The 57,671-nt window shown below is 45.0% G+C and carries 53 protein-coding genes (2 of these 53 running past the window's edge); 24 read left to right on the top strand and 29 right to left on the bottom strand.

Annotated features, from left to right (window positions below; genetic code table 11):
* Positions 1-710, top strand: partial view of a fatty acid cis/trans isomerase gene (locus OH460_RS14400; protein WP_269998098.1) — the final stretch only. The gene continues 1,645 nt to the left of window position 1, outside the view; the window shows 710 of its 2,355 coding nt (coding positions 1,646-2,355); its start codon lies beyond the left edge, outside the window; its stop codon occupies positions 708-710.
* Positions 711-837: 127 nt separating this feature from the next.
* Here the strand turns inward: OH460_RS14400 and torS are convergent, their stop codons facing one another.
* On the bottom strand, positions 838-3,852 hold the full coding sequence (torS, locus tag OH460_RS14395) for a TMAO reductase system sensor histidine kinase/response regulator TorS (RefSeq protein ID WP_269998096.1): 3,015 nt from the start codon (positions 3,850-3,852) through the stop codon (positions 838-840).
* A 92-nt stretch (positions 3,853-3,944) separates the two neighbouring features.
* Here torS and torT point away from each other — a divergent pair, with 92 nt between their 5' ends.
* Positions 3,945-4,973 carry a TMAO reductase system periplasmic protein TorT gene (torT, locus tag OH460_RS14390; protein WP_269998094.1) on the top strand — a complete coding sequence of 343 codons (1,029 nt, stop codon included), beginning with the start codon at positions 3,945-3,947 and terminating at the stop codon, positions 4,971-4,973.
* Positions 4,974-5,035: 62 nt separating this feature from the next.
* Positions 5,036-5,491 carry a methylglyoxal synthase gene (locus tag OH460_RS14385; protein ID WP_008218843.1) on the top strand — a complete coding sequence of 152 codons (456 nt, stop codon included), beginning with the start codon at positions 5,036-5,038 and terminating at the stop codon, positions 5,489-5,491.
* 90 nt (positions 5,492-5,581) lie between these two features.
* On the opposite strand, the gene OH460_RS14380 is transcribed toward OH460_RS14385, so the two are convergent.
* Both OH460_RS14380 and helD read right to left on the bottom strand, forming a co-directional pair.
* Positions 5,582-5,932, bottom strand: coding sequence for a VOC family protein (locus OH460_RS14380; RefSeq protein ID WP_269998090.1), 351 nt, complete (start codon positions 5,930-5,932; stop codon positions 5,582-5,584).
* Between the two features lie 84 nt (positions 5,933-6,016).
* Positions 6,017-8,092, bottom strand: coding sequence for a DNA helicase IV (helD, locus tag OH460_RS14375; protein ID WP_061031156.1), 2,076 nt, complete (start codon positions 8,090-8,092; stop codon positions 6,017-6,019).
* A gap of 177 nt (positions 8,093-8,269) precedes the next feature.
* Here helD and yccS point away from each other — a divergent pair, with 177 nt between their 5' ends.
* The 5 genes from yccS (at position 8,270) to OH460_RS14350 (ending at position 13,888) form a co-directional block, all read left to right on the top strand.
* Positions 8,270-10,453, top strand: coding sequence for a YccS family putative transporter (yccS, locus tag OH460_RS14370; RefSeq protein ID WP_269998088.1), 2,184 nt, complete (start codon positions 8,270-8,272; stop codon positions 10,451-10,453).
* Positions 10,454-10,785: 332 nt separating this feature from the next.
* The gene (locus OH460_RS14365) at positions 10,786-10,971 is read left to right on the top strand and encodes a hypothetical protein (RefSeq protein WP_061031158.1); all 186 of its coding nucleotides are present in this window, start codon (positions 10,786-10,788) and stop codon (positions 10,969-10,971) included.
* A gap of 121 nt (positions 10,972-11,092) precedes the next feature.
* On the top strand, positions 11,093-11,431 hold the full coding sequence (locus OH460_RS14360; RefSeq protein ID WP_061031159.1) for a hypothetical protein: 339 nt from the start codon (positions 11,093-11,095) through the stop codon (positions 11,429-11,431).
* A gap of 208 nt (positions 11,432-11,639) precedes the next feature.
* Positions 11,640-12,902 (top strand): hydroxymethylglutaryl-CoA reductase, encoded by a 1,263-nt coding sequence (locus tag OH460_RS14355; RefSeq protein ID WP_269998083.1) that lies wholly within the window; start codon positions 11,640-11,642, stop codon positions 12,900-12,902.
* A 74-nt stretch (positions 12,903-12,976) separates the two neighbouring features.
* A complete protein-coding gene (locus OH460_RS14350) occupies positions 12,977-13,888 on the top strand; it encodes a LysR family transcriptional regulator (RefSeq protein WP_269998081.1) in 912 nt (303 codons plus the stop codon).
* Positions 13,889-13,934: 46 nt separating this feature from the next.
* Here OH460_RS14350 and OH460_RS14345 read toward each other — a convergent pair whose 3' ends face one another.
* From OH460_RS14345 to OH460_RS14335, 3 genes are all read right to left on the bottom strand, one after another.
* On the bottom strand, positions 13,935-14,849 hold the full coding sequence (locus tag OH460_RS14345; RefSeq protein WP_269998079.1) for a YjjW family glycine radical enzyme activase: 915 nt from the start codon (positions 14,847-14,849) through the stop codon (positions 13,935-13,937).
* 24 nt (positions 14,850-14,873) lie between these two features.
* A complete protein-coding gene (locus tag OH460_RS14340; RefSeq protein WP_269998077.1) occupies positions 14,874-16,430 on the bottom strand; it encodes a YjjI family glycine radical enzyme in 1,557 nt (518 codons plus the stop codon).
* A 311-nt stretch (positions 16,431-16,741) separates the two neighbouring features.
* Complete coding sequence (locus tag OH460_RS14335; protein ID WP_269998075.1) at positions 16,742-17,323, bottom strand: class I SAM-dependent DNA methyltransferase; 582 nt, start codon at positions 17,321-17,323, stop codon at positions 16,742-16,744.
* A gap of 162 nt (positions 17,324-17,485) precedes the next feature.
* Between OH460_RS14335 and OH460_RS14330 the strand changes: the two genes are divergently transcribed.
* Positions 17,486-18,364: a LysR family transcriptional regulator gene (locus OH460_RS14330; RefSeq protein ID WP_010428915.1), complete on the top strand. Its 879-nt coding sequence runs from the start codon at positions 17,486-17,488 to the stop codon at positions 18,362-18,364.
* Positions 18,365-18,374: 10 nt separating this feature from the next.
* Here the strand turns inward: OH460_RS14330 and OH460_RS14325 are convergent, their stop codons facing one another.
* The gene (locus tag OH460_RS14325) at positions 18,375-18,725 is read right to left on the bottom strand and encodes a hypothetical protein (RefSeq protein ID WP_269998177.1); all 351 of its coding nucleotides are present in this window, start codon (positions 18,723-18,725) and stop codon (positions 18,375-18,377) included.
* 290 nt (positions 18,726-19,015) lie between these two features.
* Between OH460_RS14325 and OH460_RS14320 the strand changes: the two genes are divergently transcribed.
* A complete protein-coding gene (locus tag OH460_RS14320; RefSeq protein ID WP_061031165.1) occupies positions 19,016-19,912 on the top strand; it encodes a cation diffusion facilitator family transporter in 897 nt (298 codons plus the stop codon).
* A 34-nt stretch (positions 19,913-19,946) separates the two neighbouring features.
* Here OH460_RS14320 and yddG read toward each other — a convergent pair whose 3' ends face one another.
* Positions 19,947-20,876, bottom strand: coding sequence for an aromatic amino acid DMT transporter YddG (gene yddG / locus OH460_RS14315; RefSeq protein ID WP_269998071.1), 930 nt, complete (start codon positions 20,874-20,876; stop codon positions 19,947-19,949).
* Between the two features lie 164 nt (positions 20,877-21,040).
* The gene (yjjG, locus tag OH460_RS14310) at positions 21,041-21,715 is read right to left on the bottom strand and encodes a pyrimidine 5'-nucleotidase (RefSeq protein WP_269998068.1); all 675 of its coding nucleotides are present in this window, start codon (positions 21,713-21,715) and stop codon (positions 21,041-21,043) included.
* A gap of 140 nt (positions 21,716-21,855) precedes the next feature.
* Between yjjG and OH460_RS14305 the strand changes: the two genes are divergently transcribed.
* The 3 genes from OH460_RS14305 to OH460_RS14295 all read left to right on the top strand — a co-directional run bounded on the left by OH460_RS14305 (position 21,856) and on the right by OH460_RS14295 (position 24,613).
* Positions 21,856-22,107 (top strand): hypothetical protein, encoded by a 252-nt coding sequence (locus OH460_RS14305; RefSeq protein ID WP_269998185.1) that lies wholly within the window; start codon positions 21,856-21,858, stop codon positions 22,105-22,107.
* Between the two features lie 238 nt (positions 22,108-22,345).
* Complete coding sequence (gene yiaY / locus OH460_RS14300; RefSeq protein ID WP_269998066.1) at positions 22,346-23,494, top strand: L-threonine dehydrogenase; 1,149 nt, start codon at positions 22,346-22,348, stop codon at positions 23,492-23,494.
* A 195-nt stretch (positions 23,495-23,689) separates the two neighbouring features.
* Positions 23,690-24,613, top strand: a complete 924-nt coding sequence (locus OH460_RS14295) for a hypothetical protein (RefSeq protein WP_269998064.1) — start codon at positions 23,690-23,692, stop codon at positions 24,611-24,613.
* Positions 24,614-24,734: 121 nt separating this feature from the next.
* Here OH460_RS14295 and OH460_RS14290 read toward each other — a convergent pair whose 3' ends face one another.
* Complete coding sequence (locus OH460_RS14290; protein ID WP_004740303.1) at positions 24,735-25,169, bottom strand: YccF domain-containing protein; 435 nt, start codon at positions 25,167-25,169, stop codon at positions 24,735-24,737.
* Between the two features lie 234 nt (positions 25,170-25,403).
* On the opposite strand from OH460_RS14290, the gene OH460_RS14285 reads away from it, so the two are divergent.
* Positions 25,404-25,529: a hypothetical protein gene (locus OH460_RS14285; RefSeq protein ID WP_269998060.1), complete on the top strand. Its 126-nt coding sequence runs from the start codon at positions 25,404-25,406 to the stop codon at positions 25,527-25,529.
* Positions 25,530-25,628: 99 nt separating this feature from the next.
* Here OH460_RS14285 and OH460_RS14280 read toward each other — a convergent pair whose 3' ends face one another.
* A complete protein-coding gene (locus tag OH460_RS14280) occupies positions 25,629-26,705 on the bottom strand; it encodes a threonine aldolase family protein (protein ID WP_269998058.1) in 1,077 nt (358 codons plus the stop codon).
* A 313-nt stretch (positions 26,706-27,018) separates the two neighbouring features.
* Here OH460_RS14280 and OH460_RS14275 point away from each other — a divergent pair, with 313 nt between their 5' ends.
* From OH460_RS14275 to OH460_RS14265, 3 genes are all read left to right on the top strand, one after another.
* Complete coding sequence (locus tag OH460_RS14275) at positions 27,019-27,633, top strand: NAD(P)H-dependent oxidoreductase (RefSeq protein WP_269998056.1); 615 nt, start codon at positions 27,019-27,021, stop codon at positions 27,631-27,633.
* Between the two features lie 3 nt (positions 27,634-27,636).
* Positions 27,637-29,562 carry a monovalent cation:proton antiporter-2 (CPA2) family protein gene (locus OH460_RS14270; protein WP_269998054.1) on the top strand — a complete coding sequence of 642 codons (1,926 nt, stop codon included), beginning with the start codon at positions 27,637-27,639 and terminating at the stop codon, positions 29,560-29,562.
* 515 nt (positions 29,563-30,077) lie between these two features.
* On the top strand, positions 30,078-31,301 hold the full coding sequence (locus OH460_RS14265; RefSeq protein ID WP_061031173.1) for a DUF819 family protein: 1,224 nt from the start codon (positions 30,078-30,080) through the stop codon (positions 31,299-31,301).
* Positions 31,302-31,379: 78 nt separating this feature from the next.
* On the opposite strand, the gene OH460_RS14260 is transcribed toward OH460_RS14265, so the two are convergent.
* A complete protein-coding gene (locus OH460_RS14260) occupies positions 31,380-31,625 on the bottom strand; it encodes a hypothetical protein (protein ID WP_061031174.1) in 246 nt (81 codons plus the stop codon).
* 286 nt (positions 31,626-31,911) lie between these two features.
* Between OH460_RS14260 and OH460_RS14255 the strand changes: the two genes are divergently transcribed.
* Positions 31,912-32,067, top strand: coding sequence for a hypothetical protein (locus OH460_RS14255; RefSeq protein WP_244268232.1), 156 nt, complete (start codon positions 31,912-31,914; stop codon positions 32,065-32,067).
* Between the two features lie 47 nt (positions 32,068-32,114).
* Here OH460_RS14255 and OH460_RS14250 read toward each other — a convergent pair whose 3' ends face one another.
* From OH460_RS14250 to OH460_RS14240, 3 genes are all read right to left on the bottom strand, one after another.
* Positions 32,115-32,960 (bottom strand): hypothetical protein, encoded by an 846-nt coding sequence (locus OH460_RS14250; RefSeq protein ID WP_333482709.1) that lies wholly within the window; start codon positions 32,958-32,960, stop codon positions 32,115-32,117.
* 173 nt (positions 32,961-33,133) lie between these two features.
* Positions 33,134-34,165 carry an L-threonine 3-dehydrogenase gene (gene tdh / locus OH460_RS14245; RefSeq protein ID WP_061031177.1) on the bottom strand — a complete coding sequence of 344 codons (1,032 nt, stop codon included), beginning with the start codon at positions 34,163-34,165 and terminating at the stop codon, positions 33,134-33,136.
* A gap of 110 nt (positions 34,166-34,275) precedes the next feature.
* Positions 34,276-35,469: a glycine C-acetyltransferase gene (locus OH460_RS14240; RefSeq protein WP_061031178.1), complete on the bottom strand. Its 1,194-nt coding sequence runs from the start codon at positions 35,467-35,469 to the stop codon at positions 34,276-34,278.
* Positions 35,470-35,849: 380 nt separating this feature from the next.
* On the opposite strand from OH460_RS14240, the gene OH460_RS14235 reads away from it, so the two are divergent.
* Positions 35,850-36,581 carry an EAL domain-containing protein gene (locus tag OH460_RS14235; protein ID WP_105058834.1) on the top strand — a complete coding sequence of 244 codons (732 nt, stop codon included), beginning with the start codon at positions 35,850-35,852 and terminating at the stop codon, positions 36,579-36,581.
* A gap of 25 nt (positions 36,582-36,606) precedes the next feature.
* Here OH460_RS14235 and OH460_RS14230 read toward each other — a convergent pair whose 3' ends face one another.
* The 7 genes from OH460_RS14230 to OH460_RS14200 form a co-directional block, all read right to left on the bottom strand.
* Positions 36,607-37,419, bottom strand: coding sequence for a helix-turn-helix domain-containing protein (locus OH460_RS14230; RefSeq protein ID WP_239962102.1), 813 nt, complete (start codon positions 37,417-37,419; stop codon positions 36,607-36,609).
* Between the two features lie 53 nt (positions 37,420-37,472).
* Positions 37,473-38,717 carry an MDR family MFS transporter gene (locus OH460_RS14225; protein ID WP_269998042.1) on the bottom strand — a complete coding sequence of 415 codons (1,245 nt, stop codon included), beginning with the start codon at positions 38,715-38,717 and terminating at the stop codon, positions 37,473-37,475.
* A gap of 213 nt (positions 38,718-38,930) precedes the next feature.
* Positions 38,931-39,635 carry an ABC transporter ATP-binding protein gene (locus tag OH460_RS14220; protein ID WP_171731835.1) on the bottom strand — a complete coding sequence of 235 codons (705 nt, stop codon included), beginning with the start codon at positions 39,633-39,635 and terminating at the stop codon, positions 38,931-38,933.
* A 19-nt stretch (positions 39,636-39,654) separates the two neighbouring features.
* Complete coding sequence (locus tag OH460_RS14215) at positions 39,655-40,938, bottom strand: ABC transporter permease (protein ID WP_269998040.1); 1,284 nt, start codon at positions 40,936-40,938, stop codon at positions 39,655-39,657.
* Between the two features lie 2 nt (positions 40,939-40,940).
* Entirely contained in the window at positions 40,941-42,185 is a 1,245-nt protein-coding gene (locus tag OH460_RS14210) for an ABC transporter permease (protein ID WP_269998038.1), read from the bottom strand.
* Positions 42,182-43,453 (bottom strand): TolC family protein, encoded by a 1,272-nt coding sequence (locus OH460_RS14205; RefSeq protein ID WP_269998036.1) that lies wholly within the window; start codon positions 43,451-43,453, stop codon positions 42,182-42,184. Before OH460_RS14205 ends, OH460_RS14210 begins: the two co-directional genes overlap by 4 nt.
* Entirely contained in the window at positions 43,446-44,582 is a 1,137-nt protein-coding gene (locus OH460_RS14200; RefSeq protein WP_269998035.1) for an efflux RND transporter periplasmic adaptor subunit, read from the bottom strand. The genes OH460_RS14205 and OH460_RS14200 overlap by 8 nt, the downstream gene beginning before the upstream one ends.
* 356 nt (positions 44,583-44,938) lie before the next feature.
* Here OH460_RS14200 and OH460_RS14195 point away from each other — a divergent pair, with 356 nt between their 5' ends.
* Together OH460_RS14195 and gloA2 are read left to right on the top strand one after the other, a co-directional pair.
* A complete protein-coding gene (locus tag OH460_RS14195) occupies positions 44,939-45,871 on the top strand; it encodes a LysR family transcriptional regulator (protein WP_116870845.1) in 933 nt (310 codons plus the stop codon).
* Positions 45,871-46,254 (top strand): SMU1112c/YaeR family gloxylase I-like metalloprotein, encoded by a 384-nt coding sequence (gloA2, locus tag OH460_RS14190; protein ID WP_269998032.1) that lies wholly within the window; start codon positions 45,871-45,873, stop codon positions 46,252-46,254. The genes OH460_RS14195 and gloA2 overlap by 1 nt, the downstream gene beginning before the upstream one ends.
* Positions 46,255-46,364: 110 nt before the next feature.
* On the opposite strand, the gene OH460_RS14185 is transcribed toward gloA2, so the two are convergent.
* The 4 genes from OH460_RS14185 to OH460_RS14170 all read right to left on the bottom strand — a co-directional run bounded on the left by OH460_RS14185 (position 46,365) and on the right by OH460_RS14170 (position 49,948).
* The gene (locus OH460_RS14185; protein ID WP_269998031.1) at positions 46,365-47,900 is read right to left on the bottom strand and encodes a PepSY-associated TM helix domain-containing protein; all 1,536 of its coding nucleotides are present in this window, start codon (positions 47,898-47,900) and stop codon (positions 46,365-46,367) included.
* A 110-nt stretch (positions 47,901-48,010) separates the two neighbouring features.
* Positions 48,011-48,358, bottom strand: a complete 348-nt coding sequence (locus OH460_RS14180) for a hypothetical protein (RefSeq protein ID WP_269998029.1) — start codon at positions 48,356-48,358, stop codon at positions 48,011-48,013.
* Positions 48,359-48,660: 302 nt separating this feature from the next.
* Positions 48,661-49,056 (bottom strand): cytochrome b562, encoded by a 396-nt coding sequence (locus tag OH460_RS14175; protein WP_269998027.1) that lies wholly within the window; start codon positions 49,054-49,056, stop codon positions 48,661-48,663.
* A gap of 145 nt (positions 49,057-49,201) precedes the next feature.
* Entirely contained in the window at positions 49,202-49,948 is a 747-nt protein-coding gene (locus OH460_RS14170) for a phosphatase (protein WP_269998025.1), read from the bottom strand.
* A gap of 247 nt (positions 49,949-50,195) precedes the next feature.
* Between OH460_RS14170 and OH460_RS14165 the strand changes: the two genes are divergently transcribed.
* Positions 50,196-53,210, top strand: coding sequence for an HD domain-containing phosphohydrolase (locus tag OH460_RS14165; protein WP_269998023.1), 3,015 nt, complete (start codon positions 50,196-50,198; stop codon positions 53,208-53,210).
* 17 nt (positions 53,211-53,227) lie between these two features.
* On the opposite strand, the gene OH460_RS14160 is transcribed toward OH460_RS14165, so the two are convergent.
* On the bottom strand, positions 53,228-54,238 hold the full coding sequence (locus OH460_RS14160; protein ID WP_269998022.1) for a DMT family transporter: 1,011 nt from the start codon (positions 54,236-54,238) through the stop codon (positions 53,228-53,230).
* A gap of 91 nt (positions 54,239-54,329) precedes the next feature.
* Between OH460_RS14160 and OH460_RS14155 the strand changes: the two genes are divergently transcribed.
* Both OH460_RS14155 and OH460_RS14150 read left to right on the top strand, forming a co-directional pair.
* The gene (locus OH460_RS14155) at positions 54,330-55,256 is read left to right on the top strand and encodes a LysR substrate-binding domain-containing protein (protein WP_269998020.1); all 927 of its coding nucleotides are present in this window, start codon (positions 54,330-54,332) and stop codon (positions 55,254-55,256) included.
* A 45-nt stretch (positions 55,257-55,301) separates the two neighbouring features.
* Positions 55,302-55,622: a heavy metal-binding domain-containing protein gene (locus tag OH460_RS14150; protein WP_004730185.1), complete on the top strand. Its 321-nt coding sequence runs from the start codon at positions 55,302-55,304 to the stop codon at positions 55,620-55,622.
* Between the two features lie 99 nt (positions 55,623-55,721).
* Here OH460_RS14150 and OH460_RS14145 read toward each other — a convergent pair whose 3' ends face one another.
* Both OH460_RS14145 and OH460_RS14140 read right to left on the bottom strand, forming a co-directional pair.
* A complete protein-coding gene (locus OH460_RS14145) occupies positions 55,722-56,978 on the bottom strand; it encodes a peptidoglycan DD-metalloendopeptidase family protein (protein WP_269998018.1) in 1,257 nt (418 codons plus the stop codon).
* A 143-nt stretch (positions 56,979-57,121) separates the two neighbouring features.
* Positions 57,122-57,671: the 3' portion of a tetratricopeptide repeat protein gene (locus OH460_RS14140; protein ID WP_171731828.1), read on the bottom strand. The gene runs 290 nt beyond the window's last position; only the last 550 of its 840 coding nucleotides appear in the window; its start codon lies beyond the right edge, outside the window — the gene reads right to left on this strand; its stop codon occupies positions 57,122-57,124.

Genomic DNA, 57,671 nt, shown 5'->3' with positions numbered 1-57,671 from the left:
TACGTCTTGAAGGTGAAAGTAACTTCTTAACACTACTACCAAAGGATGTACGACACCTAGAGCACTCAAGCTGGTACCAAAATCAAAGCGTCCAGTTGAGCGACTTCTTGCAACGTAATATCGCACCTTTTGATCAGCCAACTAGCGTGGTGTACAAAACGGCCGATCCAAAACGTGAGTTGCTCGATAAGCTTAAAGATAAGCTGAGCCCAATTCTTAATGACCGTTATGAGATCGTTGATACTGGCTTTAGCCGTAAAAATGAAGCACTGCTTAAACAGGTAAGCTTGGTGAAAGGTGAAGGCCTACGCCATGTCCCTCAACTCGTGATGATCATGATTGAAGGCGAAAACGGTGAAGAGCAGCTGTTCACCATGATTCACAACAACGCTCACAGCAACATTTCTAGCCTGTTTAACGAAGAAGGTAACAGAGATTACGCTAATGACGACTTAACGCTCGTCCGAGGCATTGTAGGCAGCTATCCAGCCGCTTACCTATCACTGACAGAGAAGGAAATTCCAACTCTAGTGAAGTCTCTACAAACCTTACAGACTGAAGAAGATTACGTAGCGCTGCTTGATAAGTTTGCCATCCGACGCAGCTCTAGTGAGTTCTGGCCATTCAGTGACCGTGTACATCGTTGGTACCAACAAGACCAACCAATTGAGTTCGGCCTGTTGGACTACAACCGTTTCGAAAATCGTTAGTCCTCAGATGCCGCTTTAAAAACAAAAATCCTCTGTCTTGGCAGAGGATTTTTTGTTTCTGGATGCGCGGTTAGACAGAGCTCAGCTTAGCCTAAGAAGCTCATTATGTGGCAGAGAACATTCTATATCAGACATGTTGTTGCAACGCCGCTAGAGAGTCTTTAACTAGCTCTGTTAATTCTTCAGAGCTGTTCTTGTATTGCGTTAATGGCTCACTGCTTATCTCAATGTTCTTACACAATTCAAACAAGGCTAATAGTCCTAAGCTGCCTGCCGACCCTTTGAGCTTATGAGCGAGCGATTTCACCTCACGGGCGTTCTCCGCATCATTGGCGTCAGCCATCTCTTTTAACGTTTCAAGGCTGCTTTGTTCAAATAGCCCGACAATCTGCTTCATCTTGTCCAAACCAAGAATAGACAAGTCGCCTTCGATTACTTTGCTATCAATTATCAGTGTGCTATCAGAAATGGTCACAGGACTTTCCTCTTGGTCTGACTGTTTAACTTTGCTTTCGACTATTAGGTCGCTCTCAATACGCTTTTCACAAAAACCATCTTGGTTTCTTTGGCAGGTCGAATCATTAGGATCAGGCTGTGGCAATAGCAAGGTCTTGCCATCTAGTTGAGTCATTATCAGCCTTGCAAGCGCTTCTTTCTCCAAAGGTTTTGGTAAGAAGCCATCAAAGCCAGACGCCAAATAACTTTCTACTTCTTCATTAAACACATGAGCCGATACCGCCACCATAGGAGGCGTATACTGTGTCGTGCTCTCAGGTAAACAGTCTAAAGCAGATGCTTGAACCTCGATCTCTTTAAGTTGCTGAATAAGCTCAACGCCATCGCAGTCCGGGAGGTTGATATCAACAAGTGCAATATCAAAGACCTGTTCACTGTATATCTTACGAGCTTCTTGTCCGGTTGTGGCAATCACGACCTCATGCCCTAGGTTGTTTAGGAAGCCTTCGGCAACAATGCAGTTCACTGGGTTGTCTTCAATCAACAGCACTTTAGCGCGGATACAAGTTTCAACCACTGCAGCTTTAGTTTCGATTTTTTCACCAGCTTGAAGCGGTAAAGAGAACCAAAACTGACTGCCTTCCCCCTCTTCTGAATGAACACCTATATCACCGTTCATTGCCAACATGATGCGTTTACTGATCGCCAGACCTAGCCCAGTGCCACCCGTTGTGTTTCGACCACTGTTGGTTTGGCTAAACGCATCAAACAAGCACTTTTGTTCGCTTTCATGTATCCCAACGCCCGTATCGGACACTTCAAACATGACGCGGTTTTCATCTTCGAGATCTAAGCTGATGAAGATGTCGACATCACCTTTATCGGTAAACTTGATTGCGTTACCAACCAGGTTATTCAATATCTGGCTAATACGGGTGACATCACCACGCCAGTAGCGCTGTACATCGCTCTCAATATGGTAGCTAAAGCCAAGCTTCTTCTCGGCTGCGCGCCCTTCCATCAATTGATAGGTATCTTGAACCATTTGATGTAAGTCGAAAGACGCAATCCTTATCTCAAGGTGTCCAGCTTCAATTTTAGAGTAGTCCAATACATCGTTGAGGATGGCTAATAAGTTCTTACCGCTGCGGTTAATGATGTCAGCATAGCCAGATTGCAGAGAGTTCAGCCCGGTATCTTTTAGCAAACGTGCCGTACCCAATACCCCATTCATCGGTGTTCTGATTTCATGACTCATGGTCGCCAAGAAAGCTGACTTAGCACGGCTCGCTTGCTCGGCGGCACTTCGCGCTTTGGCGTGATTCGTCACCTCGACGTTCAGCTTTTCGTTGGTTTGTTGAAGCTGGTAAGTTCGCTCTGTGATCAGCTCTTCAAGGTGCTCTTTGTGTTCCTCTAGCTCTCGTTTCGCTTTAGCCTCACCCACAGCCACCACTTGTAGCGCCTGCGCTGTGTTTCTTGCTGTGATGATCGCCTCACCCATGTGGGCAAGCTCATCGTTACCTTTTACCGAGATATCGATATTGAGACGCCCTTGAGCAATAGACATCAAGGCAGCAGAGTATTCAGCAAGGCGTTTCACGACCGACACATACACCACGCGCCACACAATAAACGCCACTATCACCAAACCAATAATAGAGATCACCGACAGCGACCATTGCGCGAGGCTTAACGTAGAAGTCAGTTCATCTACCGCCTTTTTTGTGCTCAAGTTGGAGTCGTCGATCAGTTGGTTTACCGTGGTGTTCAGCTCTGAGAATAGCTTCAATGTGTTCTGCATCAACAGCTCAGACTTCTTGGTATTCTCATACTGCTCCAAAGAGATATCAAACACCACTTGGCGCTTTTGTAATTCATGGAGAAGTTGAGACATTTGCTCTGAACGTGTTGGATCCTCTACCGCTTTCACGCGGCGCACCATGATCCTATGATTCGCTTCAAACTCGGTCTGGATTTGGTGGATACGTTCAACATTGGTTACCGTTTGAGTTTCCTCAATTTGGTTAAGCATTTTGAACGCAAGCAAGTGCAATTCGTGTAGACGCTCTGATAGGTCAAGGTCGACTTCCACCAGCGCATCCAAGGCTTGGTAAGCTTTATCGGTTTCTTTAGTTTCTAGCAGGTCATAGATATGGGTAACGTTAGCAACCGCTATGGTTGCGGTATTCAGCACTTGAGTTCGAGTCAGCTGTTCTAGCTCTTCAGCCAATAAGCGCATCTCTTCAACGCGCGACGTCAGCTCTTTGGTTAGCCAGAGTTTACGTTCTACTGAAACGCCTAGTTCAGCTAGCGTGTTGATAACGCTCTGCACGTTATTTTCAAGTTTATGCAGCAGCTCTGAGTCGAAACTATCGACACCCAGGTCTTTGATGTGTTGCAACAAAGACTCGAGCTGATCAAACAACAGTGTGCCAGCCTCTTTTCGCTCAGCTTCATTTCTCGCATTAGAAAGGGTTTGCACAGACGAAATGATACGATTACTCAACTCTGAAACCTGACGAGCTTCAATCATCGCAGGCAAAGCGGAATCGACGACGTTTCTTTCTGTTTTTGCAACAAAGCTAAATCCAGAAACACCAATCAATGCAGACAAAAGAACGAGCATCGCCATCACTAAAAATGAGGCCAGCAGCTTGCGTCCAATACTTGCTGAAGCTAACAACATAAAACCTAAACCTTAAAACGTTCTTCTTTACCCCTGCAGAATACGCTATATTTTGCAGTGTTTCTTATCTAAAACCAATAAAACGGCAATTCATGCGCACTAAATCCTTCGCGTCAAAACTTCTTTTATCTTTACTTGCGTTAGGCGCCTCTTCCGCTAGTGCTGATGAGCTATTAAGCCCTATCAAACCGGCGACTGCGACGTCACAAAAAGAGAAGATTTGCGCCATCTACCCACACCTCAAGGATTCCTATTGGTTATCTGTGAATTACGGCATGATTTCCGAAGCCGAAAAATTGCAGGTTGAGCTACGAGTGCTAGAAGCTGGCGGCTACCCAAATATCGGCAAGCAAGCCTCGCAACTCGTGCTGTGTACTCAATGGGGTGCCGATGCCATTATTTTAGGCACAGTATCACCAGACGCCTATCACGATAACCTCACCGACTGGGTTGGATCGACACCAGTGTTTGCGACCGTGAATGAGTTAACACTAAGTAAGGAGCAGCAAAAAGTCTTGAAAGGCACGGTTGGTGTTGATTGGTATAACATGGGCTTTCAAGTAGGTGAATACCTTGCCAAGCTTCATCCTAAAGGTTCAGGCGAAACGCCCATTGCACTCTTGCTTGGCCCTCAAGCGAGTGGCGGCACCAAACCTGTGGCGTTAGGATTCTATGACGCGATTAAAGATAGTGATGTAAAAATCGATGTGAGCTATTGGGCTGACAACGACAAAGAGCTACAACGCAATCTTGTACAACAAGTAATAGAACAAGCTCACGTAAAATACATTGTCGGCAGTGCCGTCGCAGTTGAGGCTGCAATCAGCGAGCTAAGAGCGGCAGACAAAACCGATGAGATTGGGCTGATTTCTAGCTACCTAAGTCACGGGACTTACCGAGGTTTACTGCGAAACAAGGTACTTTTTGCACCAACAGACAAAATGGTGGAACAGGGTCGCTTGTCGGTGAAACAAGCGGTGAGTTATTTACGAGACCAACCTTACGAGATGCACAGTGCACCAAAAATTGAAGCTCTGACCCCTGCGACACTCAAAGATCAAATTATTGCCGATTCATTGTCACCTTCTGAGTTTCGACCGGTATTCAGTGTGAATCCATAGTGTTATATTGAACTAAGCACTCAATAACTATAAAAATACGAACAATAATTTAGGGAACATTCATGCAAAAAACAACGCGTACTATGCCAACGCATAAACATATCGCTCTAGTCGCTCATGACCACTTCAAACCTGAGCTTCTAAGATGGGTAAAAGAGAATAAAGAGAAGCTACAAAGCCACTTCCTTTATGCGACGGGTACAACGGGTTCTCTGCTAAGCAAAGAGACAGGTTTAGCAATCAAGAGCATGATCAGTGGCCCAATGGGTGGCGACCAACAACTTGGCGCTCTAATTTCAGAAGGCAAGATCGACATGCTGATCTTCTTCTGGGATCCACTCAATGCCGTACCGCACGACCCTGATGTAAAAGCACTACTGCGTATCGCGAGTGTTTGGAACATTCCTGTAGCAACCAACCGCGCTACTGCGAACTTCCTTTTTAACTCTTCACTACTTGAAGAAGAAGTTGTTATCGAGATTCCAGATTACGAAGCGTATCTGGCTGAGCGTACCTAATTCTCGTTAAGACAGATGAGTACGTCACAGACTAAAAAGCCTGCTTAGTCGCAGGCTTTTTAGTCTGAATATAGAAGTTCTGAGAAGGGCCTATTTATTACTCCACACCGCCATTTCATTGCCACTTGGCTCGCGAAAATGAAAGCGTCGACCACCTGGGAAACTGAATATTTCACGATTGACCTCTCCACCCGCATTAAGCACGTCACGTTCGGTCTGTTCGAGATCTTCACTGTAGAAAACCATTAATGCCCCGCCCTTTTCTGCATCAGAAGACAAATCAGCCAAGTAGAAACCGCCCATTAACCCTTTACCTTCAAAAGCGGAATACTCAGGACCATAGTCCTCAAAGCGCCAACCAAACACTTGGCTGAAAAACGCCTTGGTCGATGCAATATCTTTCGCGGCAAATTCGATATAGTTGATTGATCCATGTTCCATATGCATGTCCTTCTGCTTTATGTCTGCAAATAAAATACAGGCGAATGCGACTTGAGCCCTTATCAAAACACCCTAGCGGGGCGACTACTTTTTACGGACTACAGGGTAGTCGGAGCCGTGTAGCTCTTGTACGAAGCCAGAACCATCGCCACTGTGCGTGATCCACACTTTCTCTTTAGCACGTGTCATCGCTACATAGAACAAGCGACGTTCTTCCGCGTATGGGAACACGTCTGACGATTCAGTCAATGCACCATCAATATGCAGTTGCTTCTTCTTCGCTGGGAATTGTCCTTCATCCACGCAAAGGATAATAACGAAGTCTGCTTCTTTACCCTTACTGGCGTGACAAGTCATGAAGTTGATATCAATGGAGGTGAAAATCTTCTTCCAGTCTTCCAATAATTCTGGCTTGTGATAGTGGTTACGACCAAGCAACAACACCGACTTGTTAGTTTTGCCTTTAGATTGACGGTTAAGTTGATCAAGAATCTTCTCAACTTCTTTACTTGGCGCACTGTATACCGCCTTTTGCTTCTGTTGCTTGAAGCTGTTCAGCTCTTTCGGCAACTGAATTGGGTTTTCTTGCACAAAGCGATTCGCCACAGCACCTAACTGGTTGTTGAAACGATACGTGGTATCCAGGTGATGAATTGTCGAGCTCGCGAAACGATCTTTAAAACCTGTAGTTAAATCAACGTCTGCACCCGCAAATTGGTAGATGGATTGCCAGTCATCACCTACGGCAAAAATAGACGCTTGGTGCTCCGCTTTAGACTGGTTACACAGCGCCTCTACCAAGGCAAGGCGATCAGGAGAGATATCTTGATATTCGTCGATCATGATGAACTTCCAAGGCGAGATAAACTTACCTTTTTCGACGTACTGAGTTGCACGGCTGATCATAGTCGAGAAATCGATATGGTTCTCTTCTTTCAGTGCCTTTTGCCACGCCGTCACACATGGCCAGCAAAGCGATAGTTCGCTGTTAAGACGTGTGTAATCGCGGTGGTCAATAAGCTGCTGCTGTACTTCTTTCTTGGTTAAGCCAGATGCGTTCAGCTGTTCTAGTTGCTTTTCAAGCCAGCCAATCAGTTTAAGGTTTGAAACGTGACTGCCTAGCTCGTCATCACCCGTCAGGTAAGCAATTGGCCATTTAGATAAGTGTTTTTGCCAACGTTTGAAGTTGGTAGGCGTCATCCAGTGCTTCTTCAACCAATCAATACACCATGCTTGGCGCTGGTTATCATCAAGTGCTAACGGAGAAATCACCACACGTTCGGTTTCAACCTCATTCAAGATCTTCAAACCCAACTGGTGGAAGGTATTCACTTGAACCTTCTCTGCGGACAACCCAATTTTACTGTCGAGGCGCTGCTTCATCTCTTCGGCTGCTTCACGACCAAACGCAAGCAATAAAAGCTCTTCGGCTTGAGCTTGGTGACTTTGCAATAAGTAAGCGACACGTGCTGTCAGAACACTGGTTTTACCGGAACCTGCACCTGCCAGAATCAGGTTATGGTCATCGTTCATCAAAACCGCATATTGCTGTGACAGGTTCAACGGCGATGACTCACACTGGGCAAACAACACTTCCCAGTTTTTTCTCTCGGTCTCAAGCCATTGCTGGTTTCTTTCCGCTTGTTTAACCTCGGTGTCTGACAACCACGGCTGCATTCTTGCGATGCGATTTGGCATACGCTGCGCTGCTTCGTCCAGAGTCATCGTCATACTCTCTAGGCCAGAATTAACCTTCTCAACCCAAGTGTTGACTTTAGAATGAGGCAGAAAGGCTGGAAGTTGCTCTAAGCGTAATAACTCAGCTTCCCATTGAGGTACGTGTTCGGCCAGCTGCTCACACTGTGTGTCGTGCCATTTCTGGTATGCCGCCACAGATGCACGTGCAAACTGACGACACTGGTCCCAAGGTAGACCTTGAACTAACCAACTGCGCTGCTTTCCGTCTTGTTGGTTAGCAAAAAACTGTAACGATCCCCAAAACAATCCGCGTTTGATCGCGATCTTGCCACTCCAAATAGTAAACGGGATACGTTCCTCACTGCCCACTGACGACAACAGCAGACGTGAACCATCGAGTTCAACCTGATGGTATTCATTTTGAATAAAAAATTGTGCAGTCTTGTTAGCGCTTAGCTGCATTGGAGTGTGCTCTTAATTGGGAATATTGAATTTATATCATGATGCAATGAGAATTAATAATATCTCATATCTTATCGACGCTTTCATGACCACCTACGGACAATTATGGATAAGTATCAAATTCTTGTGCTTGATTTCTGTTAGGATTATGGTTTTTAGTGCGTCAAGCGAGTGACTGTGGAATTTTCAGCCAAATTACGCCTCTATTGGGCAAATAAAACCATAAATTACAGCGTATTAATTCTCATCACTCTGCTCGGTGTAGTGGTGCCTGCTTGGTATTATGGACAGAACACACTCATCACCCCTCTGATTCTAGGTGTCATCGCAGCCGCATTGGCCGAAAGTGATGACAGCTTTACCGGTCGCTTAAAAGCCCTGACCCTAACCTTTATCTGTTTTGCCGTCGCCGCTTTTTCTATTGAGCTGCTTTTCGACACGCCATGGCTGTTCGCGTTAGGTCTATTTGCGTCAACATTCTCATTCATCATGCTGGGCGCAATTGGCCCGAAATACGCAAGCATTGCGTTTGGCTCGCTGCTAGTCGCAATCTACACCATGCTAGGTGCCCATGAGAGCACCAACTTATGGTTCCAACCTTTATTACTACTAACAGGCGCAGCTTGGTACTACTTCATGTCGATGATTTGGCAGATTGTGTGGCCAATGCAACCCGTACAGCAGAACCTTGCTACGGTGTTTGACCAAATTGGCACCTACATGGAATCTAAGGCTGAGCTTTTCTACCCTGTTTCGGACCTTATTCCGCAACCACACCGCATTATTGAAGCCAAATTAAATGCGAGTACCGTGAACGCGCTCAACATGTGTAAAGCAACCCTGCTTAACCGTTCTAAACGTGGACACATTGATGGCCCTAGTGACCGCTTCTTAAATACTTATTTCATCGCGCAAGACATTCACGAGCGTGTAAGCTCGACCCACTATCGTTATCAAGAGCTTGCTAAACACTTTGAACGCTCTGACGTACTGTTTCGCTTTAAATACCTACTTGAAGCGCAGGCAACGGCATGTAAAGAAGTGGCGAGCTCGCTTAAAGTTGGATCTGAGTATCAACATGGTGACAAGTCTGTATTGGCGCTCGATGAGCTGATGTCTTCACTTAATCATCTTCACCAGCAGAATAAGCCCGAATGGAAGCCGCTGTTGAACCAACTGGATTATCTTTTCAATAACCTAGCGACCGTTGAGAAGCAGTTATCAAACATCAGTAACCCAGATGCAGAAAAGCTAGAAGAAGACGTATTAGACGACACCAACCCACATACGCTGTCGGCAATGTGGCAGAAGATCAAAGCCAACCTACATACTGACTCTATGCTATTTCGTCATGCGATTCGTATGGCAATCACACTGACACTTGGCTACGGAATCATCCAAGGGTTTGAGATCGAACGCGGTTATTGGATCTTGCTAACGACACTGTTTGTTTGCCAACCCAACTACAGTGCTACCCGCCAAAAGCTGACTGCTCGTGTTATTGGTACCGTTGCTGGTTTGTTGATAGGTGTTCCACTGTTAACCTTCTTCCCTTCTCAAGAGAGCCAGTTGGTATTCATTGTGATCAGTGGTGTGATGTTCTTTGCGTTCCGTATTAATAACTACGGCTTCGCGACAGGCTTCATCACCCTATTGGTACTGTTCTGCTTTAACCAGCTTGGTGAAGGCTACGCTGTCGTTCTGCCAAGGCTTGCAGATACCTTCATTGGGTGTGCTCTGGCGGTGCTAGCTGTCGTTTATGTGTTGCCCGATTGGCAATCAAAGCGACTACACAAGGTAATGGCTGACGCGCTGGACGCCAACAAAAACTATTTAGCGCAAATCATCGGTCAGTACCGAGTCGGCAAGAAAGACACGCTGAATTACCGTATCGCTCGTCGCAGTGCGCACAATAACGATGCGAATCTGACCGTGGCGATCAGCAGTATGTTAGTCGAACCTGGGAAATACCGTACTTCTGAAGATGAGAGTTTCCGTTTTCTAACACTCAACCACGCCCTATTAAGCTACATTTCGGCGTTAGGAGCCCATAGAACTTGTATCGACGACGAAGCGACACACAAGCTAGTATTAGACGCTCACCGTGTGATACATGAGCACCTCGACGCACTTAATGATCAGCTCTATTCGCACTGCGAGCAATGTGAGGTTAAAAATACTTACGATCCGGATTTGGACAAGCGTTTAAGTGAATGGCGAGAAGAAGATGAGAGTTCTGTCAGGATGGTCCTACAGCAGCTGCATTTGATCTATCGAATGCTTCCAGAACTGCATACGCTAGCGACCAAATTTGCGGTTAAGGTAAAGATTGATAAACCACTCGATAAAGAAGATTCTTGAAAAGCAAACAAAATACTGTAAAAACAAAAAGATAGCATAAATCGCTCACCTTTTGATCACTTGTTGCAGTAATACTTCTCTTCACAAATACCTACAACTGGGTAGAGCAACTCCTTGCCTACCCTTACTACAAAAGGGCTAGGACGATTTTTACATTGTAAGAATTTTCTGACCTTGATTGACCAAGCCATAACTTTGCTTAACATTCCTCGGACAAAAAACGACCACAGAAACCTATAGTTGTCTTAGTTCTAGGAAACGACAAATTTATTTTAATATTCACTTAATCTTGTTTGATTTCCGGTAACAGTAGTCTATGCTCATTAGAGCATATGGAATTGCAGCAAGGTCACATTATGAATACACAACAATTTGAAGCATTTAAACAGCAGATCCAGCTTCTTAACCCGGAGCAACTAAAAGCGTTGCAGGGTGAGATTGACGGTAATCTGGAAACAGAGAAAGAAACTCTGCTTACCGACGAAGAGCTAAATGCACTTAACGATCTGTTCAGTTAATAGACAGATATCACTATTTTAGCTTAAGTTCACCGTTTCACCGTAGATTTCCCCTTCTCAACATTGCGCTTAAAATATCGTCCACCTAGACTCTTCCCATACGTCAATTAAAGGTCCTGCTATGTCGATATCTGGTATTCAATCTGGTTACGCCATTATTCAGCAGTCTGCCAACATGGCTGAAGAAGCGGCGATCGAGCTCAAACAAGCGTCTGAGCATCCCCCAGTCTCTAAAGATACTTTTGAATCTGATGATGTTTTCAAAGGCAGTGATCTCAGCTTTAATCAAGTTGAACCCGAACAGTCCCTTTCATTCAAAGACAAAGAGTCAGAACCCTCTTCTTCATCAAACGATGCACTGATCAAATTAACCCAAAGTGCTAGCTATAACCGAGTCGGTGCTAGTGTGGTTGACCGCCAAAATGAAGCCATTGGTAGCCTACTCGATATCCATATCTAGGCCGTGCTGATCTGTTGAACTGATCTATAATCAAATTTAACGTCCGGTTCCTGTAGTCTGAATCCCTTTGGTTCAAGCACTTTTAATACTTTTTGACGTAATAAGCACACAAACTGTAACTCATTATATCTGGCGCTTGTTTCTGGTTTATTACTCGGTAGAATCAGCGCAAACCATTTTGCTGCACAAACTTTACTTCATACTATTTATGCCAAAACTAAATCTGCATCGCCGTGACTATGTTTCTATTTTAGGGGGCGATATCTCCGCAGACGAATTAGAAAATAAACTCCAACCTCATTTTGAAAAGCCAGCAAACAAGCTGACACCTAGCCCTTACCTGACAGAAAAGAATGTGACACGTCGTTGGACGGCTCTCGAGAACGCAGAATCACAACAAGAGCTACTCGACCCTCATACCGAAAGTCAGATGCAAGCCTATGAAAAAAACATCGAGCACTTCGTTGGCACTGTTAAGGTACCTGTAGGTATCTCTGGCCCATTGCGTGTTAATGGCCTATTTGCCCAAGGTGATTACCTAGTTCCACTGGCAACAACCGAAGCAGCACTTGTCGCATCTTATAACCGAGGCTCTAAACTCATTAGTGCTTGTGGTGGCGCGAGTGCAATGTTGCTCAATGAAGGCGTAACACGAACTCCTGGCTTTGCATTCCAAGGTTTAGTTGAAGCTGGACAGTTTGTAGCATGGGCAGTAACTCAGTATGAGAAATTTAAAACCTTAGCAGAATCGACCACTTCCCACGGCAAACTGACCGACATCAATATCAACATTGAAGGCAACCACGTTTACTTGGTGTTTGAGTTTCTAACGGGAGACGCATCTGGTCAGAATATGGTGACCATCGCGACCAACGCGGTATTTGAGTACATCATCGAACACACACCAGTTAAGCCTGACCATGCCTTCCTTGATGGTAACTTGTCGGGTGATAAGAAAGCCAATACCCAAACCTTGCGCAGCGTGCGCGGCAAAAAGGTAACCGCTGAGGTTAATATCCCAGCAGAACTTGTTGCTAAGTATCTACATACCACGCCTGAGAAGATGGTTCAGTTTGGTCAAATGACCACTGTGGGCGGCGCTCTGAGCGGCACTATCGGTATCAATGCCCATTACGCTAATGCACTGGCTGCACTTTACATCGCTTGCGGACAAGACGCCGCGTGCGTTGCAGAATCTGCCATTGGCATGACTCGCATGGAGCTAAACAAAGAAGGCGGTTTATACGCAAGTGTAACGCTACCTAACCTGATGGTGGGAACTGTTGGTGGCGGTACCAGCCTTCCAAGCCAAAAAGCGTGTCTTGATTTGCTAGGGCTGCACGGCAATGGTAAATCCCAAGCTTTAGCTGAAGTTTGTGCTGCATTGTGTTTAGCCGGTGAGCTTTCCATCGTAGGTGCATTTTGTGCAGGCCACTTTTCACGAGCTCACCATAAGTTAGCTCGTAAATAACCTTTATCAATTTGGCTTGCTCGGTTTTGCTGTAAATTCAAAATCACAAGCCAATTTAAATTCGTGAGTCATACATGGATTACTTACACTTATCGAGAGTGAGCCTTAAGCACCTCACTGCCCTACACATTATGCTGAATACCCATAGCGTGACTCAAACTTCTGAGCAGCTCTGTGTCAGCCCATCAAGTGTGAGTAAGACCCTGTCTCAGCTTCGTGAGATCCTCAACGACGAGCTGTTCTACCGAGATGGCACTAAGCTAATCCCAACGCCCTTTGCTCTTCAAATCGCTCCAACGGTTCACGCGATTCTTTCAAGCATGAACGGATTGCTTCATCAGAAGAGCTTCGCTCCAGAGGAATACCAAGGCAGCTTTTCACTCTCGATGCGCGAGAGTACTTTTGAAGTATTTGCCTCTAAGATCAGCAGAATCACCACAGAGCTTGCTCCCAAAGCAAAACTTCATATCTATTCGAAACAGCAGCTTGGGTTCGATGCTTTGCTCAGCGGCAAGGTTAATTTGATCTTATTACCTCACGATATCTCCCAACCTCCGACAGACAACAAAGAGCTGGTGTGGGAAACGATCCTGCCGGATGAGATGGTTTGCTTAATGGGGGCTCATCATCCGCTGGCACAACAAGAACTGACGGTTGAGGGCTACCTAGACTACAAACACATTGGCATCTTAGATAATGAGTTGTCGCAGCCTTACTTTGAGCAGAGTTTAGTGCAACGTCATAAGCCGAGAGAGATGGCTATTTCGGTCGCTGATTTTGGGGCAGCAGCTGTACTTTGTCACAATACCCCTTTCCTGTTCACTTGTTCGAAACAGTGGGCTGAACATGCGAAACAAGCGCATGGATTAGTGAGTAAGCCACTTCCCTTTGATTACGGAAAAGTGGCGTACAGCTTAGTGTGGAACAAGCCAAATATGAATGATCAGGCGATCAAATGGCTGTGTGACCTGTTTTTAGAAGCCTAGTTCTTTTTTAGAAGCCTAGTTCTTTGGTCATTGAAGACCGAGAATATTAGGTATAAACCTCTGGCGTTTGCATCGGCCTTTGAACAATCGCATAGAGCTGATCGTGGAAGCTTTCCATCTGTTGTTTTGTACACTTAGACCAATCCAACGCCTCGCCAATCACGCCGTGATGTTGAAAAGCATTGAGTCGAATCCGAACGTCACTTGGCAATCCTTTTAAGTAATACCCAACTTGGTTTATCTCTTCCTCAAGGTCACTCTTACCCGGAATATGCAAAAGCCTCACTTCGTGTAACTTACCTTGTTCCGCTAGATAGTTGATGGTTTCAAACACACGATGATTCCCTCTTCCCACTAACCAGTTATGGGTTTCTGATTGCCAAGATTTAAGATCAATCATCGCTCCATCAAGATAAGGCAGCACCTTGTCCCAGCCTTGTTTTGACAACGAACCGTTACTATCGATAAAGCATGTGAGATGCGCTAGCTGCGGATCGCTTTTCATCGCTTCAAATAGGTCAATGATAAACGGCAGCTGCATGGTCGCTTCGCCGCCCGACACGGTAACACCACTCAGGAAGAACTGGTTATGTCTCACCAGCTCTAGTACTTCTGAAACCGTCATCGTGGTGATTTTCGGACTCGATTTATGACCACAAACATCAATACACTGATCGCAATTGGTGCAAGCCACTGGATCCCATATCACTTTGCCACCAATAGTACTCAAAGCACCACTTGGGCAGCCACTAACGCAATCTCCGCAATTATTACAGTGATTGATGGTATGAGGGTTATGACAGGTTATACAGTCGAAATTGCATCCCTGTAGAAACAGCACAAGCCGATTCCCCGGTCCATCAACACAAGAAAAGGTCAGCACACGGCTGACCTTCGCTTGTTTTTCTGTCTTATTGTTATTAACCCTAGCCATTTGAGTTGTTAGATCAGAAATTTTCATAGTTAATGCGATTCGAGCACTAGGTTATTCGTACGTTGGCGACATCTCTAAGCTTGCCACGCGAGGTTTACGCTCTAAGATGCCCGTATTTTTCGCCGCTTCAGCTCCTAAGAAAGTCGTGTTGGTGCGCGAACCTTCTTCATCGTATTTAGCGATGTCAGACAACTTAATCATGTAACCTGTCACACGAACTAAGTCGTTTGATGCAACGTTCGCGGTAAACTCTCGGTAACCCGCTTGAATCGCGCCTTTACACAGGTTGAACATCGCTTCAGGGTTTGATTTCACGGTTTCGTCAATGGTTAAAATGTCACTGATACCTGATGTGTAGAATTTATGATGACCCGCAGTCGCACGAACGTAAGAGACAGGATCTGGTTCTGTTCCATAAGGGATACGCACGCCTGGAGTGACACCTTCATCTAGGCTGATACCACCTTGAGCATGCAATAGAGCCTTGCCTTCTAGACCATATTTCACTTCAGAACTATCAACAATTTCAGCGAGTTTTTCTGAAATGCGATGTCCAAGTTGGTTAGCTTGTTCGTCATGACCATAACGCCCTGCTTTGTCCTCTTTCTTCATCAAGATATTCACAGCTTCAGCCATACCGTAGATGCCGAACATTGGTGCGAAGCGGTCTTCTTCGATCAGCCCCTCTTGGGTTAAGAAACCCTTGAAGAAGTTAGATTCTTCATGCAAGAAGCGGCTGCGAGCGTTCATCAGCTCAACCATGATAGCGCTGTAGTGTGGTAACACTTGCTGTAGGAAATCGACACTGTCCTCAGACTTCAACGCTACTTGTTTTAGGTTCATACGTACTAACGTGTTTGAACCACCAGCCAAAGGAAGCGAGTTATAACAACTCACGATGCCAAAGCGCTTATCACCGTATGCCGCAGCGTGTGCTGGGTAGTTTGCGATGTGTGGCTTACTGCATTCACAAATATTGCTCGCAGCATGGCGTAGCAAATCATCAGGTGTTACAGCAGGGTCATACATAAAAGTAATGTTTGGCGCAATCTGCTTAAGTTCAGCATCAACTCGCAAAATAGTACGGCAGATAACGTTGTCTGTTGGCCCGATATTCACATGCATGAACGCATCTGGCAGTGTGCGGTCCAGCATGATCCAGAATAACTTAAGCTTCTGATAAACCTGCTCTTCTGTTAAGTCGCCAACGAAAGGCATTAATACATCATCCAATTGACCTAAGTAAACAGGAATAGATGTTACCGATGGGACGTGATGGTAAAGGATGGTAAGCATGTTCAATGCTTCATCAAAATTAGTTGCCGCGCTAAGCTCTAAATACTTTGAGCCTTGATGTAAGTATTTAGAATAATCGGGAAGCACATAGCGCGGCTTAAATGGGGCGTGACCTTCAAACATGTCACATAACACGCCTTGCTGTAAGGCTTGCTCTACTTCACTACTTACCGGCATGTACGGTAGGCTCGCTTCAGCCTCTAAGGCAAGATAGCTCGACTTCTGTTTTGGTGACAGATTGGCATCTGAAATGATATTGCTAAAGCGTTGTTGCTGCTTGGAAAGTTGTGGAGAAGCAGATTGGTGGCTCATGATAAAACCCTTAAAATTGTTATGGGCTTATTTTATATCTGGCCATTTAGTTTCCACTAGTGAAATGTATGCAAGGATACATTTCCAAAATGGAAATAAGTAGTTTGTAATTGGGTGATTTTCGAGGGGCGGATTTATGCGTTTAAAGCGTTAGTAAGTGTCATAAATCTCAACAATTAAAAATAGAAAACCCACATAACTGGCACTAAGGCCGTTGATGTGGGTTCGGTTATTTATGTTTTACTTTGTTCGCTAAAACGTGTTTTGGATTTTAGTTCTCGCTAATCACTTAGCCATAAGCTTCAAATGAACTACTTACGTCCAACGCCCATCAGTACTTTTAGCTTGCCTTGTGGGGTATCAACAGAGAAAGGTACCGATACTTCAACAACAGAAAATCCAGCAGCACTCAATACGTTCTCTGAGCGCTCAGGGCTTACGCCGTAGTCATCGCTATCGTTTTCTAGACACCAGTCCCAGTGAACAAATGTGCCATCGTTCTCGAGTAGCGTATAAATCAGGCTTACTGTGTCTTGTAGGTTCGGGATAAAGCCACAAACCGACGACGCGACCACTACATCGAACTGATTTCGGAATGCTGGATGCTGAGCTGCAAGCCCGCGCGATAGAATATCAACAACCGGTTCAACGTTGGATAGCTCTTTCTTGTCTAGCTCTTCAATCATCCCTTCAGACATGTCGAGTGCGATGATCTCTTTTGCTAAAGGAGATATTTTTTGGCTGAGCAGTCCTGTACCACAACCAAAATCAAGGACACGGGTTCCGTTTAAATCAACGAGCTGTGTCAACTGGTCAAATACGGACTGTGCGAATACTGCGGTCGCGGGATCTTTATCCCAATCAACGGCGTACTCGTCCCATTGTTTCGCCATCATGGCCTCCATCTTTACTTCTTGTAGGTTCGGAACCTGCCCAGAGTAAACTAAATTAGCCAATTCGTCATAGAGTTATCATGCAAAGATGGACTATTTCTAAGATAGCCAGCACAATATTCAATATAATATGCACCAATACCCGCCTAATCTGGAAATGAAATGAACCTTTCTCAAGTCCAAGCCTTCTGTTCTGTTGCTGATTTAGGATCAGTCTCTGAAGCTGCACGACAGCTAGAATGCAACCGAACCAAGCTTAGTATGTCTATCAAAGCCTTGGAGAAAGAGTTAGATGTAGAACTTTTCGTACGCAGCGGCAACCACGTCGAGCTGTCTGAAGCAGGCAAAGCCATCTATAAAGATTGCGAAGGAATGTTAGTGACAGCTGCGCGTATTAAACAAACCTGCCTTCATGTTTCTGGTGAGTTCAACGCCGAGATATGGATTGCTCGCGATGATTCTCTGCCCGATGAAATGTGGCAAGATTTATCTCACACGCTGAATAACAAGTACCCTTCTACTTCTTTCAACTTCGTTCTAGCATCGAGTGGCGACTTAGCCAACCTCGTCGAAACTCAACAAGTTGATTTTGCATTCGGTGTTGATTACGAACGTGTAGACGACCCACGAATCATCTATAACCCGCTTGGTAAGATTCGGATGATGTCTGTGTGTAAAAAAGGACATGACCTGAGTGCAATGCGCCGCGTCTCCGACGAAGTACTAAGAAATTCGATGCAAGCGACCATGGTTTATCTCAATGAAAAAGATAATCCAGAGCTTGAGCCCTTCTCTCGTCGTTACATTGGTTTCTCTAGCTTTGACTTTATGCTGGATACGATTTTACGTGAAGAGGCATGGGGCGTAATGCCAGAGCCATTGATTCGTCACTTACTGCGTGAACAAGAACTAGCAGTGATCAAACACACCTACGGCCTGACTCAAGAAGATTACTGCATGTTTACGGCAGCCGGGATGGCAGAACACCCAGGTATGAACTGGCTTGCGGACCAGCTGAGCGATTACTTGTTTGATTTCTAATTAGCGCTTGTTAGAAGACCATCACGTGGTCAACTAAATAGCGTCCGTCTTCTTCAACTAGCACCATTTCAGCAACGAATTCGCCTTTGGCAATGGTGTATGCCTGCTTCCATATAAAAGCAACTGAATCAGAACGCCTAAACACCGCAACAGGTTCGCGATCTGCAAAAAAGCCGTTGCTGTGTTGATAATGATGACACACCTTTTCTAAATACTCAGGTGTCACTATGTCCTTCATTCGTTGAGTAAAGTCGCGACAATGTTGGGCATGATCAATATTGGTTGAGCCCTCCATCAAATTATCCATAATAGGGTTAGCGATTGCCCACAAATCGCTATCGCTAATATCATCAAACTTCATCGTCATCCTTTCTTTCCCACTGTTCCAAGCGCTAATGCCCTTCACCGCGCTATAAAACACCGCTTAATGATGTGTTTTATTAATGATAAGCGATCTTGATTCAGTTGCACACTAGTCCACGAAAACAGTCATCGTCAATTTTACTGACACCTGAAAATTAACATAAGCAACTGAATTAAAATGAATAATATAAAAAACCATGTTCTGTAACATAAACATCATCAGATAAAGTTTGAAAATCTCGCTCAATATTAGAACAATGAAATTATCAAAAACATCTGGAAAATATTATGTGTGACAGGAAAAGCCAAAACGAAAATCGAGTTCTATTGTTCTCAGCCCTTTTAGCATCAGGCTTCGCTATTGGCGGATTGGTGTTGGGTCTTCTCGTTGGCTCTCTGGTCATAGTATTTGACGGTGTCTACTCTCTTATCAGCTTACTGTTAACTTTATTGTCACTAGCTGCCTCAAAATACATTAATCGCCCTTCAGATCGTGAATTCCCGTTCGGTCGTGCAATCATTGAGCCCATAGTCATCACGATTAAAGCCGCTGTCATTTTACTTGTGGTTGGTTATTCACTCTATTCAGCTATTGGCGCTTTGATGACAGGCGGTCGTGAAGTTGATGCTTCAATCGCAACTCTGTTTGGTATTTTTAACGTATTGGGCTGTGGTTACGCATGGTGGTACATTGCTAAGAAAAGTAAGAGCATTTCATCTGGCTTGATTCAAGCTGAGTCTAAGCAGTGGCAAATGGATACACTATTGAGTGTCGCGGTAACAGCAGGTTTCGTCGTGGCTTGGTCAATGACATTCTCGCCGTTCGCAGAATACGCTGTGTATGCCGACCCAATGATGATGTTGCTGATGTCTTTCTACTTCATTAAAGTACCGTTCGATATGCTAAGAGAAGCTATGCGTGAGCTACTAATGATGTCGGCAAACAAAGAAATTTGTGACGCGGTAGATAAGAACGTTGTCGCGGTAGACAAAGAAGCAGAACAAGATTTGGAGCTAATCGGTGTGACTAAGGTTGGTCCTGAGCTAAGAATCAACGTTGATATTCATACCAACGACCAACAAGCGATTGCGGTCGATGATATTGAACGTACGCGCCGCCAACTAAAGCGACGCCTGTCTAAGATGCCATATGAGCTTCAACTGAACCTCAACATCGCGAGCTAATTCTCACCCAGCAATCGGTAGATAAACGCAATTGCTATTGAGATTGAATTTCTTCAGAAGCCGACGCCTTAACCGTCGGCTTTTTTTCTCTTGTAACCCACCAGCAAGCCAGCGACCCAATCGTCACCATACATACCCCCTGCCAAAACGTGATGGTCAGCGTTAAGCCTAAGATCATAGAAGAGAGTAAGGTTGCAAAGATTGGCGTGAAGTAAGACATAGTAGCAAGAAAAACCATGTTGCCACCCAATATCGCGGTATTCCAAAGCGCGTAGCCCGCGCCCATGCACACGCCAGCTAAAGCCAAATCAATCGCGGCACTGCTCGTCATCACCATACCGGTTTCGCTGCTTAGTGCGTATTTGATCCATAAGGTGATCGCTGTAGCAATAAAGAACAACACAATCGCATTCTGCCCTTTCGCGACTTTCTGTGTGTAATTACAGTAAACCGCCCAAATAATCGCGCCGAAGAACGCCATCGAATAGGTTTTAGGGTTAGTCGCGATATTTGCCGCAATCTGTTCAACAGAGAGGCTTTGGTCGCCACTGATGCTCCAAGCCACTCCAAAGAAAGCCAAAAAGATACTTGGATACACCAGCCAATTTATCTTTTTATCGCTGAGTAATACCGCAAACAATACCGTCAGTGCAGGCCAAAGGTAGTTGATAACCGCCATTTCTAAGGCTTGGTGTCGGTTATTTGCCATGCCTAAGGCCAAGGCCAGAAAAATCTCGTAGCAGACAAACAGCGCGCCACCAATCAACAAATAAGACTTTGAGAAGCGCTTCAGCTTAGGTAACCCCATCACGCAAACCAAAAACAATGAACTCACTGTATAAAGGCTGGCTGCGCCACCAATTGGACCTAATTGCTCTGACACGCTACGAGACAACGCAATTAAGCAGCTCCAAAGTAAAATGGCAGCAATGCCGTAGCAGCTATGGCGATGAGATTTCAGCACGCTTATTCCTTCTATTTGTTATGAGTGGTTATCGTGGCAGCTTAAAGCATAAATACGTTTGAGTACCACAATCGAAAAGTGAAACCTGTAGAAATTAAGTCGCCGAGCACAGAATTGTACTCGGCTATTAGTAATCAACGAATAAAGCTAAAGTCGGTGAGTCGTTACGCTAGCAGAAGTGCTTGCAGCTCAGCTAGAGACTTAACTTGGTAATGAGGGTTAATACCTTCTGGCGTTGCCTTCTCCTGGCTGTTTAACCAACAGGTCTCGATACCAAAATCTAAACCACCTAAAATGTCTGAGTGTGGGTTATCTCCCACCATCAAAATGCGCTGCTTTGCTGGTAAGCCAACAAGCTTGTGTGCATGTTCAAAGATCTCAGCATCTGGTTTAGCAACGCCGACTTCTTCAGAAATGATCACATGTTCGAAGTAATCGGTCATGCCAGTGCGCTCTAAACGGATCGATTGCAGCTCAGTGAAGCCATTAGTAATAATGCCCATGTTCACTTTGCCTTGTAACGATTCCATTAGCTCTTTGGCACCCGGTAGCAAAGAACAGATGTCCGCCATTGCTGTTAGGAATGCGCTGTTTAATTCTGCAGTTGTTGTTTCTAACTTTTCTGCCCAGCTTTCGAAGCGTGTGTGCTTCAGTTGATCAGCCGTAATTCGGCCATCTTGATAGTCTACCCATAGTGGTAGGTTAACTTCTTGATAAACGGAATAATCCTGCTCGCTAAAATCCACACCAAAACGTGAGAACATTAGCTTCATTCCGTGAAAAGCGTCAAAGTGGAACAAGGTTTCATCCGCATCAAAGAATATCCAATCGTACTTCATTATCTGTCCTATTATTCGCGCTATCGAGTCGAATTTATATTTTGTTCTTTCCTAACCTCAACGGTTAAGTGTGCATTCTACTACCATTTTTGTGAGCCTGAATATAGTTCTAAGAATTTATAGAAAACAAGCAACAAGTCATGATGTATCGCAAATTTTGCCACATATTAAACCAATACCATAAAGGAAATACACGAAATGTACCGGGAGGTACTATGAAGCACTTCTTACCGTCATCCGTCATGCTCACTCCATTCCTGGTCAAATACTACGATGAAGAGCCTCAAGAGGCGTCAGATTCACCTGGGAAAAAGGAAAGCCAGGTCGAATGTACTGTCAACCCAGATCAAGAATCGACACAAGAAGAACATGAGCCAGCGTTGACTGAATAGCCTTATTTTCATTGGTTATAAAGCATCATACCGGTCTTAGAACGATCAATTATTCACCATCCATAACTGGCAATATACACATCAGAAAACCATAAAAACGATTGCTATATGAGCCCTATCACAACCAACAACCAGAAAGTGGTAGTTCGGAATCAAAGTTGTTCCAGATCAATGGTCGACCAGTTGTTTGCCGACAACATAAAGGCAATTAAAAATCATAATTAACCGGAGTTTTCCAATGTCTAGTGCATTTTACATCCCTACAATCAACTTCATGGGTACTGGCTGTTTAAAGGATGCTGCTGATAGCATTCAGTCTCAAGGCTTTAAAAAAGGTCTTATCGTAACCGATAAAATCCTAAACCAAATTGGCGTGGTTAAGCAGGTTCAGGACCTTCTTGGCGAACGCGGTGTGGATGCTGTGGTATTCGACGGCACTCAACCAAACCCAACCATCACAAACGTAAATGATGGTCTTGAATTACTGACTGACAACGACTGTGATTTCGTTATTTCTCTAGGTGGCGGTTCTCCACACGACTGCGCAAAAGGTATCGCTTTAGTTGCTTCTAACGGCGGCAAGATTGCAGATTACGAAGGTGTCGACCAATCTGAAAAACCGATGATGCCGCTTATCGCTATCAACACGACTGCGGGCACCGCTTCAGAAATGACACGTTTCTGCATCATTACAGATGAAGAGCGCCACATTAAGATGGCTATCGTTGATAAGCACACAACACCGCTTATTTCAGTAAACGATCCTGAACTAATGCTTGCTAAGCCTGCATCACTGACTGCTGCAACAGGTATGGATGCGCTAACACACGCAATCGAAGCTTACGTTTCTATCGCAGCGACACCAATAACAGACGCTGTAGCGATTAAAGCAATTGAACTTGTACAAGCTCACCTAAGAACAGCAGTAGCGCACGGCGAAGACATTGAAGCACGTGAGCAAATGGCTTACGCACAGTTCATGGCGGGTATGGCGTTCAACAACGCGTCACTAGGTTATGTTCACGCGATGGCGCACCAACTGGGTGGTTTCTACGACCTTCCACACGGTGTATGTAACGCTATCTTGCTACCACACGTTCAACGCTACAACGCGCAAGTTTGTCCTGAGCGTCTACGTGATGTTGCAAAAGCAATGGGCGTTAACGTTGAAGGTATGTCACCAGAGCAAGGTGCAGAAGCTGCGATCGAAGCGATTGTTCAACTAGCAAATGACGTGAACATCCCAACAGGTATCGCGGAACTTGGTGCGAAGCTAGAAGATATCCCTACTCTGTCTGACAACGCATTGAAAGACGCATGTGGTTTTACTAACCCTAAACAAGCGACCCACGAAGAAATCTCTGCGATTTTCGAAGCGGCAATGTAATCTGCCATTAAGTCACTTATAAACTTATCGACAAACGGGCTCACCTACTGAGCCCGTTTTCTTTACCTACCATATGCTATTCAAGTCTCTGTTTTAAATAGCCACTGATCCAGATAAATCTCTTTAAAAGTCGCATTGTCGTAACTGCTTAGTTATAGTCAAACTATTGATACATAGAATGACAAACAGGTTCCATTGAGTCGTTGGATAGTTAGCTCCTCATTATTAGCATCGCTCGTTTCCCACTCTGCCTTCGCGGAGGAACAGGATGAGTGTCACAGCCAACCGTTAGAAGACACGCGCGTCGAAAAAGCTTACCACTACCTAAACAGCAAGTTTTGTCAGCCCGCAATATGGTTCGATAACTTCTTTGTGGATGACCGTATTACCGAAGACGCCAGAGCAGGAACCTCTGTACGTTGGTATAATGATTTCATCTATTCTGAGGGCGGTGACGTAGATTACTCCACCAAACTAAACGCACGCTTACATTTACCCTTTGTCAGTAAAAGGCTTAAGCTAATCTACGAGTCTGTTGGTGATGAAGAATTCTTAGACTTCTTCCCACAAGATTCTGAAGAGTTAGAGAATGCACTTGGCCTTCGTTATGACGCCTATGCCAAGGGTTACAGTAGTTTCAATATCAAAGTGACATTGCGCCCAAGAATAGAGGCTCGCTATCGTTTTACCTACCCGCTCACCACAGATGCAGTGATTCGGCTAACCCAACGTGTGTATCAAGAGAAGAAAGAGACGGGAGAGATCACTGATATCGATTTTGATCTCTCTTTGAGTGACGATTTCTTAGCGCGTTGGTCTAACTTTGCTGGCTATAACGATGACCTCAAAGGCTGGGAGTATGGTACGGGCATTACCTTGTACCATTACCTTTCTCAAGATCAAGCTCTGCAATACAGCGCCACGATAACCGCGACCAGCGAGCCATATAACCACTACGAATACTCGCAAGTGTCGGTTACCTATCGAGAAAACATTTGGAAAGAGTGGCTATTTTACGAGATTACTCCACGCTATCAGTGGGAGCGTGAGCCTTACGAGAAGCAAACGGAAGAAGCGAATATCACGCTTCGAATTGAAGTCTTGTTCAACAACGTATAGCGCCAGATAAGCTTGATAAGACAAACCAAGAACCGCAAACCAAGAGCCAAGAGCCAAGAGCCAAGAAAAAGCACATCAAATGATGTGCTTTTTGGTTTCAGATAAAGGTTAAACTAAATTCTTAACCTTTGTAATTTCTCACTCGTGCCGCTTCTGCTTCGCGTTTATCAACCACCGTTTTACCGATTGGCGCCAGTGAGATAACCGCTAGCTTAAGGTGCTGAATCGCAAACGGAATACCGATGATGGTAATGAAACATGCCACCGCTGACATGATATGACCAATCGCAAGCCAAATACCTGCAAACAAGAACCAAATGATGTTACCAATCATACCTAACGGACTGGTACCAATATCCATTTCATTGGTAAGCTCATCACGAGAAATCGCTTCTTGACCAAATGGAAAGAACGAGAAGTTACCCATAACAAAACACGCTCTGCCCCACGGAATACCAACGATGGTAAGGAATGCAAGCAGCCCAAAGAACCACCACGCCAATCCCATAAATACGCCACCGAACAGAAACCAAATGATGTTACCTATTGTTTTCATTCTGTATTCTCCAACTCTTTGAATGCTGTTTAATTACTATGCCAAATAAGGCTGTGCTTCTTTCAATAAGTTCATTATTGTTGAGCCTTTATGAACCGTTTATGAATCAACGCGATTTTCTGTGTTTGATGCACACCACGAAATACCAAATCCGCATAGGGCAGTGCTAATTTATTTGATACCATTCAGTTCTAACCCAAGCGCAGACTCAACAACGAATTTAAGGCCGAATCTATGAACAATACAGAGCAACCTAAAAAGAAAATGAAAAACTGGGTGCCTATCGTCTTCTTCGGAGTTCTTAGCACCGTTCCAGTATTAATGTTCCTAGTCGACGTGTACATCAACCAATATATGTAACACACCCTCTATTGTCCCGACTTAAATGAATACAGGTAAACACACCTGTATTCATCCTAGTTAGCACTCCTCACTACATTCAGTCCAGCCGTTCGGTAATCAAATCAGTGCTTCGCTAATGAGGTCCAAGATATCGATCAACTCGTGATCCGGCAGGTTTAATAAGTTATCCCCCACATACCACTCAATCTTGCATTGATTCGGTAACTCACAGATAGCTGGGTTTCCTATCCATACCTTATGCTTACTAGCGATATTGTCTCTTAAAGCAACCCCATCTTCGTAACTTGCCGGCAAATAAAGATGTAGCATGTTCGCTTGCGGTTGTTGTGGGTTCACTTTGAATTGAGGGTAATCTAACAAGATTTGGTAGATCTGTTTCGTGCGTTCATACAAAGCGGGCATCTGCGCTAGTCGTTGATCAAACTGCATAGCTGCCGATACAACATAAGGTGTACGGTGATACACATTACCGCCTTGTCGTTTCATCCAAGCTGACGCCTTCGCAACAAACGCTTTATCACCCAACAACAGTGAGCCACCAAGTCCATTTAGCCCTTTGTATAGCGAGACATAAGCACTATCAAAGCCCTTTGCGATTTCGCTGTAAGGTTTTTGATAATATGCACCACACTCCCACAAGCGCGCGCCATCCATATGCAGATGAATGGATTGTTCGTTGCAATACTGCTTAATCGCTTCGAGCTCTTCCCACTCGGGTAGCTGACCACCTATCTCTCGCATCGGTAACTCATAAAGCGCTGCTGCGATTTCATCTGGCCACGCTTTCAAGTCATCGACATTCCAAGTGCGAAACACATTGCCCACTGGCAACACATTAAAGCGGTTCTGGAGCTGGTACCCTTGGCGCTCATGACGCAGGATATGACTCGATTCATGCATCGCAACCAGCGGGTTTCTTTTCTCCTGGCAGGCGATCTCTAGTGCCGTTGGTTGATTCATAGTGCCAGTGATAACAAATACAGCCGCTTCATATCCAAGCAGCTCTGCAACTTTGGCTTCAAAGCCTTCGATGAACTCACCATCACCGTAAGTATCGTGATGTATGTTGTGCTCTTCACACCATTCAGCCATCTGAGCAAATGTTTGGGCCGGAGTCGGATCTAAGTGACCTGAAAGAAACAAATTACACTGTTGACGCAAGTCCATGCTCATACTTTTTCCTTTATTCATTGTTGTTCTATGTAGAGAGATTGAATTATTTACGTTCGCTACCAACGTTGACATAAAATACGCTTATTCGCTTTTATTATTCACGAATAATTAGTTTTACTTAGTCGTAGGGTGAAGGTAAGAAAAACACCTAAATCAGAGCGTGTTTTATATAATTAAGCACTCGATAACCCTATGTATCTAAATAGATTAAATAGATAAGTAAGGGCTAATTCGTTGTTCTTCAATCATTCTTCTATTATTGTATATCTATAATTCCAATAAGCATTATTCGTTAACGGACAAAGAGGGCTTTATGTCGAAAAATCGAGTCTTGGTGCTATTCGCCCACCCTTCTCAGCATCGCTCTGAAGCAAACAAACCCTTATTCGAACAAGCCAAGTGTATTGATGGCGTGACCTGTGTTGATCTCTACGCTGAATATCCGACTTTCAAAATTAACATCGATCGTGAACAGAAACGCCTGTTGGACCATGACATCATCATTTTCCAATTCCCACTTTATTGGTATTCAACTCCGGCAATTCTGAAAGAGTGGCAAGACCTTGTTCTTGAGTATGGTTTTGCCTACGGCACGGATGGCAATGAATTAGAAGGTAAGAAGTTCCTTTGCAGTATTACTGCGGGGGGCAAAGAGGATGCCTACCAAACTGACGGCTACAATCATTTTACCATTCGTGAGCTACTCCACCCTCTTGAACAAACCGCTGCTTTGTGTGGTATGGAATATTTAGCACCTTATGCGCTATTTGGCTCGCGAACCGCCTTGGAGGAGAGCCGCATCACCGGGCATGTTGAGCGCTATAAATTTTTGTTGGAGTCGCTAGTCGCGGGCAATATTGACTATAAAAAAGCAAAGAATGCCGCGAAGTTAAACCACTACCTCGACGAAATCATCAACAAGGACTAAAGAATGACTGGATATTTTTTACAAGCCTTTATCTACTTAGTCGCCGCCGTGATCGCGGTGCCGATAGCTAAGCGTCTTGGCTTAGGCTCAGTACTGGGATATTTAATCGCAGGTGTGGTTATCGGACCTATCATCGGCCTTGTCGGTGAAGAAACCACCACCATTCAACACTTTGCCGAATTCGGCGTGGTAATGATGCTGTTCTTGGTTGGCCTTGAGCTCGAACCTAAGATGCTATGGGCAATGAGAAACCGCTTGATGGGGCTTGGTGGCCTACAAGTAGGAGGTACAGCAGCGATTGTAATGGGCATTGCTCTAGCCTTTGGCCAACCTTGGACTATCGCTCTCACTATCGGCTTAATCTTTGCGTTGTCATCGACCGCGATTGTACTTCAAACATTCAACGAGAAAGGCTTGTCTAAGACTGAAGGCGGTAAGAATGCCTTTTCGGTTCTATTATTCCAAGATATTGCCGTTATTCCGATGCTGGCATTCATTCCTCTGTTGGCGTTGCCAGAATTAATCGAAGCTGCACAAAGCGCGGTCACTTCAGCTTCTGACCACCATGAAGAGTTAAGTCTGGTTGCTGGTCTACCTGGTTGGGCTTATGGACTTGTGATTACCGCATCTATCGCGATTGTGGTTGTTGGCGGGCACTTCTTAAGCCGTCCACTCTTCCGCTTCGTCGCAAGCTCTGGCCTGCGTGAGATCTTCACGGCAACGGCACTGATGCTGGTTATTGGTATTGCTGCACTGATGAGCCTTGTCGACTTATCGCCTGCACTAGGCACTTTCCTTGCGGGTGTTGTACTGGCGAACAGTGAATTCAGACACGAACTGGAATCGAACATCGACCCGTTCAAAGGGCTGCTGCTTGGCCTGTTCTTTATTACGGTAGGTGCGGGAATCAACTTCGATGTTCTATTCAATGATTTCATCCTAATCATAGGGCTAACTCTGGGTGTCATGTTACTAAAAGCAGCTGTGCTTTTTACCTTGGCATTGATTTTCAAAATCAAGAACAGCGATCGTTGGCTATTTACACTGAGCTTGGCGCAAGCCGGTGAGTTTGGATTCGTACTATTAAGCTTCTCGGCGCAAAACCACGTATTGCCGGCTGACATTGTTCAAACGCTATCACTAGTGGTCGCTCTTTCAATGTTCCTAACTCCGGGCCTGTTTATTTTGTTTGATAAGGTGATTCTGCCTCGTTACGAGCAAAAATCGAATGACCGTGAAGAGGACACTATCGAAGAGAAAGGCACAGTAATCATTGCGGGTATCGGGCGATTCGGTCAGATCGTTAACCGCTTATTGGTATCGAACGATGTCAAAACGGTGGTTCTAGACCATCAGGCTAACCAAGTCGACGTGTTGCGCTCTATTAATATCAAATCTTACTTTGGTGATGCGACTCGTCACGACCTATTGCACACTGCGGGTATCGAAGAAGCAGCAATGCTTGTTGTTGCCATCGATAATCAAGACTCTAGCGTAGAGTTGGTCAAGTACGTTAAGCACTCCTACCCTAACGTAAAAATCTTGGCTCGTGCGTTCGACCGTGGTCATAGTTACCGCTTAAGAGAAGCTGGTGCTGATTTCGTGGAATCAGAAACCTACCACTCAGCACTAGAAATGGGCGCACAAGCCCTACGCTCGTTGGGTCACCATCCATTCTTCGTAGAACAGCAGAAATCGACCTATCAACGTGTTGAAAGCCGTAAGTCTGAAAAACTATTCAAAGCTTGGTCGGAAGCTGAAGACAACCCAAGGTACGACAATAACTATCGACAGATATTTATTCACCTTGAAGAAGCGATGAAAGAAGACATGAAGAAAGACCGATCCGATAAGCATTCTCGCTCAGAGCGTGGTTGGACACCGCCTCCAAAAGGTTATGCAGACGGTTTTGAGGAAGAGGAATCATAGACTTCGATTCTCAATCCCAATTAAAAGCGGCTATTTAGCCGCTTTTTCTTTATCTATGGCCCCTAAATACCGCAAACAAGTGCCATTTATTGATACCTAAGCGGATAATAATCGCAATTAATGTGATCAAGTTATAATTTTTAATCTCACCCCTCTCTTCAAAAACGAATTCACTTTTTACATTTTTGAAACATACCCACCCTGCATAAACCCCATTTAAAATGTGGCTTTATATGCACTTCCTTTAACTATACTGAACTCAGCTAAAATTCCAACAACCAGTTTCAGGGCGTTGAACACCATTGCATATATCAAAGCCGACCTTACTAACCTTTGCGAAAGCATTCACACAGCAAATATCTGAAGCGTCCAATTCACAAATCAAAGCCAATCTAATTAACACAAATGTTTCAAAGGATGTCTATCGTTACAATTTGTAACGAATTAAAGTTGTCGGTATAGTCCTGCCATCAAAAAAGTGAGACCTATGCGCTCACCTTAAAGGAGATATAATAATGATCACTAATGATGCCGTAATTATGGGCATGTTAGCTGTTATTCTTGGCGGTGTATTTATCACGGAAAGTAGCCAAAACAGCGCACTGAAAAAATTCTATTCATTCATTCCAGGCCTATTGCTCTGCTACTTTGTTCCTTCATTGTTGAACAGCTTTGGTATCATCGATGCGTCAAACTCAAAACTTTACTTCGTGGCAAGCCGCTACCTACTACCAGGCGCACTGGTTCTACTGATCATTTCAGCAGACCTTCGTAAGATCTTTGGTCTTGGCTCAAAAGCCGTCATCATGTTCCTAACCGGTACCGCTGGTATTATCATTGGTGGTCCTCTGGCGATTCTAATTATCGACCAAGTAAACCCTGATCTTGTCTCTGGTGACGTATGGCGCGGCCTAACGACAGTAGCTGGCTCTTGGATCGGTGGTGGTGCAAACCAAGCTGCGATGAAAGAAGTATTCGAGGTAAATGACAAACTGTTCTCAGCAATGATTACGGTTGACGTTATCTGTGCAAACATCTGGATGGCAGTACTACTGATCATGGCTGGCCGTCAGAAGAAAATTGACGCATGGCTAAAAGCAGACACTTCTTCAATCGAAGAACTGAAAGAGACAGTATCTAAATACCAAGAAGAAAACGCTCGCCCGACAACAACAACCGACCTCATGAAGATCGCTGCGATTGCTTTTGGTCTAACAGGCCTTGCTCACTTCTTCAGTGACTTAATCGCACCATGGATCTCAACGAATGCTCCAGAACTAGCAAAATACAGCCTAACATCTGGCTTCTTCTGGCTAATCGTTATGGTTACAACATTCGCGTTGATCGCTTCGTGCTTCAAATCGACACGTAGCCTAGAGCACAGTGGCGCATCGAAGATTGGTTCAGCGTTCATCTATATCCTAGTTGCTACCATCGGTATGCAAATGGACATTACCGCTATCTTTGATAACCCAGGTTACTTCTTCATTGGTATCACATGGTTAACTATCCATGCCCTACTCATGATTGCGATGGCGAAAATCATTCGTGCACCGCTGTTCTTCATGGCAGTAGGTAGCCAAGCTAACGTTGGTGGCGCGGCATCAGCTCCGGTGGTTGCAGCAGCATTCCACCCAGCATTAGCTCCAGTAGGTATCTTGATGGCGGTACTAGGTTACGCATTAGGCACATACGGCGCTTACATCTGTGGCCTAATCATGCAGGCTGCTGCAGGTTAATTGAGCTCACCTTAGCTCAAACTATCCATTAAACATCAAAGTCCGATATTGGTACGCCAATATCGGACTTTTTTATGTCTACAGGTTAGTCATGATGTAGTGAAAACAAGGAATTAAGATCATCTGTAGCCCCAAGAATGCCAGCAGATACTGAAGAGTTTCATTTTTGGACTTCTCAATCTTTTTGTTCACATACGACTGAGATACCGGGTCGATTTCATTAATTGAATCTTTAAATGCTTTGGCAAGTAACACCGCCCTCTTCTCTGGAACGCCTGCCTTAATCAATGTGTTGGATAATTTTCTAACGTCTACTCGTACCATTTTAAACACCAATAATTAGATTAAGTGCTTGAAATCTATCATAGAGAATAGATCGTATCTCACTTCAAAATGAATCGTGTGTTTTAAGTTTATTCTTAGTTTCAAACCTCTTTCGGTTTTGTTTTCATTAGCTTTTCTGTAGGAAGATTTAGACCTAATTCCATCCTATTGATACTAAAACAACCATCGTTCAGGCTAGCTAAACACCTGTTAGGAAATCATTGATTTATACGAACACATCTATCCAGTTATATTGCTTATCAAAGTGATTAACAAGGTGATGACGATGGGCGAACTCGATAGATACTGCGAACAAATCAACCTAGAACTGACAGAGCAAGATGTTGCTCGCCTTGGTTGGAACAAGCCTATGTTTAGCAAGTGGATTGCTACGCTCTCAGCTATGTCTTTATTAGCTTTGTGGCTAACTTATTGGTTTTAGTGAGAAGGCCAAACGACGACCGTACAGCCTCTATCTCTTAAACCCTACTAATCGAACAAAGATGCTAACTTGTTTTCAACGACTGGGCTAACGTTAAAGCTCAACATGAAGTCCGGGCGAGTCTTCTCATCTTTTTCAATATAGTAATTAGCTTCAATACCAAACTTCCAAGGACGACCGTTGAACACCGTTGTTTTACTTACGCTAATATTCAACGGAATTTCAGCCTGCTCTTTGTTCCAGTCATAGGAAAGTGTCGGCGCTGAGCCTACCGTCCATCCTCCCTCCAACAACTCTACCCAAAACAACTGCGTAGATGTCTTGTTGATGCGTGTATCAGAGTGATCCGCGCCATTGCCAGATACACCATAAAGGTGGCTTGGGAACACACCTACCACGCGATCGGCGCTTACTTTGCCGTACATAAACTCAGGGCCAACAGCAAACTGATCCGCCGTGAGTTCACTACTTCCGGTTGGTAACGAAGCAAACACACCAAAAGCGGCAATGGTCCCGCCTTCCATCTTCGGCGCATAAGCTAGGTCAAAGGAAATATCACTAACCCCCGACTGATCCATATGTTGGGAGCTTGTCGGCGTATTCACATTGAAATCATTCTGAACATAAGAGATAGCCGGGCGGAAAATGATTTTGTCACCGTTCTCCATAGGGAAAGGTAGCGTAGGCTGCAGAACCGTAGCAAAACTGTCCCCTCCTCCGTCATATCCGCCAGAGTATTGAAGTTTTAAGTTCAGGCTCGCGTAAGCCGTGTTCGGGTTTGCAAGTTCCTTTGCTGCCTGCTCTGCTGTTTGATTACTTTCTTCATTAGCAATCGCGACAGTAGACGTTAATAATAATCCACTCATTATTACAGCAAGTGATTTACAAGCCATTAAGCCCTCTCTAAATATAAACGCTGTGTATTTACGCGTATTTTAAAGATTGCCGATATTCAAAATAGCCATTAGGCGACATGGGAATTTGTTCGCCCTCTAGAAACAAAAATGCCCCAAATTTCTTTGGGGCATTTTCATTGCGGAACTAGCTAAGGGTCTCCCCTATCTGCTTATTCCCAATCAAGGATTACTTTGCCAGACATACCAGAGCGCATCATGTCGAAGCCTGCTTGGAAGTCGTCTACTTTGTAGTGGTGAGTAATGATTGGAGACAGATCTAGGCCAGACTGGATTAGTGAAGCCATCTTGTACCAAGTTTCAAACATCTCACGACCGTAGATACCTTTGATAACCAAGCCTTTGAAGATTACTTGGTTCCAGTCTACTGCCATGTCTGATGGTGGAATACCTAGTAGAGAGATCTTACCGCCGTGGTTCATGTTAGTCAGCATGCTGTTGAACGCAGATGGTACACCAGACATTTCAAGGCCTACATCGAAGCCTTCAGTCATGCCTAGATCAGCCATTACATCTTCCAGCTTCTCTTCCATCACGTTTACTGCGCGCGTTACGCCCATTTTCTTAGCAAGGTCTAAGCGGTATTCGTTTACGTCAGTGATAACGACGTGACGAGCACCAACGTGCTTAGCAACAGCAGCAGCCATGATACCGATTGGGCCAGCACCAGTGATTAGCACGTCTTCGCCTACTAGGTCGAAAGAAAGCGCTGTGTGTACTGCGTTACCGAACGGGTCGAAGATAGATGCTAGATCGTCAGAAATCTCTGCTGGGATCTTAAATGCGTTGAACGCAGGGATCACAAGGTATTCAGAGAATGCACCAGTGCGGTTAACGCCAACACCAGTAGTGTTACGACAAAGGTGAGTACGGCCGCCACGACAGTTACGACAGTGACCACATGTGATGTGACCTTCGCCAGATACACGATCGCCGATTTCAAAACCACGAACTTCTTGGCCGATGCCAACAACTTCACCTACGTATTCGTGACCTACAACCATAGGCACTGGGATTGTGTTTTGTGACCACTCATCCCAGTTGTAGATGTGTACGTCTGTACCACAGATTGCGGTTTTCTTAATACGGATAAGAAGATCATTATGACCCATTTCAGGTTTTTCAACCTCGGTCATCCAAATGCCTTCTTCAGGCTTAAGTTTAGAAAGTGCTTTAATTTTCATAATGTTACCTAGTTCATCTCGCCTAACTGTAAGGCGAGAATCAAAAATCTATATGTTCGACTGGGTGGTGTTCTATCTAATTAAAGGATGCTCGTGGCACCCCTTTAAAATTAGATGATGCCCATGTCTTTACCAACTTGGATGAACGCATCGATTGCGCGGTCTAGTTGCTCACGAGAGTGTGCTGCAGACATTTGCGTACGGATACGAGCTTGACCTTTTGGTACTACAGGGAAAGAGAAACCTACAACGTAGATACCTTTCTCTAGAGCGCGCTCTGCGAATTCAGCCGCTACTTTTGCATCGCCAAGCATAATTGGGATGATTGCGTGATCAGCACCGCCCATAGTGAAGCCCGCTTCTTCCATGCGAGTACGGAAGTGAGCAGAGTTTTCCCATAGTTGAGTACGTAGGTCACCAGACTCAGCTAGAAGATCTAGAACACGGATAGACGCGGATACGATTGCAGGTGCAACAGAGTTAGAGAATAGGTATGGACGAGAACGCTGACGTAGCCAGTCGATCACTTCTTTCTTACCAGACGTGTAACCGCCTGAAGCGCCACCCATTGCTTTACCTAGCGTACCAGTGATGATGTCGATGCGGTCAACGACGTTATGGAACTCGTGAGTACCAGCGCCGTTTTCACCCATGAAGCCCACAGCGTGAGAATCATCAACCATTACTAGTGCATCGTATTTGTCAGCAAGGTCACAGATAGCAGGAAGGTTAGCTACAACGCCGTCCATTGAGAATACGCCGTCAGTTACGATTAGCGTGTGGCGAGCGCCAGCTTCTTTAGCTGCGATAAGTTGCTGCTCTAGCTCTTCCATGTTGTTGTTCGCGTAACGGAAGCGCATCGCTTTACATAGACGAACGCCATCGATGATTGAAGCGTGGTTTAGCGCGTCAGAGATGATTGCGTCTTCTTTGCCTAGAATCGTTTCGAATAGGCCAGCGTTAGCATCAAAACAAGATGTGTATAGGATTGTGTCTTCTTTACCTAGGAACGTAGACAGCTTTTGCTCTAGTTCTTTGTGAGAATCTTGAGTACCACAGATGAAACGAACTGAAGCCATACCAAAACCGTGCTGATCCATACCACCTTTTGCAGCTTCGATAAGCTCAGGGTGGTTCGCAAGACCTAAGTAGTTGTTTGCACAGAAGTTTAGTACTTCTTCACCAGTCGAGATAGAAACCGCTGCTTTTTGAGCAGAAGTAATAATGCGCTCAGACTTGTAAAGACCTTCTTCTTTAACTTCTTCGATTTGATTTTGAATCTGTTGGTAAAATGCAGAAGACATTGTCTCATTCCTTCCTAGTTATTATTCAGCAGCATCGCGCGCCGCATTATGTAGGGATATAAACGATCCTAAAACGATCATTTACACTGTAAAACTAATCTCTATATTCTAGTTGAACATCCCCTTTTCGATTATCCCTCCAGTTGGAAAAACATTAATGAATCTGAGGCACGAATAATAGTTCATCCCAGTGACACAGGGCACATTAACGTCCTTATCTTGTTCTTTTTTAACGCCATGTTCACCGAAAATTCGACCTAATTTCGCTTTCATATCAAATCTCAATTTTTAATCTCAAAACGATATAGTGGTGAATTACTGTTTCTCTCAGAATGTGCGGCCGTTACACAAATGCCCAAGATAAGATGAGAAACAAGCCCATGACACTATCCGACCACATCATTCAAGAAGCCTTCGAAAACGACTGGCACACCTGCTTTTATCAACCAAAAGTAGAATCGAGTGCAGAGAAAGTAACAGGCGTAGAAGCACTGTTTCGTCTGAATATTCCCGAAGAAGGTGTCTTTTCACCCGGTGTGTTCATTGATCGTGCGTTCGCGCTAGGTTACGAAGAAGAGATCTTCTTTAGTGTTCTTGAGCAATCTTTAACTGAAGTGAAGTCGCTATCAGCACACTTGAACTTGGCCGTTAATATCAGCAAGAAAGTACTAGCGAACCCAGACAACGTAGAAAAAGTACGTGAACTACTTTGGAATACCTCGTTCAAAGCAAAACAGTTAACGTTCGAACTCAGTGAAGCCGATCAATGGGATGAAGAGCTCTGCGAACAGATTAAACGCTATAAAGCGCTTGGTATTAAAATCTCTATCGATGATTTCGGTGTGGGTTACTCAGACATGAATAAAGTGATGAACCTTGATGTCGATGAAGTGAAATTTGATAAGTCGATTGTAAATAGCCAAGACAGTTCTCGCTCTGAACTAATCCAGCAAACTTTGGCTTACTGTAAGGCGTCTGGAATTAAAACCGTAGCGGAAGGTGTTGAAGATGTAGATACACATCAACGTGTCCACCAGCTTGGCTTCGATCGCTGTCAGGGTTTCCTATACTCGAAGCCACTTCCGTTGACGGATCTTAGACTGGTCATGTAATGACTCTGCTCTACTAAGGAGTGGGCTAGCTTAAAACAAACTCAACGCTTTTTTTCTTCTGTTTTAGGTCATGGTAACGGATGTACTTGAAATAGATATCGTGCTTGTTTTGGATATTCTGAGAAAAGGGATTTTTCACCACTTTTTTAATATCAGCTTTAAAGAAAGGCATGCCAAGCTTGCTCATGTATGGCTCTAAATAGAGATCATAAAGAAACTGGCACATAGCTGGATCAAGAGTAGGAAAACAGAATTCAGTATCAGCTAAGTTGTCGGCCATGTAATCAAAGATCTTACGACGAATAACAATACTCACGGCCCCTACACTGCACAGCATCTTGCTGACACCGTCGTACACCACATGCCCAATGATGACGCCCTCATAAAGAAAACACAGCACCTGCATCTCTTCTCTCTTCACACCCAAATGACTCGCGACTTCGATAAAATCTCTGCCGTAAGTTTTTTGATGCATTCCTTGAATCGACTTAAGCCTTTTTACAGGAAGTGAGCAAAGGCTATGTGATTCGACACTGGTCACCTCGTAATCGTAACCAATATCAACACTGAACGGGCGCTCAGCGTTCTTGGTTGCTGCTTTCACTTGCACCATTTCTTCAACAGAGAAGTCATAATCAACCTGGAAGAAGCTCGCAATACCCAGACGACGAACAAAACTGGGCAGTGTCTTCGCCCTTTCCCACTGGCTCACCATCACCTGATTGACACCAGAAAATGCTCGGTGAGAATGAGAAAGTAGCTCAGCAAACTCTTCCTGAGATAAAGCTTTCTCTTCACGCAGATACTTTAACTTTTGTGCAAAATTCGATTTATCCATAACTCACATTGCCTTAGTTATTATCAGTCGCTTAACACCCAAGGCTCATCTCGCTAAGTCTGGGTCATCGACTCTCTTTCGACACTGTCTTCAGTATGCTCTGCCAACCAGTACAACCAAATCATCGCCAAGCATAGGATGAAACAGAGCACAAATAGCCAGTAGGCGCTCAACATCTCTATCACCACACCACCAAGCAATGGCGCAATAGCAAAGCCAAGAGAGTAAAGTGCCGCCGCACCGAAGTAAGAGCCTCTCAGATGTGGCGGTGCCATTCTATCGATTTGTACATTCAGGGTTGGGAAAGCAATCACTTCCCCTAAACTTAATATAAAACAAGCAATTCCCCAACCTAGTGGCCAATCATTTGGTGTAAAAAGAAAGCCAATTTGCGCAATCGCCATCAAAATCATGCCGATTCGAGTTCTTACAAACAACGGTACGTGCTCAAGCCATTTAAGCATTGGGAACTGGAAAACGATAATCGTCAGCGTATTCACCAAAACTAACCCAGCAATGAGTTGAGCGGCATCAGCGATTGAAGAGCGCACGATGACTTGAGGAATTGACGACTCAACCTGCGCGTAGACAAACATCATGATGAAGTTGGCGACCATCAGTTTTACAAAAATATTGTCTTTACGAATCACATTAAGCGTCGCGCCGAAATTAGGCAGTTGAGAGGGATCTGGCTTGGTAAAAGTACCTTTTCGTTCAATTCCTAACAACAGCCAGAAACCGTAAACGACATAAGTACCACCAGCAACAAAGAACAGGTTTTGTGGCTGAGAAAGAGCCAAAGTGATACCAATCAATGGACCAAGTGCGCCACCCAGATTAAGCAAGAAGTAACGAATGTTCAGCGCTAACTCACGATCTTTGGAGTCTTTGAGATTATCGCCTATGACTGCCTTAGCTGGCGCTTCGATCATTGGGCGCATTAGACCCGTCATCATGATCAACACATAGAACTGCCACACTTCACTCGCTAATGCGATGCCAGTGTAGGATATCGAGGCAATCCAACTGCCTAGCACCATGACCCATTTACGTCCTAGCTTATCCGAAAGGTAACCCGAGTAGAGCCCAGTTCCAGCACCAACAACCGCGGATACCGCTAGCATGGTACCGACTTCAATCGCAGACGCACCGTAATCTTCATAGAGAAAGACGATCAGAAAAGGCCATGCCATAAAGTAGCTTGTTCGGGCGAGTAACGTTCCAGTAAGAACTGTCCATACTGAAAAATTAAACCGTTTTATACGCTGCTTTTGAAACAAGCTTTCTGATCTATCCATAGATAACACCTCTATAACTGACTGATTTAAATGTTATTATTCAGCCAGTATATAGAGTAAGTAGAATAGATACAGAGTATTCAATAAAGCTGTGTTAATTATGGTACCTCCATACCTATTTCACATTAGCAGATGCACACAGCCAAAATACCATTAACGAAGAGCGGTCTAGAGTTAAGGTAATAGAGCAGCCTCTAGTCAAAGATCAACGCACTAGGCTGAGTAATGTTGCCCTTTGCGGTCAGACAATACCTTTCCGTCTTTGATCGTCACGATTCGCTTGGTTCGTTCAGCAAGCGAATTATCATGCGTCACGATAATCAATGTTCGTCCCTGTGCATGAAGACGATTAAACAAAGCCTCTATCTCTGCGCCAGATTTTGAATCCAATGCCCCCGTTGGTTCATCCGCTAAGATGATTTGCGGATCGTTAACTAGGGCTCTTGCAATCGCCACTCTCTGCTTTTGACCACCAGAAAGCTGGTTTGGTTTGTGGTCGAGGCGATCCCCTAGCCCAACTTGCTCAAGCAACTTCGCGGCGCGCTGGCGACGTTCTTTGGCTTTGATGCCAGAGTAAACCAATGGTAGTGCCACGTTATCCAATGCTGTCGCGTATTCCAGTAAGTTAAAGCTTTGGAAAACAAAGCCTATCTTTTGGTTACGAATACCGGCTAGCTCATTCGGGCTTAAACTTGCGACGTTTTGACCACCCAATTGGTATTGGCCATCGGTCGGTTTATCTAAGCAGCCCAGCATGTTCATCAGAGTCGATTTACCTGAGCCAGACGGACCAAGAATGGAAAGAAATTCACCTTGGTTGATGGTCAAGTCGACACCGTCTAGCGCACGTACTTCCGCCTCTCCGCTTGAGTAGTATTTACAAATGTTGGTCAAATCAACCAGTGGTGTGTTCGACATCTTATCTCCAGAGTTTTTGTTATTCACTTTGCAGCGCCTCCAATGGGCTCACTTTGGCGGCGCGGTTTGCAGGCAGCCATGCAGAAGCGACACCAATAAACACCAAGGTAGAAATCACAATCGCAACAACGATCCAAGACAGCTCAGGGACCGGTTTACCAAGGTGTTCATAGAAGGTGTTGCCTTCTAGGTTTATGGCGCTGATGGCCGATACAAGTATGTAAGTAACACCTAACCCCAACAAACCGCCGAGCATCATCGTCATCAGTGATTGCACTAGGTAGTGAAGACGAATAGCTGTGGGCGTGGCACCAACTGCCATACGCACGCCGATGTCTCGGGTGGAACGTTTTACGGTCGCGTACATGACATTCGCAATCCCTACGCCCGCTACGGCCAGCGTGACGAAGCCAATGATGCCAAGAAAGCTTTGTAAGCCAATCAAGAACTGCTGCATGCTTTTCTGTTTGAGGAACATGTCTTCCACTTGGACGACCTGCTCATCACTCACACTGGCGCCGTGTTTACGAGCAATGACCTGACGAATGGTCTTTGCCAGTTTTTCACGATCAGCATGAGCTTGCGGCTCGACGTTGATGCCTCCGATATCGCCGTTAGTATGAAAGCGTTGCCACGTTGCTAACGGCACGAAGCTGGCGTAGTTGATTTGGTCGCCCTGTTCGATTTCAGCACTGTTCTTCTTCAACACACCAATTACGGTGAACTCTTCACTGCCAATCTTGACCTTTTCACCGACAGGGTTGGTCTGCAGTGTCACAGGGGTAAACCAGCTGAAATCTTCAATAGGGTTAAACAGGTCCGCAGCAAGTGAATAGCCCAACACAACGACTTTACGCATCTCTTTTTGGTCAAGTGGATTGAGCCAACGTCCGCCATCCATTGGGATTAAGTTGGTCATAGATGCAAAGTCAGTCGTGACGGCTAGTGGTTTTTGCCATATTCCTCGATCACCGACTGTAATGCGCTCATCCCAAACGGCGGTTGGCGCAACGCTTTTCACCTCTGGTAGGGCTTTAATTACCTCGGTATCGTCGGCTTTTAAGGTTAAAAACTTACCTTGGTGGAACACGCCATAATCGACGGTCGCCATGCCCCCGGTTAAGTAAATCAGGTTCCCGTTGCCATCTTGCGCGGTTCTTAATACGCCTTGACGAATGCCCTCGCCCACCGCCAGCATGGCTGCGATACATAGGGTTGCCCATGCAACGGCAAGAATGGTCAATCCCAAACGCAGCTTTTCTGCTGCCATTTCTTGAAAGATTTGTCTCATTGGTAGCAACATATTTACGCCCTCGCACTTAATGCTATTACGGGGGTGAGACGCGATGCTCGCCTTGCCGGAAAATAAGACGCCAACAGCGCTAGAACGAGAGTCACCAACAATGACAAAGTAATCGAATCTCCCGTAATCACAGGAAAACCTAACCACTCCGGTAAGGTAATGGAACCAAGCAACGCGACCACTAAATAAGCAACCATTAAGCCGAGAGCTGTACCGACCGCCACCAAAATAAGTCCTTCAAGGATGAATTGGTTGAGTATGGATTTTTGCGTAGCACCAATCGCCAAGCGTACACCGATTTCTCGAGTTCGCTCTGTCACAGAGAGGAACATGATGTTCGCAACGCCAAGCGCACCAACAGCCATGGTCATTGCGCCGCTTGCTCCCAAGAATATTTGAATGCCGCGGAAAATACCCGTGATTACCGCCGCTCCCTCGCTAAAGTCTGGCAAGTTAACCGCTTCTTTATCGGTCGGGTCAAAGTGCAGTTGTTTAGCGTAAAAGTTAACGATGGCTTGTCGGAATGCATTGCTATCCATACCGTCGACAGGCTTGAGTAGCACCATCCAAGGTTTGGCATCCCACAAATCAAGGTAGGTAGTTTGAGGGATGAAGACTTTACGGCTATCACCAAATGAAATGCCCGCATCTTCGTCTTTCATAATGCCGATTACCAAAAATGGGATACCATTGACTTTGGTGGTTTGCCCAACGTGAATTCCCCCCATCCTTGAGACTTGATCCCCCAGAATCGCAACGCGGGTGTGGTTGGCAATATCACTGGGTGAAAGGTTACGTGAACCCGACTCCAACTTACGTTGAATCAACGAGAAGTAATGGGAATCAATGCCACTGACGAAGCTTGTCAGGTTCTGCCCTTTTTCATTGGTGACGTTCGCATCCCACTTGGCATAAACGCTAGATGCTTGTTTCACAAAACCCGATTGTTCGATCATATCGACCTTATCCTGTGGGATCTGGATCTGGCGTCTCAGGGGTAAGCCATGCCAAGGTTTGCTGGTGCTCGACGGAAAGGCGACTTGCACATTGTTGACCATAAATGACAACTGCTGAGTTTGATGGCGATAAAAACCTTCACCCAATGCAATCAAAACCACAACCGAAATCACCCCCCAAGCAATAGCCACGATGGCCAGCATGCTCTTCATGCGATGCGCCATCAGTGTTTGCCAAGTTTGCTGCAATAAGGTTTGCTGTAATAAAGTTTGCTGCAATAGACGGATCATGAATTAAATGCTCGGGAGATCAGTACCATGGTGTCGTCATCTAACTTACCTGCGGTTTGCAACAAGCCGATACGCTGACGCCAGTAGTTATACAGGTTGTTTTGCAGGCTGTTTTTGGCTTCAAACAAGCTGTTGTGCGCACTAATCACTTCCGAGACTTCTAACAAGCCCGCATCGTAAAGTTTCTCTTTGCTGCGCAACACTTTCTCACGAGAAGTCACCAGCTCGTTCGCCATTAAGACTTGATTCCAGTTGATGTCGACTTGAGTAAATTGCTGGATCACGCGCTTTTGGATGTCGATTTCAACTTTACGTAAGTCTTGTTTTGCGCTGAAAGTATTGAGTGACGCTTCGTCCACTCTGGCACGCGTTGCGCCATTCAAGTCAATCGGTACGCTTAGTGTGATGCCAGCGCTGAACTCACCGTCTTTACGTCGGTCATCATCGTTATATCCAACATTACCTTTCACCGTTGGGTAGTAACCGCCTTGGGCTGAATCTTTGGCAAACTCGCTGGCTTTGACGTTCTGTGTTGCCACCAGCAATTCTGGGCTGCTGTCTTTAGCAAGCTTTAGCCATTGTTCTTGCGATTCCACCATCATTGGCGGTTGAACAAGAGAATCAGTGCGAATTTGGTCAACGTCTTGTGGAACTTGGTTAATCAAGGCCGACAACTCTGCTCGTTTGACTTCTAAATCTGAGCGCGCATTCAAAATACCGGCTTTATCGGCAACTTGGGTCGCACGGATCTCTTCAACGTCAACGGATTTCACTTTACCCGCGAGGTAACGCTTCTCGATGATCTTCAGCAGTTTATTGCCTTCTTCCAACTTGGACTGCGCCAACTGCAAGTCACCTTGTGCACTTGCGACATCCAAATACGATGAAAGCAACCTTTGTGCTAATTCATTATGTGATTGAGCCAGTTCGAGCTGAGCTTTGATGTAGTTGGCATTGGCTTGATCCAAATCTGACCACAAGCTGCTGTCCCAAATAGTTTGAGAAAGCGATGCACCATAACTGTTGGTATTGTCAGTGGATTCATTCCAATTCGCCGAAGCCGTCGCACTTAAATCGGGTAAGAGTGAACTGCGGCTTGCATCCACACCCACTTCGCCAAGTTGAACACCAATTTTGGCTTTCTCGTAGTTTGGGTCACTTTGTTTCGCCTGCTGCCACGCTTGTTCAATCGAGATAGCATAGCTGGGTAAGCTGAGTGTGGCGGTCAGGATCGCGCATCCGATTTTAGATAGGTTTCGTTTAGCCATGCGCGGCTCCCATCATCATGCTGTTATCGATGATTTCTTCGTCTAGCTTAACGCCATCTAATACTTCTACGTTGATGCCATCCGACAAACCAAGCTGCACTTTTTGTTTGTGGAAACCTTGCTCTGAGCTATCTGGGATCAATACGTTTGGTGTATCGCCATCAAATTGCAGTGCTCGTTCTGGCAAGGTTAAGACATTCTCAGATTTCTTCAGTGTGATTTGTGCAGTGGATGAGAAGCCTGAACGCAATAAGATCTCTTTCGGGATCTTCAGTTCACCAACTTCCACTTCAAACCCGTTATCAAAGCTTTTTGCCGTCGCGTTACCTTCTGGCGAGTTAAGGTTCTCTGATTGGATTGCAACTTTGGTTAACACACCGGAAATTTCCATATCAGGATAAGGCGCAACGGTAAGTAACACAGGCATGCCCGGAGTAAGCTGCGCGGCATCGTGCTCACTGACACTGCCTTTGAAGATCAAGCTGTTCATGTCAGCCAGAGACATCATTTCTGTAGCGGCTTGGCTAGATTCAGTTGAGATGATTGGTTCACCCACTTCCACTTTGCGATTTAATACTGTGCCATCAATTGGTGCATAAATGGTTGAAGTTAAACGGGCATCACCAATAGAAGCTTCACCACTACGGATCAGTTCTAGGTTCTGACGCTTTTGCAGTACGTTCGCTTGAGCCGATTTCACTGCTGAGCGCGCGCTGACGTATTCATCGTAGTTCTTTGGAATGATGTCTTGCTTCACCAAGCTTTCTAGGTTGGCGAGCTTTTGTTTGGCTGATTCGAGGTCCGCTTCACTGCGCATTAAGTCTGTTGAAGCATCAGTAAGCGCTTGAGGCGTCGGGTTCGGACGAACCTTAATCAATGCTTGGCCTTGCTTGACCTTCTCACCGACCTGCACGTACATCTCACCCACAATGCCATCGATTTGCGACTTAATAGACACTGAGTGCGCAGGAACAATATTGCCGACCGCTACCGCCTGTTTTTCAATGGTTCCCTTTGCCACCACCAGCGTTGGAAACGTCTCTGGTTGAGTGGAAGATTGCAGATAAAAATATGCACCGCCGCCAAGCAATGCAACGCTTACAGCAGAGACAAGCCAAATTTTTGCCATTATTGATACCGATTATTTTTGTGTTGTCTTGTGACAATCTTATGAACATAAAGTTCTTGAATAATATCGGCTTTAATGTCGCGAGTTTGTAATACTTTGTATGGATATGTCAGGTGCTATTGACAGTAAATTCGATGGACAATCCACTAAGTCGCATGATTCTAAATGTTGTCGGGCGTTGGGTAATTTGCTCAAATGCCTTGAGCTGAAGAGGAGGCAAATCGGTAGTTAAACAATCGATGATTAAACATCATCACGACTCATTTTACTTTAACCAATTAATGAAACTGATTCACAAATTAAGTTAGATCACTCACAATTGCTATTACGCTCATCGCTGACTCTCATGGATACTTATGGTCAATCCCAAACTCATCGCCCTACTTCCCGATCTTGCCTCATTTATCCTGGTGGTAAACGAGGGCAGTTTTACTGCGGCAGCCAAGCAATTAGGGGTAACGCCTTCTGCACTCAGTAAGCTCATTACGCGTTTAGAGAAGGCACTGTCAGTAAAGCTATTTGAGCGAACTACTCGTACGCTTATTATCACTCAGGCAGGTCAACTGGTTTACGATCAGAGCGTTGTCATGATTAACGCAGCACAGCAAGCGGTTGAGTTATCGACGTCTGATCATACCGAGCCTTCTGGCTCACTTACTGTAGCCGCGCCAGAAGCGTTTTTGAACTCTGTACTTCAGCCTTTTGTGGTGCCATTTCTCAATCAGTATCCAGAGATCCAACTTAAGTTACGCGCTGCTGATGGTGATATCGACATACTACGCCAAGGCATCGATATTGCGTTTCGCCTTACCGATAAGCCCGATGAGAGCTTAGTGCTAAAAGAGTTAGGCAAGACTAACTTAGTACTGTGTGCGAGCCCTGATTATTTGAGTCACAAAGGTACACCTTCCCACCCAACCGATCTTAGTCAGCACGATTGTCTGTACCTTGCAGAAACGGACAAAGACCACATTTGGGACTTTCTCAAAGATGATGAGTTTCACACCGTTTCCGTCAGTGGTCGATACGCCGTGAACCACTCTCAAATGAGACTAAAAGGTGTGAAAGAAGGTTTGGGGATTGGCATCTTCCATGACTTTGTGATTCAAGATGCGTTGACAGAAGGCAGCGTTGTTCAAGTACTGAATGACTGGACCATCAAGAGTAACTACCACGGCGCCATCGCTATGCAGTTTGCACAAACCAAGTATATGCCCGCTCGCCTACGCGTGTTCATTGACTACGCGATGGAACACTTGGGTGAAAAGTTGGCAGGAGAAATAAACTGATGCTAAAAGGAATCCACCACGCCGCCATTATTTGCTCAGACTACAAAGCCTCAAAACGCTTTTACACCGAGATTTTAAAGCTAGAAATTATTGCAGAGAATTACCGAGCAGCGCGCCAGTCTTACAAACTTGACCTAGCACTCCCTAATGGTGCTCAAATAGAGTTGTTTAGTTTCCCTGATGCACCTGAAAGACCGAGCTTTCCAGAAGCTCAAGGATTGAGACACTTAGCCTTTTGTGTTGAGGACGTTCAACAAGTAAAAAGCTATTTAGAAGGACAAGGAATCGACGTTGAACCGATTCGAGTTGATGAGTTAACAGGGAAGTCATTCACGTTTTTCGCAGACCCAGACGGCCTGCCGCTAGAGCTTTATCAAATATAGAGCTTTATCAAAAATAGGCTTTATCAAATCTAAACTTTCTTGAACAATCAACTTCCCGCCAGAATAAAAAACGGACCTTCTCAAGCCGAAAAAGTCCGTTTTTGGTTCAATTAGCTCAACGCCGTTTTGAACTTCTCAACACGTGAGAACAGTAGCCAATCCAATATCATGGCCGTCACAATCGTTGCTCCTGCGAGAGGAAATAGTACTGAAATCAGCACAACACTCACCAAACCAGCTTTCCATAAGCCAGCATCACCAAACTTAGGTGGCGCGCCAAGCTTACGTTGACCTGATGGTCTACGCATCCACCACATCACACCGCCCGTGACTGACACCACGATGAACGCCAAGCAGAACAAAGCGTTTAAAAGCTTGTTGATAATACTTATATCACCTTGGTGCAGAGAAATACCGACCGCTAATGTCTTGGCGATAAAGTTATAATCTTGCCAGGTCACTTCACCAAGGATACGACCTGAATACTGGTCTAGGTGCGTGGTACGATCTTGAGTGGGATCGATGATATCGCCGCCCATCGTGTTTGCTGTCACTGTGTAAACACCCGTCTCAGAACGTGGGAAATTCACCTTGTACTGCGTGAAGCCAAGAGCTCGTGCTTTCTCAATGACATCATCAATGGCAAAGCTACTAACAGACAAGACATGCATAGAGTGATCATCACCCATCTTAGAATGATCATGAGGTTCGGACGCCTCTTCCACATGATGAACGTGTTCTGCTGGCTTATCTTGAGACAACGGCAGTGGTGTCTGTTCCAGATTCCAAGGCAGTTCTTCTTCTGAACCATGGTTAAGCGATGCGTGTGTCTTATCAGACAGCGGAATATCATCCCACATTTGAGCAGGGAAAGTGCTCCATGCTTGGACGAGCTTACCGCCCCAGAAACCTGTCCACGCCAAACCAGACAGGATAAAGAGCAGCAGAATAAGAGATAGCGTGCCACCGATATTCGCATGCAGATCACGCATCAGTACGCGTGGGCCAGATGACACTCTCAGCTTAAGAAAGCCTGCGCGGCTCGCGTTGTCTCGTGGCAACCATAGGTAAATTCCACTGACGAGCAACAGAAACGACAAGCTGATTGCGACTTCGATTAGATAATCCCCCCAATCACCAATCAATAACGTGCCGTGGATGTCGTTTGCCAACTGGTACAGGCTGTCGCTGCGTGGTACTTCACCGACGACTTTACCTGTGTATTGATTCACGGTGGCGAAAACAGATGTGCCATCTTCCAGTGATACTGAAAATCGGTTGGCCATATCAGGCAATTTGCTCGGTACGAACTGTGTCACTGAACCTTGTGGATAGTGATTTTGCACTGCAGCTAACTGCTGCGAAACCTTGATTGGTTCACCGGATGCTGCAATTTCAATCGCCTCTTGATGAAAAGCCAGTTCGATCTCATCGTCAAACAACATCACTAAGCCAGTAATACTTAGCATCAGCATGAATGGGATAACGAATAAACCAGCATAAAAGTGCCAGCGCCAGGTGAGGAAGTAGAGAGTTTTATTGCGCTCTTTGGTTTTAATATTGGTTTTCGAACCGCTTGTTGCACTGCTTGTAGACTGCGAAGTCGCTTGTGCCTTCACAGTAGTTTGAGATTCATTTCTCAACATTATTATTTCCTTTGACATGCGCAAACGAACCTTCTGAAAATCAGAAAGTCGCTAAGGCATGTTTAACTTTACTTAGTACTATATTTTTTAATTATTTTAATGAGTTAGGTTTAAGCAACAAAGGGAGGGCCGCGGGGGGCTTGCCTCGAATAGCGTTCGCTTAGAGCCAAAAAAGCGTAGCTGTCTGAGACAATAAAACTCAGTCGAGTTGTGAGTAGTGTAGTTGGAAGTTCATCTTGGTGAAATGTGGAAAAATGGCTAAACGGACACGGCTTACCTTTATGAGTATTCGGTTCACCCTCTTCGATTTGAACCAGTTCAAAGCCATTGACCGTACACAACGACGCCCACACTCCCGCACTATTACCATGAGCATTGATAACAGGCATTAATGTCACTAAAGCCCAGCTTAACGCTGTGGCAAGTAACATAGAGAGGTTGAACGAGGTTCGGCGCATTATTCCAAATCTTTATAAATTTCCCTTATTATGAGGCACTTGTTATATAGGTAAACGTAAAGATTAACATCAGGTTAAAAAGTTGAAGCCAACGCACACTCTTTTTAGTTAAAAACTGGTTACGCGAATAGAACATAACCCATATTATTCATCTACGCGTACAGATCCCGGTCAGAAAGCCACCAATAAAAACGCCGCCTACATTTTCCAATAAAGGTAAATATAGGCGGCGTTTTAGAAATCAAATCTTGAGGTTTGGGCTTTGTTAAACGTCTAGCATGCAAACGCTCCTGATTAACCCATTAACCGAAGATCTTGCTCCAGATACTTGGGTTACGCTTGTCGTGGTACTCTTCACGAAGGCCATCAATCGTGCGCAGCTCTTGTTTTGCAGCCTCGAAATCACCTTGGTCTAGCTTCTGTTCAATGCTATCGATCGATAGACTGATCTTCTTGAAGCCTTCCATGAAGTTTTCTTCTTTCTCTACTGGGTACACACCCGTTTTTAGTTCTGCCACTAGCGTATCTAAACGAACGATTGGTTGTTGCATCTCTTCAATGCTTTGAGCTTCTGCCGCTTGTTTGAATGCAAGCTTCATTTCTTGCATGTTTTTCTTAAGGTCAACGTTAGCAAATGCGTTGCCAGACATTACTGCTGCAGCGATTAGGCCAGATAAAAGGATTGAGCGAGTTTTCATTGTTTCTCCAAGTGAAACTGTGACTTTGAAGATAGCGCCGTCATTATTGCAGCGCTTCGACTTTATTATTTTCCGGCTAGTGTATACAAAAATCCGTCAGGCACAAAAATTGATTGTGTCGAAATGCAAACCTGCCAACATTCTCTTAAACAAGTGCTGAGTATTCTGGGATCTCGTTGCGACCACGTAGCGCCAAAAATGACAAGAATTGCTGCGGTGAATGGGTGATCACCTTGCTCGAATCTACGCCCACCTCATCAAGTAATGAAGCAACAAGATTTAAACCGCCTACATCTTGGCAGAAATGTGCATCACTCCCTGTAGTAATAAATGCACCTTTTTCTCTCGCAATTCTTGCTATTTCGTAGCAACGATCAACACTGCCCACACGGCTATTGCCTTTCAATGTCGTGTTATTGATCTCGATGGCGACATTGTGCTCTACCGCACATTGGATGACCGCTTCAAAATCGAAATCAAAATTAGGATTACCCAAATGACCCAGTGCATCGACTCGACCACCTTTGATGACATTTAAGAGAGCCTCAGTATGAGCTGCAGAATCTGACGGACGGAATACCGGCTCATGAAAGCTCGCTATCACCCAATCTAGGTTCTTATCAACGCTCGGATGAATGTCGATTTCACCCTGAGTGTTCATAATGTTTGATTCAACGCCGCGGATAATTGCAACGTCTTCGATAAAGCGAGGAAGCACACGCTGATTACTGAAGAACCAGTAGTGTGGCGCACCTGGCATCGACTCCGAGTGGTCTGTGGTACAGAACATGGCAAGACCATTCTGTTTTGCCGATTTAGCATTTTCGATAAGCGTGCTGTAAGCATGACCACTTGCGTAGGTATGAGTGTGAGTATCTACTTTGAGTTCCATGAATCAATGCCCTCTAGCTTGTTCTCTAAACGTTTTCAGAAAATAACCTTAAATCTCTTTCTGGAAAGATGTGCCTTGTGGCAACAACGAAACCAGTTTATCAGCAGAAAGTGACAATTAGCACCATAAGCTAACGCTTTATTTTGGCTTGGTGGCATAGTAGCGCGTAAACCGGTAATTGAGCCAATTTCTTGCTACCTACCCAAGTTCGTCAATACTTAAACCAGTTCACACACTGGAGTGTTAGATGAGACGAAGACGTTATCCACTGAGTATCCACATCACTAGCCTTTTCCTAATTTTGACAACATTTGTCGGCGCAGTTTTGATATCAATAAGCTATCGACACTCTCAAGAGTTGCTATTAGGAACCGTTCGCGAGGTCAGTAATGAGCACCGTGACAAGCTAGAGTCGGTGTTCAAGCAAGCAGTAGCGCCTGTCATCACCACTTTGAACGTGATGGCGGTCAGTCCGTTTGTTAATCAACAAAGCTCCTCTACCGAGAAGGAGTCTTGGCTAGCATCAGTCGATATCATCTTCAAACAGAATACGAATTTAGTTGCGCTCTTCTATGGCTCGGAGGATGGCGACTTTAGAATATTCCGCCCCTTGAGCACCAATAAACAAAGGGCCGAAAATAATGCCCCTGCCAAAGCGACCATGATGGTCAGTAGCACTAATTTGGATGGTGAGAACTTTATTACCTACCTCGATGGCGCACATCAAGTCATCAGCACGGTGCAAAGCGAGAGTAAATTTAACCCAACGACTCGTACTTGGTATCGCAATGCAAAGCCCGATGGTTCAATCCACCTATCCGAGCCCTATCTTTTTTATTTTCTTAAAACCAATGGCATTACACTGTCTAGGCGTTCAGCTGATGGCAAGCACGTGGTAGGCGCCGACTTCACGCTGAGTTCACTCTCTTCTCAGATCAGTGATCTGGCCTACTCTCCGCAGACCAGACTGGCTCTATTTGACCAACACTTTAACCTTCTGGGTCAGCATCAACTGGATTTAACGACCTCTAACCTCACCTTCCAAGCTAACCATGACAATACTAATAATGTAACTGGTGCAGGCAAACTCTCTGGTAGTGAGCAGGAGCAGAACTTTTTCAACATCCCCAAACGAGAGCAAATGGAAGCGTTAAAATCTTCAGTATTGGGGCCGCTAATCTCAGATGAGGAAAAGTTTAACCTCAATCTCAAAAACGTCGAGTACAACCTGAACACATGGGCACTGACCTTAACTCCGGTTGAGCTCACCCAAAGCGTGACCCTCTATTTGGCAGAGGCTACACCACACAATGAACTGCTTTCTGACCTCATTTCGATGCGTGACAAACAGGTCGCCGTCGCGATTGGGATGTTGTTCATCTGCTTTGGTATCGTGTGGTTGGTTGCTAATCGTCTATCCCAACCACTCAATACCTTGATGCAGCTTACCGATAACATCGCTCGGTTCGATTTCCGTCGTACCCATTATCCAAAGAGCATGATTAAAGAGGTCGCTAACCTCGCCCACTCCATTGAATTAATGGAACACACGCTTCATGACCTGATCAACTTGCTGCGAGACACAGCAGGGAATCAGGAATTTTCGATACTTGCCAAGAACATTGCTCATCAAAGCTATCTGATAACCAAGGCCGAAACCATTGTGCTGTTTACTCAGTCAGAAGAGAAAGATGTGTTTGATACCGCCGCTAACCTAGCGATCATTCCCTTTAAAGCAGACATCAATGACTTCATCAAGCATACACCTTGGTTACTGTGCAAACTTAAGTCTGGAGAGACCATCCACCTAAATCGAGAAGACAATGTGCTCAACTACTATCAAGACTCCATCTTCAATTCAGACCTGTACCTGTTCCCGCTATTAAACCGTGAAAAACTGTTGGTCGGTATTGTGGCTATTGGCTATGAAAGACCAATTACCAAAGCTCAAGCGGATAAACATGCCTTTTTAAGAGAGCTATTGAGCTTTGCGGAAATAGCCAAAGACAACATTGACCAAATGCAGCAGCAGAAAGACATGCTCAACGCCTTTATCGAGTTAATAGCCTCTGCGATAGATACAAAGTCTCCCTACACTGGCGGTCACTGTCAGCGAGTACCCGAGCTAACCAAATGGTTAACCCAAGCGACTATAGATGACGACCGTTATTACCCTCAGTTCTCTCTAGACAGCAAACAATGGGAAGAGTTGATGTTAGCCGCGTGGTTGCATGACTGCGGGAAAGTCACCACCCCAGAGTATGTGGTAGACAAAGCAACCAAACTTGAGACCATTTACGACCGAATCCACGAAGTTCGTATGCGATTTGAACTACTCAAACAACAAGCCGAAACTGACTACTGGAAAGCGATGGCGAATGGTGGACTTCAAGAAGAGCAGCTACAGATCCTAGGACAAACCCTTTCCGACCTCGATGAAGAGTTTGCCTTTGTTGCTCAGTGCAACCTTGGCGGTGAATCAATGACACAAGATCAGTTAGAACGATTGGACCAAATAGCCAAACGTCAATGGAAACGAACGTTAGACGATCAGCTTGGAATATCTTGGGCTGAAAAAGAGAGATACGAGTCGTGGCAGAAATCGTCGCAATCTGCCGATGCTGCACCAGATAACAGTGAACAGACATTACCAGTAATGGAACCACTGCTTGCAGATAAACCAGAGCACAAAATTCCATGGGATAACGGCTTTAACCCAGCAGAATTGTGGCAAGAAGAGTTCGTTCTTAAGCCGGGAGAAGTTAAATACAACCAAGGCGAACTGCATAATTTAAAGGTCAATCGTGGCACTCTCAACGAAGAAGAACGCTTCATGATCAATGACCATATCATTCAGACCTTCACCATGTTAAACAAGCTCCCATACCCACCTTACCTGCAAAATATTCCCGAAATTGCCAGTGGGCATCATGAACGCATTGATGGTAAGGGCTACCCAAGAGGATTGAACGAAGACCAGTTACCTCTTCCATCTAGAGCCATGGCGATTGCTGACGTGTTTGAAGCCCTAACTTCCAGCGATCGTCCGTATAAAAAAGGAAAACTGCTCAGTGAATCGCTCAATATCATGACCAACATGGCGACGAGCGGTCATATTGATCCTAAGCTCTATTTACTGTTTTTAGAAAATAAAATCTATGACAAATACGCAGAGCGATTCCTTGAGTTAAGCCAACGATGCGATATCGATGAAACGAAACACATCGAAAAAGTAAAAGAGTATATTCGCTCACTTTTTTAAACTGTTACTGACAAGGTTTAGCGCTTAACTATTGGCTGTAAACCCAACACCGAGCTCTCTTTGGAGTTGCTCGTTGGCTTGGCTGCTTGCCCGTCTTTACTACGCTTTTTAGCTAACAAGGTATTAGTGATGCTCGCAGCAACAATCAGGTTAATACCAACCAACTGCTGAGTAGAAAATACATCATCAAAGAACACACCTTGCCACAGTGCACTAAACAGCATATTGGTAAAAATTAACGGAGCCAATTGAGAGCCACTCTCTGCAAGCTTATAAGCCTTTGAACGGAAGATCTGTGTATTAACAGTACATAGCGCTAATCCAAATGCACCTATTCCAATCCAGCCTATTTGGTCAACCGTCTTTAAAGTATTAAGAATGCTTGAGTCAGCCTGCACTCCAGAAACGCCTTGTACTGAGGTGAACACCAACATCGGGATAACCAGTATCGCCGCAACTAAAAATGTCCAAGCATTGAGCTCTGCAGGCGTGAGACTAGCCTTAGAGGCACGATATAAACTCACTTGTGACGCTGAGTTGAATACTCCAGCCAGCAAACCAAGCAGCAATTCAGGCCTCAAGAACTCAGAGCCAAATTTAAACTGCGACCAATCCCCAGCCATCATCACAACACCAACAAAGGTTATCGCTAAACAGAATACGGTTGTTCTATGAACCTTGGTTCCAAACATTAACTTTTCTAACAACGGTATAAACAAAGGGCCAGTACTGAATAGCACCACACCTTCTACCAACGTTAAGGTTTGTAACGACGTAAGAAAACACCACTGACATGCCACCATAAATATCGCCCGCATCACCAATGGCTTCCACATACGCCCCGTCGGCCTACTAATTTTAGAAAAGATAAGAAACAAGAATAAGAGCAGGCTAGGTAACAAAAAACGAACAAAGCTCAGTAACGAAATAGGCATCGCTTCCGATAGATACTTCGCCACTAAACCGCTTAAAGACAAACTGAATGTCGACAACAACATGAAAGTCGTCGCCTTGGTAATATCAGACATAATTATCACCTCCTATGCTGTCTATTTTAGAAGCGTGACGTCAATAAAAATAGCGAGTAATATTAACCATAACTGTAAGGAAAACTTACCAATGAAAAAGCTCGTTCCGCTTAAATCCGTTTACGCTTTCATTGCTGTCGCAGAAACTGGCAGCATGACCGATGCCGCTCGTGTGTTGTATGTCAGCCACTCTGCGGTAAGCCAAGCCATCAAGTCCTTAGAACAGCAGGTCAATAAGCCTCTATTTCAGCGAGTAGGTCGTCGTGTTGTTCTAAATGCCGCAGGTAAACGCTACTATCGCAAAGTTGCTCCCGCACTGGAGCAAGTGATAGAAGCCACTGAAGAGCTAGCAAGGACGCCTAATGACCATCGCATCACACTCAACATGGTAAATTCGCTCGCCATGCACTGGTGGATCCCTCGAGTCCCTGACTTTCAATCTTTTGCTCCCTCACTTGATATTCGAATTTCAACACTAACAGGCCCTTTCGATATTGAACAAGAAGGGGTTGATATTGCTCTTGTGCATGGCAAGCCCAATGAGTGGGAGCGGTATTACAGCGAAAAACTGGGCGATGATGATCTGGTGTTGGTGTGTAGCCCTACGCTCCTCAAAAGTAATGAGAATTTAAGCGTCAAAAAGCTTGTTGAGCAAAACTCCACGATTGGTGTCTTTAACCCAAGGCGAAAACACGACTGGCAAGTGTGGTGTGATCATTACCAAATCCCGATGCCAAATTTTCACAGCAACCTAACGTTTGATGTGTCGATTCAAGCGGTACAAGCCGCGATTCGTTCACTAGGTGTATTAGTCACCCATCGCTTGTTTGTAAAAGATGACATTAGCCACGGCATGCTGGTTGAGCTTGGTGCCCCCGTTGCTAACCCACATCAAGATTTCTATTTTGTTTGCCCAAAAAACAAGTTAAAACAAGAAAGTGTGCTACAACTGAGAACATGGTTAAGGCATGAATTTGCCAATTCAGACATGACACTTAGCGATACAACACAAGATTAGAATAACGACAACGTCCACTAGAACCGTTACTTACAAGAGGCCATTATGATCATTACCACCACACAATCTGTCGAAGGCAAACGCATTGTCGACTACAAAGGAGTTATTGCCGGAGAAGCTATCTTAGGGGTGAACGTATTCAAGGATATGTTTTCTGGCATTCGTGATTTTGTTGGTGGGCGCTCTGGCACCTATGAAAAGGAACTCGAAAAAGCCCGTAACTATGCATTCAAAGAGCTGGAACAGAAAGCCATTGAAGCTGGTGCAAATGCAGTGGTCGGTGTCGATATTGATTACGAAGTACTTGGAACAGGTAACGGCATGCTAATGGTATCAGCCAGCGGCACAGCGGTAGTAGTTGCTTAATTACTCGCTAAGTCGTGATTACCTATAAAAACGCCCCTTAGCTAAATCACTAGCAAAGGGGCGTTTTTGTCTGAGTTGCCAAATTAGGTTTGAATATCTTTAGCTCGCGCGTTGTGCTGGCTTAGAGATCATGGCATCAAAATAAGCGATTCGAGCCAAAAACTCTTTTCTATCTTTAGGCATAATCGAACTTGCCATCGGTAAGTTCGCCTTCATCGCATCGACAGCTCGACCACGAACCAACACCTCAAAATGCAGATGAGGACCAGTGATACGCCCCGTTGCACCCGATAGCGCAATTTTCTGACCTCGTTTAATTTGCTGCCCTTTCTTAACTAAAAAGCGGCTCAAATGAAGATAACGAGTGGTGTATACGCTGTTGTGTTCAATCACCAAGTATTTACCGGCATAAGGGTGGTCACGAAGCGCTACAACCCGGCCGTCACCCGTTGAATATACCGGAGCGCCCACTGGCGTCGCAAAGTCAGTACCATTGTGCGGCGAGATTCGGCCTGTCACAGGGTGTCTACGTTTAGGATTAAACGAAGAGGTAATTCTTCGGAATTTTCTGTCGACAGGGTATCTATCAAAGGCTTGCTCTAGGCTGTTACCCTCTCTGTCATAAAAAAGTCCATCTGGCGCTAAAAACGCCGCTACTTCTCGGTTCCTTAATTGAATTGAGATGCCTTGAACTTCTGTTTTTCCCGTTAAGTGATTGTCTGTGTACTGCTCATTGACCAATACATTGAAGCTGTCACCGGCTCTAAGCTCACGAGCGAAGTTAACTTTATCTTTCAGCGTACGAGTAATATTGGCTATCTGAGCTGTTGTAAGCCCCGCTTTGTATGCAGATGTTGAAAAGCTACCATGAACACTGCCCGCGTAGAGTTTTTCTTTCCATTCGCCTGGTATCTCGTGGAATTTATAGGTGAAGCTCCCATCATCATTTCGAGTAAAGGCAGCTTGCTCAACCAAACTTTCGTGGAACACCAACTCAACAAGCTGTTTGGAGTCACTATCTAAAAGCAGCTCTAAGTGGTCACCGGGTTTTATTGTATCGAGTTTCAAGGATTCAAGATCCGCTTCCATTACTTTATTAACCGTTTCATAAGGCAGATTCCACGATTCGAATATGTTACTCAGTGTGTCCCCTACTTTTACAAAGTAGTGAATTTTGATCAATGAGTTCGAATTAGCTTGTGGGTGCGCCTGTTCCTCACCGTCCGTGTGTAGTTCTTGATAAGGCGTTACTTTTATTGAAATTTCTTTTTCCGGTTCCGGATGGAAAGAGAGCAAAGCGGCAAGTGAAAATGCACTGATCGCAACAACAATCAGGATAATGCGGAGGTACTTCATAAAAATTAGCAGTTATAACAAGGAACTTAAAAAGTGTTATAACATAACAATCAAATCAAAAAAACAAACGAAATGTAAGAAACCGTTCTTTTGGAAGCACAAAAATATGGTGGGCTTAAGAAACCCACCATAGCATCAAAGCTTTATTCTTCACGAAGCGCCTCAAAACGCTCTAAGCCTCGAAGCATTTCGAAGTCCGGTTCTTCAGCCAACAACTCTCGCATTGAGCCACTGGCTTCGACAGAGCGTTCTAGGTCGTCAATAGCTTGTCCTTCCGCCCCTAACCTTGCGTAAGCACACGCCCGCTGATACAGAGCATGAGCATTCTGGTCATCCACCTCTAACACGCGATTACATAAGCTCATCGCCCAATGGTACTCTTGAATATCCATTGCTGCGTCCGCTTTGTAGGTTAATGCTTCCAAATCCCCGGGACGAACCTTCAAAATCTCATCATAAATTTCAATTTTCTGTTCCGCGGTTTGCGCATTTTGCGCCCTTAACCATAGATTGTGGATCTCATTGATGATTTCGATTTCTCGGTTGTTCTCTGAAATGATTCTGGTTTTGCGTTTAAGATCCCTCTCTAGAACATTAAACTTCTTCTCATAGTCTTGTGCAATGTCGTTGAGTCGTCGATCTGCCATCTCTTTAGTGGTGTGTTTTAACTCTTTGAGCGACTGCCAACCAACC

Source organism: Vibrio sp. Makdt, assembly GCF_027587015.1.
In the GTDB taxonomy this organism is placed as follows: domain Bacteria; phylum Pseudomonadota; class Gammaproteobacteria; order Enterobacterales; family Vibrionaceae; genus Vibrio; species Vibrio chagasii_B.
This window is presented reverse-complemented; position numbering and strand designations above follow the sequence as displayed.

Excerpts from the sequence above, each read along its gene's own strand:
- OH460_RS14265 (WP_061031173.1), top strand. The coding sequence starts at position 30,078 with ATGATCACTAATGATGCCGTAATTATGGGCATGTTAGCTGTTATTCTT.
- tdh (WP_061031177.1), bottom strand. The coding sequence starts at position 34,165 with ATGAAAATTAAAGCACTTTCTAAACTTAAGCCTGAAGAAGGCATTTGG.
- OH460_RS14165 (WP_269998023.1), top strand. The coding sequence starts at position 50,196 with ATGAGACGAAGACGTTATCCACTGAGTATCCACATCACTAGCCTTTTC.
- OH460_RS14235 (WP_105058834.1), top strand. The coding sequence starts at position 35,850 with ATGACACTATCCGACCACATCATTCAAGAAGCCTTCGAAAACGACTGG.
- OH460_RS14170 (WP_269998025.1), bottom strand. The coding sequence starts at position 49,948 with ATGGAACTCAAAGTAGATACTCACACTCATACCTACGCAAGTGGTCAT.
- OH460_RS14305 (WP_269998185.1), top strand. The coding sequence starts at position 21,856 with ATGATGTATCGCAAATTTTGCCACATATTAAACCAATACCATAAAGGA.
- OH460_RS14260 (WP_061031174.1), bottom strand. The coding sequence starts at position 31,625 with ATGGTACGAGTAGACGTTAGAAAATTATCCAACACATTGATTAAGGCA.
- OH460_RS14280 (WP_269998058.1), bottom strand. The coding sequence starts at position 26,705 with ATGAGCATGGACTTGCGTCAACAGTGTAATTTGTTTCTTTCAGGTCAC.
- OH460_RS14225 (WP_269998042.1), bottom strand. The coding sequence starts at position 38,717 with ATGGATAGATCAGAAAGCTTGTTTCAAAAGCAGCGTATAAAACGGTTT.
- OH460_RS14155 (WP_269998020.1), top strand. The coding sequence starts at position 54,330 with ATGAAAAAGCTCGTTCCGCTTAAATCCGTTTACGCTTTCATTGCTGTC.
- OH460_RS14205 (WP_269998036.1), bottom strand. The coding sequence starts at position 43,453 with ATGGCTAAACGAAACCTATCTAAAATCGGATGCGCGATCCTGACCGCC.
- OH460_RS14215 (WP_269998040.1), bottom strand. The coding sequence starts at position 40,938 with ATGTTGCTACCAATGAGACAAATCTTTCAAGAAATGGCAGCAGAAAAG.
- OH460_RS14195 (WP_116870845.1), top strand. The coding sequence starts at position 44,939 with ATGGTCAATCCCAAACTCATCGCCCTACTTCCCGATCTTGCCTCATTT.
- OH460_RS14320 (WP_061031165.1), top strand. The coding sequence starts at position 19,016 with ATGTGTGACAGGAAAAGCCAAAACGAAAATCGAGTTCTATTGTTCTCA.
- OH460_RS14330 (WP_010428915.1), top strand. The coding sequence starts at position 17,486 with ATGAACCTTTCTCAAGTCCAAGCCTTCTGTTCTGTTGCTGATTTAGGA.
- yiaY (WP_269998066.1), top strand. The coding sequence starts at position 22,346 with ATGTCTAGTGCATTTTACATCCCTACAATCAACTTCATGGGTACTGGC.
- yjjG (WP_269998068.1), bottom strand. The coding sequence starts at position 21,715 with ATGAAGTACGATTGGATATTCTTTGATGCGGATGAAACCTTGTTCCAC.
- OH460_RS14210 (WP_269998038.1), bottom strand. The coding sequence starts at position 42,185 with ATGATCCGTCTATTGCAGCAAACTTTATTACAGCAAACCTTATTGCAG.
- OH460_RS14230 (WP_239962102.1), bottom strand. The coding sequence starts at position 37,419 with ATGGATAAATCGAATTTTGCACAAAAGTTAAAGTATCTGCGTGAAGAG.
- OH460_RS14355 (WP_269998083.1), top strand. The coding sequence starts at position 11,640 with ATGCCAAAACTAAATCTGCATCGCCGTGACTATGTTTCTATTTTAGGG.
- OH460_RS14365 (WP_061031158.1), top strand. The coding sequence starts at position 10,786 with ATGGAATTGCAGCAAGGTCACATTATGAATACACAACAATTTGAAGCA.
- torS (WP_269998096.1), bottom strand. The coding sequence starts at position 3,852 with ATGTTGTTAGCTTCAGCAAGTATTGGACGCAAGCTGCTGGCCTCATTT.
- OH460_RS14200 (WP_269998035.1), bottom strand. The coding sequence starts at position 44,582 with ATGGCAAAAATTTGGCTTGTCTCTGCTGTAAGCGTTGCATTGCTTGGC.
- gloA2 (WP_269998032.1), top strand. The coding sequence starts at position 45,871 with ATGCTAAAAGGAATCCACCACGCCGCCATTATTTGCTCAGACTACAAA.
- OH460_RS14325 (WP_269998177.1), bottom strand. The coding sequence starts at position 18,725 with ATGAAGTTTGATGATATTAGCGATAGCGATTTGTGGGCAATCGCTAAC.
- OH460_RS14340 (WP_269998077.1), bottom strand. The coding sequence starts at position 16,430 with ATGAGCCACCAATCTGCTTCTCCACAACTTTCCAAGCAGCAACAACGC.
- OH460_RS14345 (WP_269998079.1), bottom strand. The coding sequence starts at position 14,849 with ATGAAAATTTCTGATCTAACAACTCAAATGGCTAGGGTTAATAACAAT.
- OH460_RS14185 (WP_269998031.1), bottom strand. The coding sequence starts at position 47,900 with ATGTTGAGAAATGAATCTCAAACTACTGTGAAGGCACAAGCGACTTCG.
- OH460_RS14145 (WP_269998018.1), bottom strand. The coding sequence starts at position 56,978 with ATGAAGTACCTCCGCATTATCCTGATTGTTGTTGCGATCAGTGCATTT.
- OH460_RS14180 (WP_269998029.1), bottom strand. The coding sequence starts at position 48,358 with ATGCGCCGAACCTCGTTCAACCTCTCTATGTTACTTGCCACAGCGTTA.
- OH460_RS14220 (WP_171731835.1), bottom strand. The coding sequence starts at position 39,635 with ATGTCGAACACACCACTGGTTGATTTGACCAACATTTGTAAATACTAC.
- OH460_RS14255 (WP_244268232.1), top strand. The coding sequence starts at position 31,912 with ATGGGCGAACTCGATAGATACTGCGAACAAATCAACCTAGAACTGACA.
- OH460_RS14270 (WP_269998054.1), top strand. The coding sequence starts at position 27,637 with ATGACTGGATATTTTTTACAAGCCTTTATCTACTTAGTCGCCGCCGTG.
- OH460_RS14160 (WP_269998022.1), bottom strand. The coding sequence starts at position 54,238 with ATGTCTGATATTACCAAGGCGACGACTTTCATGTTGTTGTCGACATTC.
- OH460_RS14335 (WP_269998075.1), bottom strand. The coding sequence starts at position 17,323 with ATGGCGAAACAATGGGACGAGTACGCCGTTGATTGGGATAAAGATCCC.
- OH460_RS14175 (WP_269998027.1), bottom strand. The coding sequence starts at position 49,056 with ATGAAAACTCGCTCAATCCTTTTATCTGGCCTAATCGCTGCAGCAGTA.
- OH460_RS14275 (WP_269998056.1), top strand. The coding sequence starts at position 27,019 with ATGTCGAAAAATCGAGTCTTGGTGCTATTCGCCCACCCTTCTCAGCAT.
- torT (WP_269998094.1), top strand. The coding sequence starts at position 3,945 with ATGCGCACTAAATCCTTCGCGTCAAAACTTCTTTTATCTTTACTTGCG.
- OH460_RS14240 (WP_061031178.1), bottom strand. The coding sequence starts at position 35,469 with ATGTCTTCTGCATTTTACCAACAGATTCAAAATCAAATCGAAGAAGTT.
- OH460_RS14290 (WP_004740303.1), bottom strand. The coding sequence starts at position 25,169 with ATGAAAACAATAGGTAACATCATTTGGTTTCTGTTCGGTGGCGTATTT.
- OH460_RS14350 (WP_269998081.1), top strand. The coding sequence starts at position 12,977 with ATGGATTACTTACACTTATCGAGAGTGAGCCTTAAGCACCTCACTGCC.
- OH460_RS14385 (WP_008218843.1), top strand. The coding sequence starts at position 5,036 with ATGCAAAAAACAACGCGTACTATGCCAACGCATAAACATATCGCTCTA.
- helD (WP_061031156.1), bottom strand. The coding sequence starts at position 8,092 with ATGCAGCTAAGCGCTAACAAGACTGCACAATTTTTTATTCAAAATGAA.
- OH460_RS14150 (WP_004730185.1), top strand. The coding sequence starts at position 55,302 with ATGATCATTACCACCACACAATCTGTCGAAGGCAAACGCATTGTCGAC.
- OH460_RS14360 (WP_061031159.1), top strand. The coding sequence starts at position 11,093 with ATGTCGATATCTGGTATTCAATCTGGTTACGCCATTATTCAGCAGTCT.
- OH460_RS14250 (WP_333482709.1), bottom strand. The coding sequence starts at position 32,960 with ATGGCTTGTAAATCACTTGCTGTAATAATGAGTGGATTATTATTAACG.
- OH460_RS14285 (WP_269998060.1), top strand. The coding sequence starts at position 25,404 with ATGAACAATACAGAGCAACCTAAAAAGAAAATGAAAAACTGGGTGCCT.
- OH460_RS14380 (WP_269998090.1), bottom strand. The coding sequence starts at position 5,932 with ATGGAACATGGATCAATCAACTATATCGAATTTGCCGCGAAAGATATT.